Annotated in this window: 50 protein-coding genes (2 of these 50 only partly in view); 25 read left to right on the forward strand and 25 right to left on the reverse strand. The window is 42.3% G+C overall.

The features are described 5' to 3' along the window. Together SNE25_RS12435 and SNE25_RS12440 are read left to right on the forward strand one after the other, a co-directional pair. Positions 1-334 carry the 3' portion of a hypothetical protein gene (locus tag SNE25_RS12435; RefSeq protein WP_321565425.1) on the forward strand. 146 nt of this gene lie to the left of the window's left edge, so only the last 334 of its 480 coding nucleotides appear in the window; the start codon falls outside the window, past its left edge; its stop codon occupies positions 332-334. Positions 335-523: 189 nt separating this feature from the next. After that, a complete protein-coding gene (locus SNE25_RS12440) occupies positions 524-3,694 on the forward strand; it encodes a glycoside hydrolase family 2 TIM barrel-domain containing protein (protein WP_321565426.1) in 3,171 nt (1,056 codons plus the stop codon). A gap of 73 nt (positions 3,695-3,767) precedes the next feature. Here SNE25_RS12440 and SNE25_RS12445 read toward each other — a convergent pair whose 3' ends face one another. Next, entirely contained in the window at positions 3,768-4,619 is an 852-nt protein-coding gene (locus tag SNE25_RS12445) for a hypothetical protein (protein WP_321565427.1), read from the reverse strand. A gap of 412 nt (positions 4,620-5,031) precedes the next feature. Between SNE25_RS12445 and SNE25_RS12450 the strand changes: the two genes are divergently transcribed. Next, a complete protein-coding gene (locus tag SNE25_RS12450; RefSeq protein ID WP_321565428.1) occupies positions 5,032-5,619 on the forward strand; it encodes an RNA polymerase sigma-70 factor in 588 nt (195 codons plus the stop codon). A gap of 92 nt (positions 5,620-5,711) precedes the next feature. Here SNE25_RS12450 and SNE25_RS12455 read toward each other — a convergent pair whose 3' ends face one another. The 4 genes from SNE25_RS12455 to SNE25_RS12470 form a co-directional block, all read right to left on the reverse strand. Then, positions 5,712-6,161 carry an SRPBCC family protein gene (locus SNE25_RS12455; RefSeq protein WP_321565429.1) on the reverse strand — a complete coding sequence of 150 codons (450 nt, stop codon included), beginning with the start codon at positions 6,159-6,161 and terminating at the stop codon, positions 5,712-5,714. Between the two features lie 221 nt (positions 6,162-6,382). After that, positions 6,383-7,345, reverse strand: coding sequence for a quinone oxidoreductase family protein (locus SNE25_RS12460; protein WP_321565430.1), 963 nt, complete (start codon positions 7,343-7,345; stop codon positions 6,383-6,385). A gap of 70 nt (positions 7,346-7,415) precedes the next feature. Next, positions 7,416-7,997: a Crp/Fnr family transcriptional regulator gene (locus SNE25_RS12465; protein ID WP_321565431.1), complete on the reverse strand. Its 582-nt coding sequence runs from the start codon at positions 7,995-7,997 to the stop codon at positions 7,416-7,418. 138 nt (positions 7,998-8,135) lie between these two features. Then, positions 8,136-9,287 (reverse strand): alpha/beta fold hydrolase, encoded by a 1,152-nt coding sequence (locus SNE25_RS12470; protein ID WP_321565432.1) that lies wholly within the window; start codon positions 9,285-9,287, stop codon positions 8,136-8,138. A gap of 277 nt (positions 9,288-9,564) precedes the next feature. Between SNE25_RS12470 and SNE25_RS12475 the strand changes: the two genes are divergently transcribed. The 3 genes from SNE25_RS12475 (at position 9,565) to SNE25_RS12485 (ending at position 14,227) form a co-directional block, all read left to right on the forward strand. Then, on the forward strand, positions 9,565-10,536 hold the full coding sequence (locus SNE25_RS12475) for a FecR family protein (protein WP_321565433.1): 972 nt from the start codon (positions 9,565-9,567) through the stop codon (positions 10,534-10,536). A gap of 182 nt (positions 10,537-10,718) precedes the next feature. Then, the gene (locus tag SNE25_RS12480; RefSeq protein ID WP_321565434.1) at positions 10,719-13,400 is read left to right on the forward strand and encodes a TonB-dependent receptor; all 2,682 of its coding nucleotides are present in this window, start codon (positions 10,719-10,721) and stop codon (positions 13,398-13,400) included. 5 nt (positions 13,401-13,405) lie between these two features. After that, positions 13,406-14,227 carry a DUF4249 domain-containing protein gene (locus tag SNE25_RS12485; RefSeq protein ID WP_321565435.1) on the forward strand — a complete coding sequence of 274 codons (822 nt, stop codon included), beginning with the start codon at positions 13,406-13,408 and terminating at the stop codon, positions 14,225-14,227. Positions 14,228-14,278: 51 nt separating this feature from the next. Here the strand turns inward: SNE25_RS12485 and SNE25_RS12490 are convergent, their stop codons facing one another. After that, positions 14,279-15,544: a hypothetical protein gene (locus SNE25_RS12490; protein WP_321565436.1), complete on the reverse strand. Its 1,266-nt coding sequence runs from the start codon at positions 15,542-15,544 to the stop codon at positions 14,279-14,281. Between the two features lie 231 nt (positions 15,545-15,775). Here SNE25_RS12490 and SNE25_RS12495 point away from each other — a divergent pair, with 231 nt between their 5' ends. The 5 genes from SNE25_RS12495 to SNE25_RS12515 are packed head-to-tail and all read left to right on the forward strand — an operon-like array spanning position 15,776 to position 21,075. Next, the gene (locus tag SNE25_RS12495; protein WP_321565437.1) at positions 15,776-16,708 is read left to right on the forward strand and encodes a hypothetical protein; all 933 of its coding nucleotides are present in this window, start codon (positions 15,776-15,778) and stop codon (positions 16,706-16,708) included. A 6-nt stretch (positions 16,709-16,714) separates the two neighbouring features. After that, the gene (locus SNE25_RS12500; protein WP_321565438.1) at positions 16,715-17,359 is read left to right on the forward strand and encodes a hypothetical protein; all 645 of its coding nucleotides are present in this window, start codon (positions 16,715-16,717) and stop codon (positions 17,357-17,359) included. Further along, entirely contained in the window at positions 17,356-18,006 is a 651-nt protein-coding gene (locus SNE25_RS12505; RefSeq protein ID WP_321565439.1) for a hypothetical protein, read from the forward strand. The genes SNE25_RS12500 and SNE25_RS12505 overlap by 4 nt, the downstream gene beginning before the upstream one ends. Positions 18,007-18,010: 4 nt before the next feature. Then, positions 18,011-18,655: a hypothetical protein gene (locus SNE25_RS12510; RefSeq protein ID WP_321565440.1), complete on the forward strand. Its 645-nt coding sequence runs from the start codon at positions 18,011-18,013 to the stop codon at positions 18,653-18,655. 11 nt (positions 18,656-18,666) lie between these two features. Further along, positions 18,667-21,075: an ABC transporter permease gene (locus SNE25_RS12515; protein WP_321565441.1), complete on the forward strand. Its 2,409-nt coding sequence runs from the start codon at positions 18,667-18,669 to the stop codon at positions 21,073-21,075. An 8-nt stretch (positions 21,076-21,083) separates the two neighbouring features. Here the strand turns inward: SNE25_RS12515 and SNE25_RS12520 are convergent, their stop codons facing one another. The 6 genes from SNE25_RS12520 to SNE25_RS12545 all read right to left on the reverse strand — a co-directional run bounded on the left by SNE25_RS12520 (position 21,084) and on the right by SNE25_RS12545 (position 26,899). Further along, complete coding sequence (locus tag SNE25_RS12520; RefSeq protein WP_321565442.1) at positions 21,084-21,686, reverse strand: phosphatase PAP2 family protein; 603 nt, start codon at positions 21,684-21,686, stop codon at positions 21,084-21,086. Positions 21,687-22,037: 351 nt separating this feature from the next. Further along, entirely contained in the window at positions 22,038-23,909 is a 1,872-nt protein-coding gene (gene topB / locus SNE25_RS12525) for a DNA topoisomerase III (protein WP_321565443.1), read from the reverse strand. A gap of 120 nt (positions 23,910-24,029) precedes the next feature. Continuing rightward, entirely contained in the window at positions 24,030-24,557 is a 528-nt protein-coding gene (locus SNE25_RS12530) for a VOC family protein (protein ID WP_321565444.1), read from the reverse strand. A 169-nt stretch (positions 24,558-24,726) separates the two neighbouring features. Continuing rightward, positions 24,727-24,951 carry a DUF4287 domain-containing protein gene (locus tag SNE25_RS12535; RefSeq protein ID WP_321565445.1) on the reverse strand — a complete coding sequence of 75 codons (225 nt, stop codon included), beginning with the start codon at positions 24,949-24,951 and terminating at the stop codon, positions 24,727-24,729. A 42-nt stretch (positions 24,952-24,993) separates the two neighbouring features. Continuing rightward, a complete protein-coding gene (locus SNE25_RS12540) occupies positions 24,994-25,854 on the reverse strand; it encodes an alpha/beta fold hydrolase (protein WP_321565446.1) in 861 nt (286 codons plus the stop codon). 247 nt (positions 25,855-26,101) lie between these two features. Continuing rightward, positions 26,102-26,899, reverse strand: a complete 798-nt coding sequence (locus SNE25_RS12545) for a DUF5995 family protein (RefSeq protein ID WP_321565447.1) — start codon at positions 26,897-26,899, stop codon at positions 26,102-26,104. A gap of 301 nt (positions 26,900-27,200) precedes the next feature. Between SNE25_RS12545 and SNE25_RS12550 the strand changes: the two genes are divergently transcribed. Further along, positions 27,201-29,354: a DUF5916 domain-containing protein gene (locus SNE25_RS12550; RefSeq protein ID WP_321565448.1), complete on the forward strand. Its 2,154-nt coding sequence runs from the start codon at positions 27,201-27,203 to the stop codon at positions 29,352-29,354. Positions 29,355-29,483: 129 nt separating this feature from the next. Here the strand turns inward: SNE25_RS12550 and SNE25_RS12555 are convergent, their stop codons facing one another. The 3 genes from SNE25_RS12555 to SNE25_RS12565 all read right to left on the reverse strand — a co-directional run bounded on the left by SNE25_RS12555 (position 29,484) and on the right by SNE25_RS12565 (position 31,992). Beyond that, positions 29,484-30,209, reverse strand: a complete 726-nt coding sequence (locus SNE25_RS12555) for a LytR/AlgR family response regulator transcription factor (protein ID WP_321565449.1) — start codon at positions 30,207-30,209, stop codon at positions 29,484-29,486. A gap of 2 nt (positions 30,210-30,211) precedes the next feature. Beyond that, positions 30,212-31,270, reverse strand: coding sequence for a sensor histidine kinase (locus SNE25_RS12560; protein WP_321565450.1), 1,059 nt, complete (start codon positions 31,268-31,270; stop codon positions 30,212-30,214). 98 nt (positions 31,271-31,368) lie between these two features. Further along, on the reverse strand, positions 31,369-31,992 hold the full coding sequence (locus tag SNE25_RS12565) for a MarR family winged helix-turn-helix transcriptional regulator (protein ID WP_321565451.1): 624 nt from the start codon (positions 31,990-31,992) through the stop codon (positions 31,369-31,371). 180 nt (positions 31,993-32,172) lie between these two features. Here SNE25_RS12565 and SNE25_RS12570 point away from each other — a divergent pair, with 180 nt between their 5' ends. Together SNE25_RS12570 and SNE25_RS12575 are read left to right on the forward strand one after the other, a co-directional pair. Continuing rightward, positions 32,173-32,649 carry a hypothetical protein gene (locus SNE25_RS12570; RefSeq protein ID WP_321565452.1) on the forward strand — a complete coding sequence of 159 codons (477 nt, stop codon included), beginning with the start codon at positions 32,173-32,175 and terminating at the stop codon, positions 32,647-32,649. Between the two features lie 36 nt (positions 32,650-32,685). Next, positions 32,686-33,357, forward strand: coding sequence for an NAD(P)-dependent oxidoreductase (locus SNE25_RS12575; RefSeq protein WP_321565453.1), 672 nt, complete (start codon positions 32,686-32,688; stop codon positions 33,355-33,357). Between the two features lie 47 nt (positions 33,358-33,404). Here the strand turns inward: SNE25_RS12575 and SNE25_RS12580 are convergent, their stop codons facing one another. From SNE25_RS12580 to SNE25_RS12600, 5 genes are all read right to left on the reverse strand, one after another. Next, positions 33,405-34,382: an SPFH domain-containing protein gene (locus tag SNE25_RS12580; RefSeq protein WP_321565454.1), complete on the reverse strand. Its 978-nt coding sequence runs from the start codon at positions 34,380-34,382 to the stop codon at positions 33,405-33,407. Position 34,383: 1 nt separating this feature from the next. Continuing rightward, positions 34,384-34,947: a DUF6620 family protein gene (locus tag SNE25_RS12585; RefSeq protein WP_321565455.1), complete on the reverse strand. Its 564-nt coding sequence runs from the start codon at positions 34,945-34,947 to the stop codon at positions 34,384-34,386. A gap of 12 nt (positions 34,948-34,959) precedes the next feature. Further along, complete coding sequence (locus tag SNE25_RS12590) at positions 34,960-35,679, reverse strand: hypothetical protein (RefSeq protein ID WP_321565456.1); 720 nt, start codon at positions 35,677-35,679, stop codon at positions 34,960-34,962. Between the two features lie 7 nt (positions 35,680-35,686). Beyond that, positions 35,687-35,893 carry a hypothetical protein gene (locus tag SNE25_RS12595; RefSeq protein WP_321565457.1) on the reverse strand — a complete coding sequence of 69 codons (207 nt, stop codon included), beginning with the start codon at positions 35,891-35,893 and terminating at the stop codon, positions 35,687-35,689. Between the two features lie 171 nt (positions 35,894-36,064). Then, on the reverse strand, positions 36,065-36,955 hold the full coding sequence (locus tag SNE25_RS12600) for a DMT family transporter (RefSeq protein ID WP_321565458.1): 891 nt from the start codon (positions 36,953-36,955) through the stop codon (positions 36,065-36,067). A 248-nt stretch (positions 36,956-37,203) separates the two neighbouring features. Here SNE25_RS12600 and SNE25_RS12605 point away from each other — a divergent pair, with 248 nt between their 5' ends. From SNE25_RS12605 to SNE25_RS12650, 10 genes are all read left to right on the forward strand, one after another. Beyond that, complete coding sequence (locus tag SNE25_RS12605) at positions 37,204-38,496, forward strand: sugar MFS transporter (RefSeq protein ID WP_321565459.1); 1,293 nt, start codon at positions 37,204-37,206, stop codon at positions 38,494-38,496. A gap of 12 nt (positions 38,497-38,508) precedes the next feature. Then, positions 38,509-39,696, forward strand: a complete 1,188-nt coding sequence (nagA, locus tag SNE25_RS12610; protein ID WP_321565460.1) for an N-acetylglucosamine-6-phosphate deacetylase — start codon at positions 38,509-38,511, stop codon at positions 39,694-39,696. 35 nt (positions 39,697-39,731) lie between these two features. Further along, positions 39,732-40,508, forward strand: coding sequence for a glucosamine-6-phosphate deaminase (locus SNE25_RS12615; RefSeq protein WP_321565461.1), 777 nt, complete (start codon positions 39,732-39,734; stop codon positions 40,506-40,508). A 720-nt stretch (positions 40,509-41,228) separates the two neighbouring features. Continuing rightward, a complete protein-coding gene (locus SNE25_RS12620) occupies positions 41,229-44,297 on the forward strand; it encodes a SusC/RagA family TonB-linked outer membrane protein (protein ID WP_321565462.1) in 3,069 nt (1,022 codons plus the stop codon). 2 nt (positions 44,298-44,299) lie between these two features. Further along, positions 44,300-45,946: a RagB/SusD family nutrient uptake outer membrane protein gene (locus tag SNE25_RS12625; RefSeq protein ID WP_321565463.1), complete on the forward strand. Its 1,647-nt coding sequence runs from the start codon at positions 44,300-44,302 to the stop codon at positions 45,944-45,946. A gap of 55 nt (positions 45,947-46,001) precedes the next feature. Next, positions 46,002-46,124 carry a hypothetical protein gene (locus tag SNE25_RS12630; protein WP_321561241.1) on the forward strand — a complete coding sequence of 41 codons (123 nt, stop codon included), beginning with the start codon at positions 46,002-46,004 and terminating at the stop codon, positions 46,122-46,124. A 56-nt stretch (positions 46,125-46,180) separates the two neighbouring features. Further along, a complete protein-coding gene (locus SNE25_RS12635) occupies positions 46,181-46,324 on the forward strand; it encodes a hypothetical protein (protein WP_321562136.1) in 144 nt (47 codons plus the stop codon). A gap of 670 nt (positions 46,325-46,994) precedes the next feature. After that, positions 46,995-48,551 carry a beta-N-acetylhexosaminidase gene (locus SNE25_RS12640; protein ID WP_321565464.1) on the forward strand — a complete coding sequence of 519 codons (1,557 nt, stop codon included), beginning with the start codon at positions 46,995-46,997 and terminating at the stop codon, positions 48,549-48,551. After that, a complete protein-coding gene (locus tag SNE25_RS12645) occupies positions 48,548-49,195 on the forward strand; it encodes a carbohydrate-binding family 9-like protein (RefSeq protein ID WP_321565465.1) in 648 nt (215 codons plus the stop codon). The genes SNE25_RS12640 and SNE25_RS12645 overlap by 4 nt, the downstream gene beginning before the upstream one ends. Position 49,196: 1 nt before the next feature. Beyond that, entirely contained in the window at positions 49,197-50,780 is a 1,584-nt protein-coding gene (locus tag SNE25_RS12650) for a beta-N-acetylhexosaminidase (protein WP_321565466.1), read from the forward strand. Between the two features lie 6 nt (positions 50,781-50,786). Here the strand turns inward: SNE25_RS12650 and SNE25_RS12655 are convergent, their stop codons facing one another. Then, the gene (locus SNE25_RS12655; protein WP_321565467.1) at positions 50,787-51,851 is read right to left on the reverse strand and encodes a substrate-binding domain-containing protein; all 1,065 of its coding nucleotides are present in this window, start codon (positions 51,849-51,851) and stop codon (positions 50,787-50,789) included. A gap of 240 nt (positions 51,852-52,091) precedes the next feature. On the opposite strand from SNE25_RS12655, the gene SNE25_RS12660 reads away from it, so the two are divergent. Beyond that, positions 52,092-53,225, forward strand: coding sequence for an acyltransferase family protein (locus tag SNE25_RS12660; protein WP_321565468.1), 1,134 nt, complete (start codon positions 52,092-52,094; stop codon positions 53,223-53,225). Positions 53,226-53,257: 32 nt separating this feature from the next. Here SNE25_RS12660 and SNE25_RS12665 read toward each other — a convergent pair whose 3' ends face one another. From SNE25_RS12665 to SNE25_RS12680, 4 genes are all read right to left on the reverse strand, one after another. Further along, positions 53,258-54,547: an MFS transporter gene (locus SNE25_RS12665; RefSeq protein WP_321565469.1), complete on the reverse strand. Its 1,290-nt coding sequence runs from the start codon at positions 54,545-54,547 to the stop codon at positions 53,258-53,260. Positions 54,548-54,578: 31 nt separating this feature from the next. Further along, positions 54,579-55,727 (reverse strand): galactonate dehydratase, encoded by a 1,149-nt coding sequence (gene dgoD, locus SNE25_RS12670; RefSeq protein WP_321565470.1) that lies wholly within the window; start codon positions 55,725-55,727, stop codon positions 54,579-54,581. 110 nt (positions 55,728-55,837) lie between these two features. After that, entirely contained in the window at positions 55,838-56,848 is a 1,011-nt protein-coding gene (locus SNE25_RS12675) for an SMP-30/gluconolactonase/LRE family protein (RefSeq protein WP_321565471.1), read from the reverse strand. Positions 56,849-56,908: 60 nt separating this feature from the next. Then, positions 56,909-57,671, reverse strand: the 3' portion of a protein-coding gene (locus tag SNE25_RS12680; protein WP_321565472.1) for a DUF3179 domain-containing (seleno)protein. It continues 440 nt past the right edge of the window; the window shows 763 of its 1,203 coding nt (coding positions 441-1,203); its start codon lies off the right edge, out of view; the stop codon is at positions 56,909-56,911.

A 57,671-nucleotide genomic window follows, 5' to 3' on the forward strand; every position in this document is an offset into this window, starting at 1 on the left:
AACTGTTCTTAATTCGGGCCCACGGTATAAAAGCGTTGAAAGTTTAAGTTATACAAGCAACCGGGTATTTTCCTTTTTTCAGGAAAGTTCAGGCGATATTGTTAACTATTTCTGGCAGCAAATAAAGGAGAATAACCTGCCTTTTGAACGCGAAAATAAGCTCGATAAAATATTAAAAAGGCAAAAGATAAAAGATCAGGCTGAGTATGATTTTGTTACCGGTACAATGGTGCCGTTTCAGCTCGATGGAATTATCGAGGATGAAGAGGTGATGATATTGGGCCGGTTAATGCTGGCATACGAACAAGAACAGAGCGGCTTAACCACTGTTTAGGTTTTTCGATTGAATTTTTATCAAATATGTAATGCCTCACTATGATAAATAGTGGGGCATTATTGTTTAATTTAAATAATATCTGTTTTAAATGTTAATGATACAGTATATTAGTCGCGCTTAATTGAGTAAACCATTTATAGCCAAAACTTATCTGCCTGCCAGGTAATTTAATAACCTTCATAATCTATGAGAAAATTACTTTTTTTTACTGCCTTTTTGGGCCTTGCTTTGACCGCGTCAGCAAATGGTAGTGCCATTAAATTGCGCGACACCGTTGTTAGCGGCTCTGCCACAGTACCCTCTGAAATTGAAGACCCGCGTAATATTGGTATTAATAAAGAGCCCGCACACGCCTCTTTAATGCCGTATGCCAATTTACAGGAAGCGCTAAAGGCCAACAGGCGCGCCTCATCTTTTAGCCGCAGCCTAAACGGCATGTGGAAATTTAACTGGGTAGACTGGCCTCAGAAACGCCCAGCTGATTTTTATAAAACATCCTATGATGTATCTGGCTGGAAAGATATTAAAGTACCCTCTAACTGGCAGATAGAGGGCTATGGTACGCCATACTATAGTAATTATAACTATATTTTTAAGAAGGATTTTCCGAGGGTGATGAGCGAACCGCCCAAAAAGTTTACCGCTTATAAAGAGCGTAACCCGGTAGGCAGTTACAGGCGCGATTTTGACCTGCCGGCCAACTGGAATGGCCGCCGCATATTCATGACCTTTGATGGTGTTGACGCTGGCTTTTTTATATGGGTTAATGGCAAAAAGGTAGGCTACAGCGTAAACAGCCGTAATGCTGCCGAATTTGATATTACCAAATACGTACAACCTGGCAAAAATATGGTTGCTGTAGAAGTTTATCGCTTTACTACCGGCACCTATCTGGAAGATCAGGACATGTGGCGGTTAAGTGGTATCTTCCGTAATGTTACACTCTGGAGCGCCCCGCAGGAACACATCAGGGATTATTTTGTAAAAACTAATCTGGATAAACAATATAAGAATGCCGTAGTTGAGGTAAGTGCACAGGTGAAAAATTACAGCAGCAGCCCAATGGCCGCTAAGCAACTGGTTGCTACGTTGTATAATGGCAGTACCGTTGTAAAAGGAGCAACCGGCAATGTGCCAGCCTTAAAGCCGGGCGAAGAGGTTACAGTAAAACTAAACTTCCCGGTCAATAACCCGCAAAAGTGGACTGCCGAAACTCCTAAGCTGTACACTACGGTATTGAGTTTAAAGAACGGCGGTACCACATCCGAAACCATATCCTCACGTACAGGTTTCCGCACTATTGAAATCAAAGGACGCATATTTACCATCAATGGCCAGCGGGTAAAACTCAAAGGTGTTAACAGGCACGAGAACTGGCCCGAGGTTGGTCATGCCGTTACCGAAGACCAAATGGTTAGGGATATTGTACTGATCAAACAGGCCAATTGTAACCATGTGCGTACCTGTCACTACTCTGATGATCCGCGCTGGTATGAACTGTGCGATCAGTATGGTATTTACCTGGTAGCCGAGGCCAACCTGGAAAGCCATGGCGCCTGGGATGAATTTAATGAAGACCCCAGAATAAAAGATGCGATTATTGATCGTAATGTGGCCAACGTGCAGAACTTTAAAAACCATCCGTCGGTTATTATATGGTCGTTAGGGAACGAGTGCGGCAGCGGCGGCTCCAATTTCAGGGCGGCACTTGCTGAGGTGAAAAGACTTGATCCTACGCGTCCTACGCATTACCAGGGTTTTGGTGTGGGCGAAAAAAATCCGGCTGATATTGAAAGTGATATGTACACCGGACTGCAGCAGGTAGAAGAATATGCCAAGGGCGATAAACTGACCAAGCCGTTTTACCTGTGCGAGTATGCACATGCCATGTTTAACTCTATGGGATCTGTTGATGAATATAACGACCTGTTTGACAAATACCCAACGCTTTTGGGCGGCGCGATATGGGAATGGCAGGATCAGGGCATCTGGAACAGGCGCAATCCCGAACATCCGATCATAGCGTTCGGCGGTGGCTTTGGCGAATACCCAAACGATCATTACTTTATTCATAAAGGCGTGGTGTTTTCTGACAGATCGCTCAAGCCGCATTATCCTGAGCTGAAACATGCTTATCAGTGGATAGACGTTAAGGCGAAGGATCTGAAGAATGGCATAGTCACCATTAAAAACCGTTACCAGTTTATTAACCTTGATGGTTTTGCGGGTAAATGGGAGCTAAGCGAGAACGGTGTGGTAACAACAAAAGGGAATTTTGATATTGGTAAAGTGAACCCGGGTGAAGAAAAGGATATTAAAATTCCTTACAACATTATTAACCCGAAACTTAAAGCAGGCGTAGAGTATTTTATTCGCATTTCTTTTGTTTCTATAGCAGACAAAATGTGGGCTAAAAAAGGTTTTGAAGCTGCAAGCCAGCAACTGGAATTGCCCGTAATACCGGCCCCTGTAGTTGCCGACGTTGCTGCACAACAGGCGCTTGAACTCTTCAATGGCAGTAACGAAATACGGATTAAGGGAAAAGATTTTAAAATTGAATTTGATAAAAAGGCAGGCACCTTTACCAAACTGGAAAAGAATGGTGAAAACATACTGGAGGACGATGGCGGACCAAAACTGCATTTATGGCGCGCTCCACACCGCAATGATGATATGTGGGCCGATAAAGGCTGGGAAAAGACCGGTATAAAAGCCCTCACCTGGGTAGCCGATGGTATTACAGTGGCACAGCCGACGCCGGGTAAAGTGGTGATCAGCGCTAATCTTACCGGAACGGGTAAACAAGGTTTTACCGTGCATCATAAAGTTACCTATACCATATTGGGAAATGGGGTTATTAAAGCAGATAATGATGTATCATTCAGCGATGCAAATGTGGTACTGGCCCGTTTGGGTGTACGCCTGTTCCTGAAAAAGGAGCTTGATCAGTTTTCATACTTCGGCCGCGGACCAATGGAAAACTATGCTGACAGGAAGCGCGGCTTTGATGTTAGCGTTTACTCAAGCACCGTAAACCAGCAGGTAACACCTTACGAAAAACCAATGGAAAACGGCAACCATGAAGATATCCGATGGGCTAAACTAAGCGGAAAAAACGGGACATCACTAACGGTTAAACATGTTGGGGGCTTACTGCAGGTTTCGGCACAGCCACACAGCGATGAGGAAATGGAACCGGTTGAGTATAAAATTGATTTACCAAAAAGTAAAGCTACTGTATTAACGGTAAGCGCGCATACGCTGGGCGTAGGTTCAAATTCTTGTGGCCCTAAACCGCAGCCGCAGTATACCGTATACAGTAAACCAGATTCATTTAGTTATGAGCTGCACTTATAAGCATTAGCTTTCCTGTTTAATAAAAAAGGCCTCCTTACTTCAAAATAAGGAGGCCTTTTTTTTATTGGGTGTTTTAATTAGGAGCGACTGTTGTTGTTTTATTAACATAGGGCCATGTACCCGGTGTAGGAACAGATACTCCTTTATTACTGCCGCGTACATTACCATCGGCGCCAAAGTAATATAACGGCCATCCCTTGTAAACCAATTGTGTTTTTCCAAATACAGTAATGGTTTGGAATTCGGCTTTATCAAGTATGGACGGTATATTTTGAACTGATGCTACCGTGTCTATAGGCCAAACTTTATTATTGCTAAAATCGGGAGCGGTAAATTTGTTGGTTTTTGATTTATCGTGACTAAAAGAATATAGGGTTTGTCCGCGATCATCAACTATGTATTGGGTTAATTCCTGGCCGGGTTTAAGCTGACTGGTATATTTCACACCATCGTTACCGGTAAGTTGATTATTGGCCAGCATAACGGTATAATCGGGTTTGGCTACAAACCAAACACTTTCAACGCCATCGCCGTTGGTATCACCAGCTTTTGTGTCATTTTTGAAATAATAGAGCGGCCAACCCTTATAGGTGGTTTGTTTTGCGCCGTCGGTCCGGGTAATAGTGCCAAAATCTTTAGGGTCAAGGCCATCATCTAAAGTAAGGGTTTCCTGGTAAAAAGTAGGCCATGCTACACTGCAATCGCCACTGCACCCGGAGTTTCCGCTGGCATCAATTGCAAAAAAGTAAAGTGTTTTTCCTTTTGAATCGGTCATGATATTACCAAACTTTCCATTGGCAGCCAGTTTAACAGCATTGCCCTGAGGAGGTGGGTTAGTGTTGTTATCCTTTTTTGAACATGACCAGCTGGCAAACATTACTGCAATGCCGACAATTGCGAGGGGTAGATTTTTTTTGATTTTCATTGGTGTTGTAAACTAATGGTTAATAATAGATTAGTATAACTCCAATACGTTGTGAAAATAGCCTTAGGTTGCCTGTCTCGAAAAATAATATCAAAAAATAAAATATAATTTCACTGTAAAATTCGCCGGTAGGTTTTGGTATGGTACTACTATCTGATACCTCCTTTTGTAATATGGGTAAGCGCATTTAAACAGGAAAGTTTATTAACTTCAACAGCGATATGGGCATTATCCTGAAAACCATCAGAGTAATGGTTCAGTTAAAAGGCAAATAATCCCGGCTAACCATTATTTAGCGCGGCATAGCGAAATAACTTATTATTTAAAGTTAAGCTATAGGGTATCAAATGATTTCCCGTAAACTTGCATATTTGCTTGTAACGAATACAGCAATTGATCGTCATATCATAATATGCAGCGCTACCAGCCCCAAACAGCAACTGATCATCAGCTATTAGAATTGATCCGAAAGGACCACCGGGGGGCGTTTACAGAACTATATAACAGGTACTGGGATAAGCTTTTTACGGTTGCCATGCACCGGCTCAACGACGAGCATGAGGCCGAAGAAGTAGTGCAGGAGGTGTTTTTAAGCCTCTGGCAGCGCCGCGCATCTGTACAGCTTACCCATAGTATTAATACCTATCTGTCCGTAGCGGTTAAATACCGCATCATTAATCACCTTGATAAACAATACCGTAAAAAGCAGCATATAGAACACCTTACCATAAGCTCACCGCTGGGCGAAGACAGCACCAACCGCTGGTTGTCAGAAAAAGAACTCAGGGCACAGCTGGAACAGAGCATAAGCCAGTTGCCCGAAAAATGCCGTATCGTGTTCCTGCTAAGCCGGGATGAACATAAGACCAATGCCCAGATAGCCGCCGAATTAAACATTGCTGAAAAAACGGTTGAGGCCCACATGACCAAAGCATTAAGTACCCTTCGGCAAAGCCTCAACTTATCCGTTCCGATTTTGATTTATCTTCTTGGTAAATAATTTACTTTTTTCGGGTATACCAAAAGCTTTTCTATAACATTTCACGATGACCAATTTTTACCAAATTGACGATAAACGAATTTTGGAGCTCATCAGGCATCCGGGATATTAGGTTCTACCAGTTTAACCAGTTTTTCCAACGATTCCTGCCAGCCCAGGTAACACATTTCGACAGGTATCATCGAAGGTATTCCCTCCTGCAGCACTTTTAATTCAGTACCTACAGAAGTTTTTTGAAGCCAGACAGAAGTAGTCATGACACCAGGTAGGTTTGGGTCATCAAATTTGTCGGTATATTTCAGGAACTCATTTGGCTTTATTTCCAAATATTCTCCGCCAAAGGAATGGCTGTTACCGGTTGTAAAATTGTGAAATGACATTTTATAAGTACCGCCTACCCGAACGTTCATGTCGTGTACGGTACAAAGAAAGCCATAAGGCGGCAACCAGGAAGCGATAGCCGTGGTTTCGGTAAAGGCGCGATATACCTTTTCAGGTGAAGCCTTAATAACTCTGTGCAATGAAACTTTGTTGTCTGACATAAAAATCATTTTTTTTGTTCCTACTCGTTTGGCTTTTCGTATCGCCCGTTTTTTGCAGGTGGTAGCTGCTCCACTGTTATTGATTAGTTGCTTTAACAAAGATGCAAGTAAAAACAACTATGGAACAGGGTTGTATACGACAATTTATGATCAATTTGCGACAGCTTGGCCTGGTTATTAGCGATCATAGTATTCCAACATTTTTTTGTGAGAAGATAACTTTACGGAATTATCACCAGTCTTTTTCCTGCCAGGTCATCCCGCTGCCAGGCCTCTGCAATAGCGCTCAGTGGCACCCGCTCAATATCCATATAAAATTTACCCTCCTTCATCCAGTTCCAAACATTGCTTATTTCATCGGCAAGCACTTCATTCGGGATTTTTCCAATACCCATTAATTCAAGACCGGAAGTACGCAAAGCCGATCCTGTAAGAGAGACAGAGGAGCCCGCTTTTTCGCCTATCTGGATATATCGGATCCTTCGTTTAGCAAAACCGGCTTCCCCGGGGATAAACGTATTCATTAATACTTCGGCCGGGTGTCCCCATAAAAAATCAATCACAACGTCATATCCATTCTCTCCTGCCGCTGCTGTAAATGCTTCGGCTAACTGATTATCTGGTTGTTGCAGGTTTATCACCTCATCAGCTCCCAATGTTGATAATAGTTTCAATGAATCTTCATTCCTTCCCGTTCCAACTACTTTACCGGCGCCGAGTAATTTGGCTACCTGTACAGCTATCCTGCCCGAAACTCCGGTAGCCCCATTTATTAAAACAGTTTCGCCCGGCTGCAATTTGGCCGAATATTTTAAAGGCAACAACGAGGTAAGTACTGATGGCGGAATAGCCGCCGCACTCGCCGCGTCAATGCCATCAGGAACAGGAAAAGTATAACCTGCAATTGTTTTTTCGGCAAAAGCACCGTATGGGCGCTTTATATCGCCAAAGCTTACAAGTCTGCCATCTTCCGTCATGCCAACTCCGTCGGTTCCTGCAATGGCCGGGAACTGCGGGAATAGTTTTTTACTTGAGTAATGAGTGCCGTTTACCGTTACCTTGTCAAAATTTTCGAGTACACTCGCTTTTACATCAATCAGGGTGCCGCCTTCACCTGCTGCAGGCTCCTGAAAATCTTTGTATTGGGGTATATCACCCAATTTGGTAATTACTGCTGCTTTCATTTCTGTTTTGTTTTAAGCAAATTTCTGCAGCAGGTGTAACAACAACGATAACAATTGTTAAGAAATGAAATCAGCGTATTTTTTCTTTAATCACCTTATTGCGGATACGGCTAAGCGAAACCGATGTAATACCCAAATACGATGCGATATAATGTTGCGGTATCCGCTGAATCAAATGCGGTTTCTCTTTTAGCAAATTAATATAGCGCTGTTGGGGCGTATCGCGTATAAAGGACAGAAACTCGCGCATGTAATAAAGCTGCCGCTCAAACATGGCGTCTATCATTGTTTTTAAAAAAGCTGCCTCATCTCCTAATTCCGTCATTATCAGGTCGAAATTTTTTTTACTGAGCACCTGAATAACTGACGGCTCAATGGCTTCAATAGTAAACATGCTGGGTATACCCTTCATGAAACTGTCGGCCGATGATATAACCTGATTTTCAAACGCAAATTGAAAGGTAACATCGCGGCCATTATTGTTAAACCATATCCGGAGGCAGCCTTTTTCAATAAAGAAGGACCGTTTTGATACCTGGCCTTCTTTTAAAAGTACGGTCTTGGCAGGTACTTCAATACGTTCATACAAACCGGCATAGGCATCCATACGGTTGGTAAGGTGAGGAGCTTTTTGCTTAAACTGATCAAACATGTGTAATGCTATATGGAGAAGTCAATGCGGTTGAAGTTACAAACTTTTAATACGATAGTTCGCTTTTAATGGCTTACCATTTTCACTTATGATAGCGTAAAGGGCTAAATAACTATCATAAATAAAATCTTAAATATTTCATTTCTTAGTTTCATGCTGCCTGATGTATTCGGCGGCGGCGCTGTTTTGGGGATTTAATTCGAGCGAATGTTTATAGTTTTTTATGGCATTTTCCTCGTCGCCCAGCTGGGCATAGGCATAAGCTTCACTATAATAGACCTTGAAACTTTCGGGATGAAGCATAGTATTCAGCTTAAATACTTCCAGAGCTTTTTGCTTCTCGCCTCTGCGCAGTAACTGGTATCCCCAAGAATTGATATCTTCTTCAGAATGGTAATAGGCAATATCTGCTTTCTTTTCATCATTTTCAGCTTTAAAGCTGTATTCGAAAGCACGTTTAAAAAGCCGGTTGCGCTCTTCATCGTTAACCAGTAACGCATATTCATTTACAATCGCCTCAACTGCTAAAGCAGGGTTATCCTCAAAAATGTAATGGCCTGTACCATAAGCAATCATGCCTTTTCTATTTGGGTTTGACTCCCCAAAATCCTGGTGACAGCGTTTCCAATCGCGAATATCGGTAGAGTCACTAAAAGGTGTTTTATCAGATACTATATCCAAAACAGGAATATTTAAAGGGAAAGGTGCTTTTCGCATCACTTCTATAGTATTTAAAAAATCCATTGATATATAATAATTACCAGGGTCTTTTTTAGATTTAACTTGCCTGTCAATAATGGCTTGAGTAGCCTTTACTCGTTTGTCGTTGTAAAAACACATGTGTGCAGCATCAAATAATACAGCTGCTTTTACTTTTTCCGGGTTTCTTGACGCATATAAAGTGGCGTAAAAGCCACCGAGCGAATGGGCGGCCAGCATAATGTTTCCTTCGTACCCCAACTTTTTCAATGCAATTTCTAAGCCCTTGATACCATTCAAAATTCCGTGTTTATTGGTGTCGATTTCACTTTTTCCGAAACCTGCCCTATCGTAGGTAATTAGTGTAGCGCCGGTAATCCCGGCAATTGGATTCAGTAGTTGGTTCCAAACCGTGCCATCGTTTCCACCGCCCGATTCAAATAGTATCGGCACACCCGCTCCCCTGATAATATGGAAATGTAGCCGATATCCCCCTGCGTCTATTAAAGTATCTACAGTGTTTTGTGCATCTGCATTTTTTTGTGAGCAAACCAGGATAGCAAATAAAGAGAACACAAAAATTGATTTCATTTTATGGATAATATAAATGGTTGTAATCCAATGTCCTAAAAATCATTCCAAAATCTTAAATGATTTTTTATCAACTGATTAAAGATTATTTATAAAAGGAATATTGTATCACAACCGAACAGTAATGTGCGGTTATAAAAGTACACTGAGCCACCATAAGTAAAAAGACGCATCCCGATGGAGAAGAAGATTTAAAGATACTGTAAATTTTTTTTCATTATCACTAAGGGTAAACCAGGCATTGGCTGACTATAGCTGTAAAGACACCAGAATTTAAATGGATAATAACAGCTTTAACCCCGAAGAACTTGCGCATACATGGCTTGCAGGCACCCTCTCGCCCCAGGAACAGGCGTGGTTTGAGCAATGGTATGCTGATTTTAATGACGAAGAGTTACTGCTATCCGAAAGTAAATATACCTCGGCGGATCAGATCAAGTCAACCATTTTAAATGCGCTTAACGCCCGGATAGATGAAGAGCCGAAAGCGCCGGTAAAAGTGGTTCATTTATGGCGCAGGATAGCTGTTGCCGCAGCTGTTGTATTTGCATTTGGTCTGGGTGCGTTTTACCATGTTCCGTTGCTAAACCTGGTTGATCCGGTAAAGCAGGTGCAACTGGTCACTGCTGCGGGCCAGCACCGGCAGATAAATCTGCCCGATGGTACACGCGTTTGGCTCAGTCCGTCTAGTACCATAAGCTATCCCGAAACATTCAGGGACAAGCAACGTAATATAAATATTGAAGGCGAGGCCTATTTTGAGGTGGTGCATGATAAGAGCCATCCATTCGTTATTCAATCGGGCGCGGTAAAAACAGTGGTTTTGGGCACCAGTTTTGATGTACGGGCCTATCCTAAAGCCGCCTCAGTGGAGGTTACTGTGGTAAGTGGCAAAGTAGGGGTGTCGGCAAATACGGTTAAGCAGCCCGAAATGGTTACCGCCAATCAACGTACCATATACCAAAAAGCCACGGCCCGTCTCATAACAGAAAATTATCCCGATGCGGTTAAATTCTTAAATCAGCGTAAAGGCATATTTGATTTTAAGGGAGCCTCATTACAGCAGGTTTGCAGTGAGTTGGAAACACAATATGGTATCCATATCAGTTTAGCGCCCGGATTAACAGCAAAGGCCTTTTATGGTCGACTGCAAACAACAGCTCCAGTAAACCACACGCTTGATAAGCTGTGCGCCGTAATGGAAACCCGCTGGGAAAAACATGGTGAAACTTACCTGTTGCACCTTTAAACAACATGATTTATTTACACCAACTACCAATAACAAAACAGCTATGAACTTTTAGCATCGCCCTGCACACCTATGAAAAAAAAGCCCGGTTCAGCGAAACAGAACCGGGCGAGTATTTAACGCTTTAGCCCGTCATTGCCTTCGAAAACTAATGACCGGTTATTATTAAACCCCTTAAAGTTATGAAAAAAAACGGACCGATAAGGTTCCCTAACCTGATTTACCCTTTAATGAAATTACACCAGTTACTAAGATTATTTTTTTGTATTTCGGCTTTAGTTACCGCAGGCAGTTTGGCTGCCCTGGCACAATCACCCCTTGATAAAACAGTTACTCTCAGTTTTAATGATGTACCCCTTAAACAGGCGTTTGATAAGCTAACAGCCGCCAGTGGGGTACGGTTTACCTATAACGAGGCCGTTGCGGCCAGTAAAGTTAAACTAACCATTAACGCGCAGGCGCAAAGCCTGAAACAGGTACTTGATGTGGCGCTTGCTAATTACCCCTATAACTATGCTCAACTGGACCAGGATATCCTGATACGCTATGATGCCGAAAAGCTAAAAAAGTCCGTCGCCGGCCCGGCGGCAAAACCGGCAGCAGGAAAACACACCATCAGCGGGACCGTTACATCCAAACAGTCTGGTGAAACCATGATCGGTGCGACTGTTCGTGTAGCCGACGGCAACCAGGGAACTGCGACCAATGGCTATGGTTTTTATTCACTTACCTTGCCGGCAGGTGATCATCAGTTAGTAATTAGCGCCATAGGTCAAAAAACAGCTGTTATACCTGTTTCGCTTACCCAGGATAAAAAACTGAATATTGCGCTCGAAGATAACGCGCAGGAATTGGAGACCGTGACCATAACCGCTACACAGAAAGGTGCACGTGATTTGAAAAGCCCCCAGATGGGTGTGGAACAGCTTAGCATTAAGGAGATCAACAACGTGCCGGTATTGCTTGGCGAACATGACGTAATTAAAACCATACAATTATTGCCCGGCATTAAATCTGCAGGTGAGGGAAGCGGCGGCTTTTATGTACGCGGCGGGGCAACCGATCAGAATTTGCTCATGCTTGACGAGGCTACGGTATATAACGCATCGCACCTGCTTGGTTTCTTTTCTACGTTTAACTCCGATGCTATCAAGAACGTAAGCGTTTATAAAGGCGATATGCCCGCACAATACGGCGGCAGGCTGTCGTCTGTAATAGATGTTAAAATGAACGATGGTAATAACCAGAAGTTTGGGGTAAGCGGCGGCGTGGGCGTTATAGCGGCCAGGCTTAATGTGGAAGGGCCTATTCAAAAGGGAAAATCATCATTCCTGATATCGGCACGCCGTACTTACGCCGATATGTTCCTGAAATTTGCCAAGGATACCACCATAAACCGCAGCAAGCTATATTTTTATGATTTGAATGCCAAGGCTAATTATGTTTTGGGCGACAGGGACCGCATTTATCTTTCCGGCTATTTTGGTAAGGATGTATTATCGGCCGATAATGTGGCCGGTATTAATTGGGGTAACACCACAGGCACGCTGCGATGGAACCACATTTTTAATAATCGTTTCTTCTCCAACACATCGCTTATTTACAGTAATTATGATTATGAGATTCACCTGAAACAGGATGTTAATAATTACAACATCACCTCGCGCATCAGGGACTGGAACCTGAAAGAGGATATGCAATATGAACTGGGCGACAATCATTCGCTGAGTTTTGGGATTAACAGCGTTTACCATACCATTAAACCCGGTGAAATATCGGCCACGGGGAACTCGGGTGTCGTATCGCAAAACCTGGAAACCCGCTTTGCCTGGGATAACGCCGCATACCTAAGCGATACCTGGAAAGCTACCGACCGCTTTAGTTTAACATATGGCGTACGTTTATCGGCCTTTAGCGTTATAGGGCCAGGTACTTATTATAATGTTGATGCCAACGGCGATATAACCGATTCCAAACGTTACAGTTCGGGGCAGGTGGTTAAAACTTATGTAAATCCAGAGCCGCGTGTGGCCGCAGCGTTTCAGCTGAATGATGTAAGCTCGGTTAAGGCATCTTACGCTCGCAACGCGCAAAACCTGCACCTCATCAGTAACTCAACCCCGGGTTCGCCTACAGATAAATGGGTAGCAAGTACCAACCTTATTAAACCCGAGTTGGCCGACCAGTTTTCGGTAGGATACTATCGCGACCTGAGCGAGCATAAATATGAGTTTACCGTTGAAACCTACTATAAATTGCTACAAAATCAGGTCGATTATCGTAATGGGGCCAATATTTTTACCAATCAGCCAATTGAAACCCAGTTGCTGTATGGCAAAGGCAGGGCTTACGGAGCTGAATTCTATATTAAGAAAAAAACCGGTCGTTTAACGGGTTGGGTTAGCTATACGCTCTCTAAATCAGAACGTCTTATTGATGGTATTAACGACAATCAATGGTATAATGCCCGGCAGGACAGGACACATGACCTGGCCGTGGTAGGTATATACAAACTGAATGAAAAGTGGACATTATCTGCCAATTTTGTTTTCTATACCGGTGATGCGGTTACTTACCCCAGCGGCAAGTACCAGGTTGATGGGGCTACTTACTACCTGTATTCAGACCGTAACGGATCGAGGATGCCAGCCTATCACAGGCTTGATCTTGGCGCTACCAAACAGCTAAAGAAAACCAAAAAGTTTAGCTCAGAGCTGAGTTTTAGTTTATATAACGCATACGGCAACCGCAATGCCTACCGCATATTTTTCAGAGATAACAAAGATGATCCGAACAGAACAGAGGCGGTAAAAACCACTTTATTTACGTTTGTACCCTCAATTACTTATAACTTTAAATTTTAATTACCATGCATATTACACGTTTTTCTGCCTTATTCATACTGCTGGCCGTGTTTAGCTCCTGCGAAAAGGCGATAGACCTGAAACTGGAGAACAGCGACCCCAAATACGTGATTGAAGGCACCGTTACCAACGAAGCCGGCGGCGCCAAAGTGCTGTTAAGCCAGTCGAAGAAATTTACCGACGACAATACCTTCATTGGCGTAAGTGGCGGCCAGGTTAGTGTGGAAGCTGACGGCACTGTTTATCAGTTTGAAGCTACCGGTACCGGTGTTTACCAAAACACGGCACTAACCGGCATCCCTGGCCATACCTATCACTTAAAGGTTAAGCTGAACGATAAAACGTTCACCTCTGCAAGCACCATGCCTCAACCGGTAAGTTTGGATAGTATTTATGTAGTGAATGATGAATTTGCAACCAATAAGGATGGCAGCAAAATGCGCCTTGCTACGGTTAAATATAAAGATCCTGCTGATATACAAAACTATTACAGGTTTGTACAATATATTGATAACAAAAAGGAGAAAACCGTTTTTGTTGATGAAGATGAATTTACCAACGGGCAAACTGTGAACAGCCGCCTCAACTATGATAATGATAATGAGGACCCCGCCCGCGAGATCAGGGCAGGTAAGCAGCTAATGGTAGAGATGCAGTGCATTGACGCGGCGGTTTATAAATACTTTTTCAGCCTTACTACCGGTGCCTCCGGCGATGGCAATAACGCGGCCCCCTCAAACCCGATGAGTAATATCTCCGGAGGTGGCCTGGGCTATTTTAGTGCCTATACCGTAACCCGTAAAACACTAACCGTTCCCCAAAATTGATCTGATTTTTCAGAATATGCAAAAAGCTCCTCAAAACAGGAGCTTTTTTTGTTAAAATGCATTAAAAATAACACTATTTGCGCGTTTTAATTCGATTTTTCGCACGGAACCGGTGCCCTGAAAGGTATAAGCCAGCCCAACAATGTTCATTTTTTTTGAAGGCATTACCGACTCATAGGCCAGCTTGTCATTAACGTAATATTGTATCTTGGAAGCAGTACTCCGGCAGGTAACCTTTACCCATTCTGACGATTCAATACCAAAACCCGAAAAATCCGTTTTCTTGCCCGATACCATGTTGTGCCCATCGAGTAAGTTAAGTTCTGATACGCAACCCTTCGCGGATAGGGGGATAGCTATAGGTACCTGATCTGTTATGAGCCCTACTTCCATAAACCGGCATGTGGCGGCGCCTTCATAATACCCGTTTTTAACCTCAACACTAAAAGAAAAATCGCTGAGTGGTACGGGTGTAAAATTACCCACATTATAAAACTCAACTATAGGTGGCTGAGGCTCAAGCTCTATGTTCTTTTTCAGGATGGCTGCTACCGGGAGCACCATGGCATCCTGCTTAATAAATTCACTCTTATTAAGGTAAACCGGAATGGGCTTATGCGCTATCATTCCCAGCCAGCCATTGGTGGCTATAATGAGGGGGAGTTCCTTAACTATTTGTTTATCAACTACTAATTTAGCATGGTATGAGCCGGGACGATAATAAACCGAGGTGTGTTGGTGCCGGTTTCGGTCAACCAGGGTACGCGTCATCGGGTCCCACGATTGTTGTATGTAAACCGAGTCGGTAGGTGAGGTTTTGGCATCATAACTAAAAACTACAGAATTTGGAATATCGCGCGTAACCGGCTTATAACTAAATGAATATGCCTTTCCATTAACCGGTGCGGGCTGCTTCCTGATGTACATCGCTATCAGGGTTGCAATAATAATAGCAATGATAACTATCAATATCGCATTTAAACCGCGATTTGTTTTTTCTTTTGAAGGGGCAGGTGATCCTATATTTTCATGGTTAGCAGGATGCACCGCTTGTTTGTGCTGCCGCGTAAATACCCGCCAGTTTTCAAAACCGGCAAATCCGGCCAGTGTATCAAGTGTAGTAGTACTGGGTAAATGGTTGTATTCTACCCGTCCCCAAATCCTGCGTAGGGTGCTTGCACTGAGTGAAACCTTTGTTTTTTTGAAGATGAGCAGGTTCAGGTTTTCAAAATCCTTGCTTTGCCATTCATTGGCATCGCCCCAGTCAAGTTGCTGCTCAATAATTTTCAATAATTGATTTATAGCAAAGGCATCCATGGAGGCTTTTTTTGAAGTTAAAGTTATAAAACAAGACGCATCTCTACAGCTTTTCGTGACATCAAAATAGATAATTTCTGTTAGTATATAATGTGCTGTTTTTCAGTATGATGCAACTTGAAAAAACTTGAATGATAAATGAATTGCTGCCATAAGCCAACAAATATAAGTTTGCTTCTGGCTGATCGCATATTCACCTCATCATAAACCATTTGTCTTATCCGAACCCAAATGAAAAAACTGATTTATCTATTCCTGATCCCATTATTAGGTTTAAGCGTAAACCTGAGCGCGCAAACAAGTTTATGGAACACTCCTGATGCTTATTTAAGTCAAAAGCCACCGGGAGATAAGCCGCAGATATTTGCACAAACATTACTTACCAAAGCCGATACATTTGCTTTTGACCGGGTTGCTTTTTCGGCTGACGGAAAAGAATTTTATTACCCTTCAAATAACACCTGGTTTGATAATAAAGCATCAAAGATCAGGTATTTTAAATATGAAGGAAAAAAATGGAATGGCCCGTTTGTGCTGAACGAAAAATATTACGCACCTACTTTTTCAATAGATGGTAACACACTGTATTTATTAGGCGGCGGTACGCCAGATACGTTGCACTCAAGGGTATGGCAGTCCAGACGAGAGGCAGACGGCTGGTCTGAACCATCTATATATCTACAGAAAGACTATGGCCTTTATGATTTTATGCCTACGCAAAGCGGTGTTAGTTATGTGGGCAGTAATGCTCACCAAGGTAACCGCCGGGACTTTAATACCTATGATATTTGCGAACTGCGGATGTCTGATAAAGACACCACTATCACAAGTCTTGGCCCGCCTGTGAATACCCCGGGTTTCGAAGGGGATTTTTATGTGTCGCCCGACGAATCATACATTATTGTAAGCGCGAAAGAAACTAAAGATTTTGAATGCGAGCTATATATCACTTTTCATAAGCCCGATAAAACCTGGACAAACCCCGTAAGCCTTGGCCCGCAAATAAATGACGGAGTGGCGCACCGATGGGGCGAATATGTTACCCCGGACGGTAAATACCTGTTTTATTCCAGAGGTACCAGTCCAAAGGATTGCCACATTTATTGGGTGCGGTTTGATAATCTGCTGGCGAAATTGAAACGAGAAAACTTAAACGGTAAATAAAAAATCATGAAGAAGATAGTTTTTATACTCACATTTTTGTTAACAGGGAATATATGGACGGTTTTTGGCCAGCAGCAGGCTTTTGACCTGAGCCGTATGTTAACCGAAAATAAATTGATCATATATCCCGGTAAACAGGTAACGCAGCTTAATAATGACAATAAACGGGGGGTAAGCTGTAACAGTATCGTTTGGCTCAAAGATGTCAATTTTAAACAGGGCACAATTGAGGTTGATCTGCGCGGTAAAGATGTATTCCTGAAAAGTTTTTTAGGTATTGCTTTTCATGGGATAGATACCAATACCTGTGATATACTTTATTTTCGTCCGTTTAACTTCCGACATGCAGATACCCTGCGCAGAAAATGGTCAGTTGCTTACATGAGCCTGCCCGATAATAATTATGCAGTACTGCGTAAAGAACACCCGCTGGTTTATGAAAATGCAGTAAATCCGGTACCCCGCCCCGATGAATGGTTTCACGCTACCCTTGTGCTTAAAGATAAAAGGTTAAGCGTTTATGTAAATCATTCGCCAAAACCTTCTCTGGAAGTTACCTTACTTAATGAACGAACCGATGGGCTGTTTGGGCTTTATGCCGATGGTCTTCCAGGAGATTTTGCTAACCTAACTATTACTACCGAACCATGAAAACAATATCAACAACAATAGCATTGCTTTTTTGCTTATCCTGCGCTTTTGGGCAACAAAATAAAGCTCCCGATAATGAAGCAGCGGAAAAGTTCAAAGCATATAACAGAACGGTCAGCATCACGAAAGATAATAATTCAATCGTGGTGAGTGTAAATGAAGCCGAAGGCCCCGGTATAGCATGGATTAACGGTTGGCAGTTTACCGAAGGTACAATTGAGTTTGATGTTAAAGGCAGAGACCTGCTTCAGCAAAGCTTTGTCGGGATAGCCTTTCATGGAGTTAATGATACGACCTATGAAGCGGTTTACTTCCGCCCGTTCAATTTTAAGACGACCGACCCGGTAAGAAAACTGCATGCGGTGCAATATATAGCCAACCCGCAGTTTGACTGGTTAAAGCTACGGACCGATTTTAACAACCAATATGAAAAACCGGTAAATCCGGTACCAAATCCCGATCAATGGTTTCATGCCCGGGTGGAGATAAAGGGGAACATGATAAGTGTATTTGTCAACCACAATCCGCTGCCTTCGCTTACGGTAAAACAAGTGGTTGATTTACAGGGGAATATGATTGGCTACTGGGCCGGTAACGGCTCAAACGGAAACTGGAAAAATTTAACAATCACCGCATTAAAAAAATAAGATCATGAAAACCTGGTTCGCATTATTACTATTGATGATAGCCGGCCGTTCGTTTGCTCAGCAAGCGACAGTAACACACAATTACACAAACATAAAGCCGGCTGAATGGATCATCCCTAAAACAGATACCTTAAGTTATGAATATGGCATCTATGCAAGTGCAAAAGCGCTCATTCTGAAAAGGAAATTTGGCAACTACAAATCGGCCAGCGTGGCTTACCCCAAAACACTCCATTTTAAAGACGGTATTATTGAGCTTGATATTGCCTCGCCTACAGGCAAGGCCGGTTATGTGGGTATGGCTTTCCGCATAGCAGATGCTCATCATTATGAAACGCTTTATTTCAGACCGGGTTCATCAGGTACTATTAACGCTATACAATATATGCCCAAAAAAAAGGCGGAGTTTAACTGGTGGGATTATGAAGCCGAAAAATACCAGGCCAAATCCTCACTGCCACTTACGGCATGGTTTCATGTAAAAGTTATAGTGAAAGGGCGCATGCTCACAGTGTTTGTAAATGATCAGCCCAAACCGGTAATGACTTATAGCACACTTGACCCCGATCTTAAAACCGGTTCAGTTGGTTTTTGGCTGGGGAACAGTGCATCTGGAGCCTACAAAAATCTGGTTGTAAAAACTTTTTAAACCTTAGTATCATGCTAAAAAACTTTTTCAAGACTGCCTGGCGTAATATGGTGCGCCATAAGGTACACACCATGATTAATGTAGCAGGCCTTGCCCTTGGCATAACTTGCTGTCTGTTTATTTTTTTATGGGTACAGGACGAAGAACGTATTGATAATTTTCATCCCAACGGGAAAAACCTTTATACCATTTATCAAACCACAACTGTTAATGGTAAGGTAAACGGCATTTATTTGTCGCCGTTAAAATTTGCGGATAATAAGCCGAACTTTTTAATGGAGGACATAAAAAACGCCATCCCCGAAATAAAATATGAAGCTTATTATGCTACAGGCTATGAACTCCCATGGGGCCATGCCGAAACATTTCAGGTAGGCGAAAAAATAGTGAAGCTTGAAGGCTCACGTGCCGGGAAGGACTTTTTTAAGATATTTAACTATCCCATTATTGCAGGTAGTGCCGAAACCGCCCTGCACGATATGAGCGGTATTGCGATATCACGAAAAATGGCAGCGATGTTTTTTAATAGCCCTGAACAGGCCATAGGTAAAAGCTTACGTTATGAAAATAAACTTAACTTTGTAGTGTCGGCGGTTTTTGAGGATGTACCCGCGCAAAGTTCCCTGAAATTTGATTTTTTACTGAATTGGGATGCGCAAAAAAGGTTACTCGAATGGTCATCCAATAGTTTTCAAACCTATATCGTGTTATCCCCAACGGCCGATCCGGAAAGAACGTCGGTCAAAATAAATCAGTACCTGCAGCCCCGTCTGGATAAAATACCTGGAGTACAAACGCAAATAGGGTTGCAGCGTTTTGGCGAGCAATACCTGCACGGCAATTTTGTAAACGGAAAACCCGAAGGGGGGCGAATTGAATATGTACGCATCTTCAGTGAAGCCGCCATTTTCATACTCATTATTGCATGTATTAATTTCATGAACCTGGCAACAGCACGCTCGGTTAAACGGGCAAAGGAAGTGGGGGTGCGCAAGGTGGTAGGATCTGGCAGGGGCAGTCTTATCGGTCAGTTTTTTGGCGAATCACTCATTTTTTCGTTCATGGCCATGCTGGTATCTGTTGTGTTGTTAGTTGTATTATTACCAGCGTTTGCACATTTTACCGGCAAGGACTTTAACTCGCCTTTTCTACAGATATCTTTCTGGCTTTCGCTGTTTGGCCTCACGCTGATTACTGGTTTTATTGCAGGCATTTATCCGGCACTTTACCTGTCATCGTTGCAACCGGTGCGTATTTTAAAGGGTGTGCTCCGTTTTACCCAGGGCGCTATATGGTTCAGAAAAGGGTTAACGGTTTTTCAGTTCGTACTTTCTATCGTGCTGCTTATAGCCACGCTGGTTATAACGCGACAAACCAATTATGTTCAAAGCGCCCATTTAGGCTACGATCGAGAAAATCTTATTTACGTACGTATTGAAGGTACGCTGATGAAAAAAGATAATTATCTTTTATTTAAAGACCAGGCGCTGAAAATACCTGGTGTTGCTATGGTCGACCGTAGTACCGAAGCTCCTCATGCTATGAACTTTGTAGTTGCCGATGATATCAACTGGCAAGGGAAGGAAAAGAACGCGAGTGTTGGCTTTAAGCCCGCATCTGTAGGGTTTGATTTTGTAAAAATAATGGCATTGAAATTAGCCTATGGCCGCGATTTTTCAGCAGCTATTGCTACCGATTCATCCGATGCTTTTATGGTAAATGAGGAAGCCGTAAAGCAAATGGATTTAACAAACCCGATAGGTAAGTGGGTATCTGCCTGGAAAAAGAAGGGCCATATTATTGCGGTGCTTAAAGATTATCATACTCAATCGCTGCATGAACCTATAAAGCCGGTGATAATAGACGTAAAGGAAGGTGAATATTTTGGTGTAATCCTCATTAAAACACAGGCCGGTAAAACAAAAGACGTTCTTGCGGGCCTTACCAAAATATATAAAGATATTAACCCTAACTATCCCTTCGCCTATCAGTTTGTTGACCAGGAGTATAAGAAGCTATATAGCAGCGAGCTTATCATCACCCAGCTTTCTATTGTATTCGCGGTAGTTGCCATCATTATATCTTGTTTGGGTTTACTGGGGCTTGTAATGTTTTCGGCAGAGCAACGGGTAAAAGAGTTTGGCGTGCGCAAGGTGCTGGGTGCATCATTACCTCAGTTAACTTCGCTGTTTGCTGCCGACTTTTTACAGTTGATAGGTATTGCTTTTTTAATAGCGGCACCCCTGGGTTGGTTTGCTATGATCAAATGGCTACAGGGTTTTGCATACCGTATTGACCTGTCATGGTGGATATTTGCCCTTGCTGGTATAATTTCGTTGTTTATTGCTGTGGCAACGTTAAGTTATCAGGCAGTTAAAACGGCCATGGCCAATCCGGTTAAAAGCTTACGTACTGAGTAACGGGTATGTTATTTTTTTAATGATTGCAAAATAAATGTTGAGCCGGTGCCTATAATGGCGCCGGCCGCAACATCTGTTGGATAATGTACACCCAGGTACATCCTCGAATAACTTACCGAGCCCGCCCATAAGTAAGCCGGCGCTATCACATACCATTTTGGATATGCCCTTGACAAAGCTGTTGCAGTGGCAAAGCTGCTGGAGGTATGCCCCGAAGGGAATGATGTACTGCCTGCCCTGTATACCGGTACAATATTAATATTCTGAATAAAGGGTCTTGGCCGTTTAACAATGTGCTTTATTAAAAAAGTGAGCCCGAAGGATAGGGCGGTGCTGCTGGCTACATAAAGCGAGTTTTGCCTCATTTCTTTATTGTTACTGATGATTCCCCCTGCCAGTAAACCCGCCGGAATACCAATGTCGCCATAAAGATGGGTGCGGCTTAAAAACAGGAAAACACCGGTTTGTTCGGGCGTGCGCTGCTGTTGCAGGTCAATCATGATTTTATCGTCAAGCTTTTGAAGTCCCGATTGTGCTGCTGATACAGAAGTATAAAATAATAGTATTAATGACGGCAGGCCAAAAAGATATATTTTTTTGATCGGATTCATAGCAGTGTAGGTTTGGTATTGTGCCTGTTTAAAACTATAACATAAACGTTATCAGGCAGATTTTATTCCGTCGTAAGAAACGGTTTACTATAATTTTATAAGGCGGTTTTAAATTTAATACTAAGGTAATATGCGTAACAAAAGTATGTAATAACTTTGAGCAGTTGATTAAAATACGAAAGTCCCCAAAGCGCTCGCCGCCGGGGACTTTCAACCTAAACCTTATCACAATGGGCAAACAGAGTGTTTACCCTTATAGATACCGCAAGTATATGAAAAAAAATGTTAGGCCAATAGGGCATTATAATCTTTTGCACTAAAATTGTGCTTAAAATGACACTTTTGTACACTTTATGCAGTTTTTTGCGCAACGATTTGTGGTGTATTTACTCCTTCTTTAGATTTTGCCATTAAATTTCTTCCTGCCAGTAATAATTCCTGGGTAATATTGCGGGTATAGGTTTTAATTTCCTGCTGAAACTCATTTACGGAGGCACCAGAGCGTATTTCTTCTAAACGCTTTTCCCAGTTGCCGGTAAGTTCTGCCTGGGCAATTTTCTGATCTTTTACCACATAATAAACTCCGAGCCCGGTTTGGGTAGGTACCAGGTTTTTTTTCTCACGGATAATATAATCTCTCTTGATCAGTGTTTCAATAATAGATGCACGGGTGGCTGGTGTGCCAAGGCCGCTGTCTTTCATAGCATAGCGCAATTCTTCATCCTCAATTTCCTTACCGGCGGTTTCCAGCGCTTTTAGTAGTGAGGCTTCATTATACAACGGTTTGGGTTTGGTTTGTTTTTCGAGCAGGCTTTTTTCTGGTATGGGCAAGCGTTCATCCTGCTGCACTTTAGGGAGGCTGGCGTTTTCTTCGTCCTTTTTTTCTTCATCGGGCTCATTCAGTACGGCACGCCACCCCGCCGAACTAATTACGGTACCGCTGGCGGTAAATATAGCGCCGGATTGCACCGTTATTTTGGTGATCTCCTTAATACACTCCTGGTGAAATGCTTCGAGCATGCGGGCAGCCACCAGATCATAAACAGCTTGCAGGTCATTCGATAGCTGGTGGGGCGTTTCGCCAGTAGGGAGTATGGCATGGTGGTCAGTTACCTTTTTAGCATTTACGCTGCGTTTGTTGAGCTTAGTGCCTGTAAGGAAAGTAGCCTGTTTTCCAAACTCGGGGTGTTCTTTAAATTTGTCAATAAGCGTGGGTACGGTGGCAAATACATCATCCCCAATATAGCGGCTGCCGGTACGCGGGTAGGTTACCAGCTTATTTTCATATAGAGTTTGCAAAAGGCCAAGAGTTTGGTCGGCGGTAAAGCCTTTACGTTTATTGGCCTCCTGTTGCAGGCTGCTAAGGTCATGGAGCAAAGGGGGCGGTTCCTTACGTGGTTTGGCCTCTACACTCAGAATGTGGCCGCCATTAGGGAAGCCCGAGGGAACATCCTCAACTTTGTCAACCACGGCCTGGGCTTCTTCTTTGGTTTTAAAACTATCTGCAGAAATGGCGCGGAACACCTGCCCGTCCTTATCAACCTGAATGCTTACCTGGTAATATAGTTGTGGTACAAAGTTTTTATTTTCAAGATAGCGCGAACAGATCATGGCCAGTGTTGGCGTTTGCACGCGGCCCAGCGATAACACCGCACGGGAGCCCGACGAAATGCTGAGCGCCTGTGTGGCGTTCATTCCCACCAGCCAATCAGATTGGGAGCGACAATGTGCCGAGTTAAACAGCGTATCATAATCGGTACCGGGTTTCAGGTTGCGGAAACCTTCTTTAATGGCCTCGTCAGTTTGTGAGGAAATCCAGAGCCGTTTAAAGGGCTTTTTGCATTTAAGGTAATAGTAAATGTAACGGAAAATAAGTTCGCCCTCGCGCCCAGCATCCGTAGCTACGATGATCTCGGTGGCTTCATCAAACAATGTTTTTATAGTATCAAGCTGTTTCTTTACCGACGGGTCTTCTACAATGCCATCTTTGGTTTTAACCTTGCGGATGCTAAGCTTGAACTTTGGCGGCAGCATGGGCAGGTTTTGTACATTCCATCCATAAAATCCGTATTCCTGCGGAGGGGCCAACTGCAGCAGATGACCAAACGCCCAGGTAAAAGTATAGCCTTTGCCCTCCATATAGCCGTCTTTTTTGGCAGTGGCGCCAAATACTTTGGCAATTTCCCTGGCTACGGATGGCTTTTCGGCGATAATAACTTTCATGGGCAGGATGTTCAAATTGAATATAAGGGGCGAAAGGTAGACAAACCCCGCCACCGCCGCAACGATTGTTGAAAAAAGTCAGCGTTCAGGTGATCTAAGTCCTTTTATTAAACAGGTTCCTTATTTGGTGGTTTGAGCACCCATTTTTGCGCCTAATTTTTCATATTCAATATCGTTAGGCTGCCATAATTCTATTTTGTTTCCTTCAATATCCATAATATGAACAAACTTGCCGTAATCCACGGTTTCCATAGTATCTAAAACGGCGACCCCTTCTTTTTTGAGTTGCACAATAAGCTCGGCTAAATTTTCAACCCGGTAATTGATCATAAAATCTTTACCGGAAGGTTCAAAGTAGGTGGTTTTTTCGGCAAAGGGACTCCATTGAGTAAAGCCTTTTTTCAGGGTATCGGCACCTTGTCGCCATTCAAACACTGCGCCGTACTGGTTTGTATGCAAACCCAGATGTGTTTGGTACCAGGCCCTCACTTTAGCAGGGTCTTTACATTTGAAAAAGATACCGCCAATTCCGGTTACCCTTTTGAGCCCGGCCGTTTGGCGTGTCGATGTAGTTAAAGCGGCTTTAAAGGCAAAGCCTGAGCCAAATGAGATAACAATGAGCAACAGGATGAAGATCAGTTTTTTCATGACAGGTTACATTTAAGTATTTGCACATGCTTTAATTAGTTTATGAAATTTAAGCATTATCGGGCGAAACAAAAAGATACTTAAGGAAAAATCGCCTTTCTGATAAGAGAAAGGCGATTTTATATTCAAGTTGGGGATAGGAATCTCCGGCAAATGCAGTTAACTATTCTTATTCGCTATCCTCATTCTTGATTCCTTTAAGCAGGGCGAAAATAGCCATAGCGTGGCCGTGACCCAGTTCAAAATCATCTTTAAGCCATTTTACAATATCGCCTGCTTTGGCTTTGAGCTCACCGTTTTGCGTAAAGCCTTTTTCTTCAGCCAGTTTTCTGAAATCTTCAGGACCTTTACCTGTTTTTGATTTGATAGTGTTTAAATATCCCTGGAATGACATTTTTGATATAATTTAAGGTTTATTAATCTGATAGTTATGTTATTAATGAGCCATGGTCAGGAAATCTTCAACCAAGGCGGCAAATATCTCTGGCATCTTGCTGTCCTTATCCGGAAAAAATGCTTCTCCAAAATATTCCCCGTGACCTCCCGGTAAAATAGCCAGTCGTCCATGTGGTAATACATGGGCCATTTGAGCGGTATGCTCAGGAGTTGGCAAATCTCTGTCGCCAATAACCACCAGTGTTGGTGCCTGGATAGATCTGATCTGGTCGTCTGTCCAGTCCTTAAATATCAACATACGCTGAACATCTTTATTAAACATGTTCATGAGCGCCGCTGGGTCGCTGTTTATTTTGGCATATTCATCTTTATAAATCTGTGGCATACTGCTGAATTGCGGATTTTTAAACCCTTCCCAAAAACCTGCCGGTACGGCATCTCTTTTATAAAAAGCCGAAGCAACAATGAGTTTATTTACCCTGTCGGGATGATCAATGCCCAGCTGCAGAGCGGTTTGTCCACCATTGCTGAAACCAAAAATATCTGCTTTAGGTATATTGAGTTGTTTTAACAGTTCGGCCACGTCATCGGCATCCTGCTTAAACGTTTCGGGCGCATCCCTATCGCCGGTGTGGCCGTGAGCCTGTAACTCAACGGCAATTACCTGATGTGTTTTGGCAAATATGGGCAACACTTTGCTAAAGCTGGTTTTAATAGTTGAACCGCCGCCGTGTATCAGTACCAGGGGTTTACCTGTACCATGAACTTCATAATACATTTTAATGCCATTTATCTGCGCATACTGGCCTTGCTCTTTTGTTTGGGCCTGTATGTTGCTTGCTGTCATCATTGCCATTATAATTAATGGAATTTGAGTGAGTGTGTTATTTACGTTTTTCATTGTAGTATTTTTTTAATGGATGATGAATCTATTATTGCTTATATTGATTTTGCATAATGTTTTCATGACCCTCATGTTTTATAATTCAAATTTACTGTCGCTCATTTAATTATTAAATGGGCATATCCGACATTTAACAGGGTACTTTGCGACAATAAAAGCAATAACCTGTTTTTGATATTATTTGGATATGCCGCTGCTCCAAATTGTTACGATGAAAAACTATCTGAATGTAAGTTTTTGGCATTTACGTTGCTGTTGGTGTAGCATTAACCGGGTTTACTACTATTTTTTCCTTTTGGTAACTGTGTAATGCATTTATAATTTTTGAAGGGCTGCGCCATTCAAAAACGTGAATAATCCAGAGCGTAACACGCATAATGCCGGTGGCATGGGCAAGTCCACCGGCAAGTTGCGTAATGGTTTTATCACGGGCGGCTATGCATTCGGTATAGGCAAGGTTTTGTTTCTTTTGCAGGTCTTCGGCAAAGCACCAGGCGCCGTCGCGGGCGTTGCTTATGCTGAATTGTATAAGAATAGAATAATTAGAGGCATGTAACCCCAATAACGAAAGCAATGGCGATACCCTGGTGATCTCATTGATCACCTCGTAGGTTAAAGCCGAGATAATGGTGTTTATGGAGTCAAAATCTTTTTGTACACCATCCATGTTCCCGTCAGATACTTCAGCCGCGGCTATACCCAAATCGAGGTTGATATGAGCGTTCATGCCCAGCAGTAATTGCTGTAAAACCAGGGGTGATGATTTTTCGGTCATTTCAAAAGCTATACGCCATGAATCGCTAAGCGGCTGCTTGTTTTTCCAGGCGCTCAGGGCATCCAGATAACGGTTGGCAAATACCACGTCAAATTTTTCCATGCGTGGCCCATTCTCAAATTGACCTTTGACAATACCATCGCGCACACTCGCGGTTACTTTATAATACAGCGATGCAAAGTAACCCATGCGGCTATTGGTTGCAATACTTTCCGTAATGATAGCTTGCAGCGAATTAATGATTTGATTAATAGTGGTTGCAGACATGTTTAAGGATTAAGGCTTAGATATTGCTATAAATTTAAATAAAATAACAACTCAAGTTGAAAGTATATAGGTGCTTTTTTCCTACCAACAACCAATTTAACTTACTAAGAACAAATTGAGCCGGCAATCGCCATTTTTAAATCTTATTTAACTGTATATCTGTCCTTTATGGTATTGGTCTAAAATTAAAAAACCATTCATTTCTTTATCGCAAATTGGAAGAAAAAGCGGGGTTATGTGCCTGAAAATTAGTTTTTTAATTACTTTGTTTTTGATATATGCATTCGGTGCACTTGGCCAAATGAATACCAAACAAAAGGTTATTAAACCTAAGCAAACAAACAACGATATAACAGTAGACGGTATATTAAACGAGCTTGAGTGGCAGGATGCAGATATGGCTGCAAACTTCATCCAAAATTATCCGTCAGATTCCTCTTTGTCGCATGGTAAAACAAAAGTTAAGGTTTTGTATAACGAAAAATACCTGTATATAGCCGCGGAGCTGTTAAATGCCGATAATGCGCAGGAAAAATATGTAGCTTCATCTCTTAAACGCGATTTTCCTTTACTGGAAAATGACGTATTTGGTTTAACTATTGACCCGTTTGGTGATCATATTAACGGTTATGGGTTTTATCTGAGTGCTTATGGGGTACAAAGGGAAGAGCAGGTTTTTAACGGATCAAAACAGGATGATACCTGGGACATCAAATGGTTTAGTGCCGTTCAGCATACCGCTATCGGGTGGACTTTGGAGATTGCCATCCCTTTTCGTTATCTGCGGTACAGTCAAAGTTTGGATAGTTGGAACGTTAATTTTTTGAGAAATGATGTGGTTAACAATGAAAGATCATCATGGGTGGCCATGCCTCGTAATTTTACATTCCCCAACCTGGCATATTCCGGAAAAATTAAATGGCCACAGATACCCAGGCAGGCTTTAAAAAATATTTCCCTTATACCCAGCCTTACTCTCAGTGCAAATCAAAATAAAAAAGAGAAAATACAATCAACTGTAAAACCATCGCTTGATGCTAAGGCCACCCTTAATTCATCCCTCAACCTCGACCTGACTGTTAATCCCGATTTTTCGCAGGCGGAGGTAGATGACGCGCAGGTTAACCTAAGCCGTTTTGAACTGTCGTACCCCGAAAAGCGTTTGTTCTTTATTGAAAACAGCGATCTTTTTTCACAGTTTGGTGTCGATAAATTGGGTACATCTCCGGTAAGACCTGTTTACTCGCGACGGATAGGTTTAAAATATAATGCCCGACTTGGCCAGTTTGAACCTGCCCGTGTTATTGCCGGCGCAAGGCTAAGCGGTAAGATCAGTAATGATCTGCGTATCGGTGTGATGTCGGTTCAAACCGCTTCGCAAAGCGCGAAAGATTCTACAGACAATACATCTCCCGGTCAAAGCTATAGCGTAGTAGCCTTGCAGCAAAAGGTTTTTTCGAGCTCCAATATTGGCGTTATTTTTACCAACAGGCAATCAACCGGGGCTGATAATACTACAGATAACACATTATCCGGAAAATATAACCGGCTTATTGGGGCTGAATATAACCTTACCTCAAGAAATGGTGAATGGACGGGCAAGCTGTTTGAACAGGTTATGTTTACCCCACAAAAAACAACATCATCACAAGGAGGATGGTTAAACTATAACACACGCCACACCATAAGCTGGGTTGGTTTTACCCGGGTAGGGAAAGATTTTAACCCTGATCTTGGATTTGTGCCCCGCGATAATTTTTCTAATGTTTATGGCGAACTAAGTTATATAGCCTATACCAAATCAAAGTCGTTACTTTTTTTGAGGCCCGTAATACATTACGAGTTGTATTTTGACCCTGCATATACGCTTACAGATCATTCATACATAGGCGGAACTGAAATTGCTCTCAACAATACAACGGATATTTACCTGCTGTTCCATAATAGCTATACGAGGTTGATGCAACCATTTAACCCGGCTTTGAATAATGGCAAAGTATTGCCCGCGGGCAGTGCTTATACTTATAACTTTTTTTCTTTTTACTACCTGTCAGATTTACGGAAGAACTTTGCCTGGGAATATTTTTTACGTTTTGGGAAATACTTTAACGGCACCTATACCGAACACAAGGGCTATTTTAATGTGAAAATACAGCCCTGGGGCATCGTTGGTATTAATTACGATATAAATATGGTTCGCCTGCCTGCTCCTTACTCCAACAACAACATTTACGCGGTGGGGCCCAAAGCTGATATATCTTTTAGCCGCAAACTTTATTTTAACGCCAACATACAGTATACCAGTGCGAACCGGAATTTGAACTTCTTTTTCAGGCTGCAATGGCGGTTCAGGCCGCTGTCTGACATTTATGTAGTTTACAGTAATAATCAAAGTACGCAGCCCTGGCAGCGCCAGAACCATAATTTAACCATGAAATTTATTTATTTCTGGTAATGATATTAAAGAGCCACCCGGATAACGTAAGATATTATCTGAGGTTTAGTTGATCAGCATTATTAATGTTGTTAGCGCCCCGGGGTGAGATACGGGGCGCATTTTTATTATGATTGCAGGAAAATTGTTTCAGGATGACAGGATGTTAAAGCGGTTGAGGGCTTTCATGGTTGTGTTTTTATAATTACGGCCAATAGGGATACTGAAATCATTGATCCTGACCGTGGCGGGGGTAAAGGTAGACACTTTTTCGAGCGCTATGATAAATGAACGGTGCACGCGAATAAATTTATTCTCCGGTAATTTTTGTTCCAGGTAACTGATCTTGTTATAGGTAATTATTTGTCCGGTTGTTATTTTAACCCTTACATAATCGCGCAGGCTTTCTATATAAATAATGTCTTTCAAATACACCTTTACCATTTCCCTTTCCTCGCGCAGGTAAATGTATGATTCATTAAACGAGTGCAAAAGCTGATAATCAGGTTCGGTAAAGGGAGCGTTCAGTTTTTGGCCCATTACCTTGCTTACCGCTTGCAGAAAACGCTCGAACGAAATAGGTTTCAGGAGATAATCAGTAACATCAAGATCAAATGCTTCAATGGCGTAATCGCGATAGGCCGTGGTTAAAATAATTTTCGGCCTGAACGTTAACGATTTCAACAGTTCAATACCAGTGATCTTGGGCATTTGAATGTCCAAAAAAAGCAGGTCTGCCTGGCGGTTTTGCAGATAGGGCAGGGCGTCCATCACATTGCGGCAGGTTTTTATCAGTTGCAGGCCCTCTACCTTTTCAATGTATTTCTGAAGCAGCTCAAGGGCCAGCGGTTCATCATCCAATACCAAACATTTCATAATCAAAAATTATTGGGCAGGTCTATCTTTAAAGTCACTAGGTAAGTTTCCGCATCAAAAATCTGCAGCTCGTAGCCGTCCCTGTAAATTAAATCTAATCGTTTTGTGGCATTTTGTAAGCCGATTCCGCCCTGGTGTGTTTCTTCAGTTCCGTTTTTCTCGCTTTTGCTGTTCTCTACTTTGATAATAAGTTTACCATCATTAACCAGTATATCAATATGTACCCAAACCATGCCTGTATCATTACAAAAACCATGTTTAAAGCTGTTCTCAATAAAAGGAAGTACCAGTAATGGGGCAATTATATAAGATTCTGTACCCGTGAAAATGTTTAATGATACGTCAAGGCGGTCGCCATACCTTATTTTTTCGAGCGTGATGTAATTCTCAATATAATCTATTTCCTTTTGAAGTGGTACAAAGGGTTTGTTGCTGTCGTAAAGCATATAGCTCATGAGCTGCGAAAGCTTGTGAACTATTTCGGGCGCTTTTGACGACTTTTTAATTGTTAAGGCATACAAATTATTAAGTGTGTTAAACAGAAAATGCGGGTGGATCTGCGCTTTGAGATATTTGAGTTCGGCTTCCAGTTTTTCATTTTTGTACTGTTGTTTTTCCTGCTGGCTTACATACCACTGCCTCATAAAATGCAAAGTGGCTACAATACCCACCACTGAATATATCCCGAATATTTCCATGATTATTTTGGGAGCATAAAGCAGGGGGCGGATCAGGCCTTCGGGGTAAAACTGTGCATAAATAAAATTATAACTAATAGAGCGTTGAAGCAGTCCAAATAGCACCACGGATATGAGCATATAAATGGTAAAACTTACAGGCTTTTTATAATCATTATAAAATTTAGCAAACAGGTAGAAGGTAAAATAGGTGGCCAGGATTTTTACAGGTAAAGATATACCGGCCGATATCATGCGCTTATAAGGCACGGCCTCTACATTTGACGAAATGGGCCCGTCATAAATATAATAGACAACCCAGAACAGCAAATGGGATAATATTTTTTTAACGGGGGTTATAGACTTGCCTGTGATAATTTTCATGCTTCTCTGCCTCAATTATTAAAATTAATTAAATAACTGTAACAGAAGAAGTAAAGCCTACCAATAACCAATATAACCTGCAAACGGCAGGATAATCATTACATCATTTCTTTAAATATATCTTCAAAAGTTTTATTCTTTTGTTTTTGAAACATACCGTCAAACCTTTCGTTTATGGGGGTGAGCAGCTCGATGCATAGCTGCTTATCCTCATCACTTAAACCATGCATCATCATTTTAGCAACCTTGAGCACCCTCTCTTTTGCAATTTTTATGGTTTCTTCGCCTTTTGGGGTTAGCCTGAGCCTTTTTACCCGTTTATCATCCGCATCTGGATATTCATCAACCAAGCCACGTTTTTTGAGCCTGATGAGCATATTGGTGCCGCTTGAAAGCTCAATAATGTTGTTATATATCGCTTCAGATTTTATAGGGTTAATCTGGTTAAAAATAGTAACCAGTATGCCAAATTCTTCTATCTGATCAAGCCCGGTATCCTCCAGCGCCTTGTTTGAGTATACCATGTGGTATTTGCCGATCCGCCGGAGCAAGATCATGAGTCGTCCGTTAATATCCGGAAGCAATTGCCATTCCTGGGCGGGCTGTTTTTCAGTCTTCTCGGATAACGAAAGCTGATGCCTGCAAAAATCGTCGATAGTCGCGTTGGGGTTTTGCTCTTCGTAATCGCCCCATAATTTAACCAGTTCTACAGTTTTGTTCAATTTAATTACTCCCTTTTGGTAGCAAATGTAAAAAAATGACAACAATATTTTGTATTTTACTTCCAAATGGTATAAATTTGTATTTAAAATACAACCAAAAGGTATTATATATTGACCGGAATATGCTTTGTGGATTGTAAGTTATTATTATTCAAACAATTGTAATAAATTTTATTAAGTATGAACACTACGTTTTTTTTGCAAAGTTTATTAACGCTGCATATTAGCGGCTTAATTTTAATGGCCGGGACCACTATTATTGATTATTCTACATTTAAAACCTTTTGGAAGTTAATTGATAGCGGGCAAGAGAAATCAGAAGGTTTGCTTGAGGCTACCTCTAAATTTTCAAAGCTGGCCGGAATAGGAGCGGCGTTATTAATATTTACCGGCTTTGGCATGATGGCCTTAACCCATGGTGTTTTTGGAGAACAATTATGGTTCAGGATAAAATTCGCACTGGTAATTATCTTAATTCTGAACAGCTTGCTTGTTGGCAGACGGCAGGGCCTGAAACTCCGCAAAATCGTTGAAACCGGGAGTGTCAATATAGCATTGCAAACCAGTGGATTAAGGGCTATACTTAACCGTTTTTACTTTATACAACTGGTTATCTTTTTCGTCGTCATTTTTTTAAGCGTTTTTAAATTCAATTAAAAAGCGCATCACAGTTACTTTAATAAAGATTGTAAAATGGAACTTGAACAAAAATCGGAGCCTTTCAGGCTGTTAATTATAGGAGCAAACGGAGGAATAGGCAAACAATGTGTAATAACGGCGTTAGAGGCCGGGCATTATGTAACCGCGGTACTGCGTACCCCGGCAAATTTAAGCATAATACATGATCACCTTGAAATTGTGCAGGGCGATATTATGCATCCGGATGCGCTTGAAAAACATATTCAAAACCAAGATGTCGTAATATCAGCAATCGGTACAAGGGGTGGTTTTTTTAGTGATAAGCCAACCACACTTTATTCACAGGGTAATATGAACATTTTACAGGGAATGGAAAAAGAAGGTGTAAAGCGAGCTTTTTTTATTTCCGCATCGGCCATTGAAATAAGTCCGGTGCTTCCTTGGTTTGTCAGGTTTGTTGAAAAATATATAGTGCAAAAACTGTTGAAGCACATGTATGCCGATTTAACGGAAATGGAAAAACAGGTAAGGAGAAGTAACGGTAGCTGGACCATCATTCGGCCACCGCAACTAACTGATGGGCCACAAACAGGCAATTACCGCATTGCGATAAACAGCTTTCTGAAAAACTGTTTAAAAGTTTCCAGGGCTGATGTAGCTCACTTTATCATTAATAATATACTTAATACAGATACTTATAAGGGTATTGTCGAAATTGGATATTAAAATATTATTTATTTAAAGTTATGTTTTCCTATGAAACCAACACAGCATCAAAGTTGCTTTAATAATTCATCTTTTTTAAGTTTATACTCGTCATCATCAAGCAGGCCCTCATCGCGCATTTCTTTCAACTCCTTTAGTTTTGATTTTACAGATGGCGTTCCGGAAGATGGCGGTTGGGCAGTGTTACTTAGATTGTATGCTGTTATGATACCTGCGCCTACTCCGCCCTGGTTACGTGCAGCATCACGCTTGGCTATCATTTTTTGTAGTTCTTCAAATGATACACCTGCCATTTGCGCGGCTTTTACATCAGCTTGAATGTTGGAAATACCCGCGATGCGAACATTAGTTTCTTCATCAAATGATGATCCTTCTATCCTGAAATCAAGCAGATTAAATCCAAAACTCTCAAACTCGCTCCTGGTTTTGACAGTGGCATCGGCTGCAATTTTTTCGAGATTACTGTCAACCTCGGCATAGGTAAATTTGGCATTTGCCAGGTAGTTGCTTATTGGTTGCGAAATGCGCGATAACAGTAATTCCTGCAAGTCATACGCATAATAGTTGGTACGGGCGGCAATAATGCTCGTAAAAAAGTTTTCCGGGTTAATAATATTTATCGAAAAATTACCGTAGGCCCGCAAATTTACGGGGAAGCCATAAACGGGGTCGGCATAGGTAATAGGTATGCGCGTACCCCAGCGTATATTAACTATATCAGCCGTACGGTAAAACCAAATCCCGGTTTTATGATCGCTTTCAAAAAAGTTTATAAATTTTTTCAGCGTGGTGATAAAGGGCTTGTTGTCTGTATCAATCTCGTAAATGCCCGATTCATTAAAAACGCCTTTAATAGTGCCTTCGTATGTGAAAATACAGCCTTGTCCGGGCTGTATAATAAGTTTTGAAGCATTTTTTATCTCATCTTTCCGCTTATCAAACTTGCGGAAAATTTCCCATTCCTGCGGATCAGACCATTGTATAATTGTCCGGAATTGGTTTCTGGTTGCATCGATAATACCCATGTTAAAAATCTATATCTGCGGATAGGTTTGATTGGTTATTTTTATACTCATCCTCAAAATGCCGTCTCCAGCCATCCTGTAATTGCTGAAAATAGGCGAGCTTTTTGGCATAATCAGGAGCCGTATAATCTAACAGATTATTCTGGTAGTTCATATAATGCATGTTTAGCGCGCCCCATTTGCCCAGGTCAATACCATAACCTTCAAGTACAGTAACAGGATCGACCCCATATTGTGCTGCGACCGACTGATGCCAGAATATTTTTTGATAAGTTTCGTAATCAGGTACCAACTGTAACAATTGCGCGGTATCGGCCGCAGGGCTTTCGGCCAAAGAGAAACGGCCTGCTTTAGGGTTGGCAAACAGTTCGCCGTATTTGGTAGCGTAAGCCATATCTTCGGTCATTAATTCGCCAAGGCGGCTGTTCCATTTGTCAATGGTTTCATCCCAAACAGGTTTTTCAAGCTGTAATATCTCTATAACCGTGCTTTCGGGCATACCTTGTGAAAGGTTTCCGCAAGCTGCTGCATATTCTTCAAATGTTACTCCGTTAATTGTTTCCATAGATAGTTAAGATTATTTAGATTGTTTTTTTATTTCAAGTTCAATATCGTGCTCCTTTGTAGATGCCGTATGGGGCATTAGTTTTATACGTTCGTCGAAATATTTTTCGTAATAAGTACGCTGTGCTTTTTTATAGATGCCGGCATCTTTATTTTCCGCGGCAATCATTTCCTTGTATTCATTAAGCGAATAAAGGGCTGCGATATTGTTTACTACATTCCAGCCAATTGCAGCATATTTGGTTTCGGGCTCAAATGTATTCACTGCGTTGCAATAGTTACAGGTTACGTATTGTGCCATAAAAAAATCCCTTTTTACTTGGAGGGGAGAGTTACACTGCGTACAAAAAAAATTACGGTTAATAAGTTGGATAGCATGGTCATAATACTTTAAGGATAGCTTACCTTCGGTAACAAAAAGCCAAAGTTGCATACGCTCATGCATGGATTCGGCCAGTTGATGCCCTTTGTATGATTCCTCTGCCCAATATATGCCATCGGCCCGCATAAGTGGTGCTACCTGTTGCTGCCAGGTATCACTGATTTTTTGGATGAGGTCGTTATATACCTGACTCTGTATGGCTTTTAAGGTTCGGAAAGCACCGTAGTAATCATAATCATTATCTTCCAGGCTATTGAGTACAGCATCTTCGCCATAAGTCAGCGATTCATTAAAGCGGGCATCAATTTTTGCAAGAAAAGCATCCCAGCGTACAACCAATTGTTCTTTCATAAAAATATTAACCGTTGTTATGGTTTATTTTGACCTCCAACTCCATAAACTTAAATCCGCAATATGCACAGGTACCAATATTGGTGTTAACAGGCCTGGGAGCACCGCAGTGCGGACATGTTACTGTGTTTACAGCCGACTGGGTTTTGAGATTATCCCATTTTTTGGCTGTTTGTTTTGAATTGTCGGCAATTTTTTTGAAAGGGTTACTCATCCTTTTGCTGTAATTTGTTTAGTGTATAGTAACAGTTTTAAAGGTAAAAAGTTCTGTTTGTTGTAACGGGAAAGTAAGATAAAGGTCCAATGTTAATTGGATCCATCAGTGAGCTTGTCTTGCTAAAGATGGAAATTGGCGAGGCTGGAATGGTATGTCCCGCTACCAGTGTTACACTGACTGCGATTTATCCAGAACAGTTACCTTTTTTGTTCGTTTGGAATACAGCAAACCCGAAACAACCAGAACAGATCCTGTTATTCCATATATGGTAACTTTCTCATTCAAAACTACAACGGCAATCAGATAACCGATAGCAGGGGTAAGGAAGAGCCATATCCCTGCCTTTATTGTATCCCGGTGTAGCAGATTTAACCATAAGGCATATGCCACTATTGAAACCGGGATAACGAGCCACATAAATGACAAATAAAAATTCTGGTCTGTATGGATAAAGTTGTTTCCGCCGTTGACAAGTACAATTGGGATAAATAAAAGCCCGCCAATTGTTATTTGCCACATATTAACAGCCATTTTTGGCAAAGCTATTTTACTCTTAGAAAAGTAGACGCTCCCTGACGATAGCGAGGTGATACCAATAATTAAAGCGATTAGACCCGTTAACGTACTATGACTATCGCGCAGATTAGGTATTGCAGCAATAATCAGCCCGGTTAGTGCTATAGCAATACCCACCCATTCAAAGGAAGTAAGCTTGCGTTTTAAAACCAATGCGGATAAAAGGATTAGTATTAATGGGTTAGTAGCTGTAGCAATGCTGATCAATCCGGCCGAAACAGTTTTAATGGCAATAAGGAAGCCAACCATATAAATGGCCACATTTAATAACCCCAACATAAATAGTTGTTTAAATTCTCTGACGGTTGGGAGTCTGCTTTCTTTTCGTTTAAATAGTAAGGCGTATAAATGCAGTAAAATAGCTACAGTAATAAAACGGATGCATGTGAGTAAAAACGGATCGACCGAATGGACAGCAAACTTTGTGGCTACGGTGGCTGATGCCCACAATATGCTAAATAACAATCCTTCCAGTATTTCCATTATAAATAATATAAATCAGGTATTTCCCGCGCCAAAAATAGTGATATGTGTTACCTGCAACTAATGTTTTCTTAAATATGAATGGAAAATGACCTGTAAGTTCAACAGCACGTATTTATTTCCATTTTTTAAGCCATTTGAATAATTAACATTTAATTTTATTTCATTAGGAAGTTTGAAAAATAAATACCTATAATTGTATTCGTGTACGTACACGAAATAAACCTGAGTTATTTTAACCCATATTTATGAAAGCACCAGCATCTAAAAATATTGTACCGCTGATGATCATTTGTATCGTGTTTTTTGTATTTGGGTTTGCTACCTGGATCAATGCCATATTGATACCTTATTTCAAGATAGCCTGTGAGCTCACAAATTTCCAGTCGTACCTTGTTACCTTCGCATTCTATATCTCATACCTCGTAATTTCAGTACCATCCTCGTTTTTACTGGAAAAGGTAGGGTTTAAAAAAGGCATGATGATAGGGTTTTGGATCATGGCTGCAGGGGCTTTCGTCTTTATTCCTGCGGCTATGACCAGGTCATATTCCCTATTCCTGATTGGTCTTTTTATTATTGGGATAGGATTGGCCATACTGCAAACCGCCGCTAATCCCTACGTAACTATATTAGGACCGGCGGACAGAGCCGCCCAGCGTATTAGTTTTATGGGTATCTGCAATAAAACCGCTGGTATTATTGCGCCGTTGTTGCTGGCGGCTGTGATTATAAAACCAAGTGATAGTCAATTATTTAAGGATATTCAATTGATGAGCGAAGTTCAAAAAGGCCACACTTTGGATATGCTGATCAGTCGAGTTATAGCTCCTTATTTAGTTGTGGGTTGCATACTAACCTTACTCGGTTTTTTAATAAGGTATTCGCCTCTGCCTGAGATTGATAAGTTGCAGAAGGAGGAAAATCCGGATGTAACCGGTCATACCAAGATATTTCACTTCCCTCACCTAATATTAGGGGCGGTTGCTATTTTCTTTCATGTTGGTTCTCAGGTTATTGCGATTGATACCATCATACCCTATGCTCAAAGTATGGGTATGTCAATAACATCGGCTAAGGTATTCCCTTCTTACACGCTCTTCGCCACTATATGTGGTTATTTGCTGGGTATCAGTCTGATACCATGGTGTATTTCTCAAAAAACTGCGCTTAGGATATGCGCTGTATTGGGACTTGTTTTATCAATACTGGTAATTGTAAGCCATTATTCGGTCAATATGCTTGGTTATCAGGTAGATATCTCATTGTGGTTTATCGTGTTTTTAGGTTTTGCTAATTCCATGATCTGGGCGGGGATATGGCCGCTGGCGCTCAATGGTTTAGGCAGATACCTGAAAATTGGTGCTTCGCTGTTAATTATGGGACTTTGTGGCAATGCTATCCTGCCGCTTTGCTATGGTTTTTTGGCCGACCATTATGATCTGCAAAAAGGTTATTTAGTGCTTTTGCCGTGTTATTTTTATATAGTTTTTTACGCATTTTATGGTTATAAGATCAAAAAATGGAATGTTTTAACATAAAATACCTTAAAAATGGATGCCTCAGGTTTAAAAATTATTAATGCAAAAATTATAACCCCAACCCGTATCATTAAGAACGGATGTTTATTAGCTCGCGATGGAAAGATCGTTGCTGTTGCCGAAGGTAATATAGACAGTGAGTCTGAAACGGTAATTGATGCCGGGGGAAAATTCCTATCGCCTGGGTTTATAGATATTCATGTGCATGGTGGGGGAGGGTATGACTTTATGGATAATACGGTTGATGCCTACTTGGAAATTGCCCGGTTGCATGCCAGTCACGGAACAACAGCTTTTACCCCTACAACCCTGAGCTGCGAACGGGAAGCCCTGTTCAAAACTTTAAGTTTATATGAGGAATCTGCACCATTAAACCTTGATGGGGCGCAGTTTTTAGGTATGCACATTGAAGGGCCGTATTTTGCCATGGAGCAGCGGGGGGCACAGGATCCCCGGTTTATCCGTTTGCCAGATCCGGAGGAGTACAAGGAGGTTTTGAGGCAATCATCTATTGTAAAAAGATGGAGCGCCGCGCCAGAGGTAAAGGGAGCGGTCGAATTTGGTCGGTATATTAAATCTAAAGGCGTATTACCTTCCATAGCGCATACCGACGCCATTTACGAAGAGGTATTGGAAGCTTATGAAAACGGCTATACCCACATTACCCATTTTTATTCCTGCATGTCGGGCGTATCGCGGCGTAATGCGTTCAGGTATGCTGGGGTTATTGAAAGTGGTTACCTGCTGGAGGACATGACCGTTGAAATTATTGCCGATGGAAGGCATTTGCCACCTGCTTTGCTCAAACTTGTTTACAAGATTAAAGGATCAGATAAAATAGCCCTGGTAACTGATGCTATGAGGGCTGCCGGTATGCCGCCCGGCGAAAGTGTGTTGGGTGATATGCGCAACGGTTTGAAGGTAATAGTAGAAGATAATGTGGCCAAACTGCCCGACAGAAGTGCCTTTGCTGGAAGTGTGGCCACCACCATTCAGCTGGTTAAAAATATGATTACCCTTGCCGACGTTCCTGTTGGCGACGCGGTAAAAATGATGACCATTACACCTGCTAAAATTATGGGAGCAGATGATAAAAAGGGCGCAATAGTAGTTGGCAAAGATGCCGACCTGGTGATTTTTGATCACGAGATTAACCTGCATACAACCATCATTGGCGGCAGGGTAGTGTATACCGTTTAGCCAATGAGATAAAAACTTATAATGCGATATCATCCATGTTAAAAGAAATAAAAAAAGAGAAACTCCGGGTGCTTGTTTTTGAAAACAGAACATCACTTGGCCAGGTAGCAGCTAAAATGGTGGCCAAAAAAATTAATCAACTGCTGCAAGCCAAACCGGTTATCAATATCATTTTTGCAGCGGCCCCGTCGCAAAATGAATTTTTAGATGCTTTGATCAATGAGCCGGATATTGAGTGGCAAAAAATAAATGCCTTTCACATGGATGAATATCTGGGCTTACCGCCCGCCGCGCCGGAGTTGTTCAGTAGCTTTCTCAAAAAAAAAATCTTTAGCCGTGTACCATTTGCATGGGTTAATTACATTAATGGGAGCCTGGTAGATTGCAAAGCCGAATGTGAACGTTACACGCAATTACTGCTGAGCAACCCGGCCGATATAGTGTGTATGGGGATTGGGGAAAATACGCATATCGCTTTTAATGACCCACATGTTGCAGACTTCAATGATCCTGAAACGGTAAAGTTGGTACAGCTTGATCTGGCATGCAGGCAGCAGCAGGTTAATGATGGTTGTTTTGATACCTTGAATGATGTTCCGGAATATGCGCTCACATTAACCATACCTGCTTTAATGAGCGCCTCGCATGTATTTTGTATGGTGCCCGGCGTCAACAAGGCACAGGCGGTAAAATATACCCTCGAGGAGCCTGTGTCTGAACATTACCCATCAACCATTTTAAAAACGCATGACCATGCTGTGCTATTTGTTGATACTGATAGTTTTAGTAAAATAGCAGCGTACAATTCATAACAAATTACATCCCATAATAAAGTAACAGCCCATGAACCGGTATAAGTACAAAAAGGGTGTCATGCTGTGCTCCGCCGAAGCATTGTGGTAAGGCCTCAGCGCTTAACCTCCTACAAGGGTCACACCTCTGCTTTTGACTTCTGCCTATTCACGGGCAAAACTCCTGCTTCGTTTTGCCTGCAGGAGCCAATTGTTATAACCTTTTACCCCCTTGCACTGTCAGAGCAGGAAATGGTTTTCTCTCTGCATTGAATCTTGCCTGATGGGAATCAAAGCTTCGAAAAATTAATCAGCGGGTACAAAAACTTAAGGAGTCCATATTTCCCTTAATACCAATGATTATATCGGCAAACGTCATTAGCGCTGTCAAAATCGTAGGAAAACACCTGTTTCCGACAAATCTGATTCTGAAAATTTAAAATTAACCACAAATAAATTTGGATAAATAGATTAACTCTCTATATTTGTTATCGTGTACGTACACGATAACAAAGTTAACGTACACGGTTGCTGATTGCATATTATCAAAGACGGGGTTTGATAATCCACGTTGTTGATAATTATGGTGCCAGGAACCATCCCAAACAGACTACCTGGAGTTGGGATCATAATCATCGGGAATGGGTGGGAGATGTGAATAGCTGACTTGCAATTTTTTCAATTCAATATAAACTCTTTGTACAACGCATTATTAAATAACCTATTTAAAAAACTCAGATTATGATTAAACAACGACCTCCAGGTGCATCTTCATTTCAAGAAACAAATAGGATGCACAATCCTATAAAATCCACTATAAATTGTTGTGGGTTTGTACGCCGTGTACTTATCCCGGCTGGTGCCAAAAAGCTATTGGCCCTGCCGATAGCGATGTTGCTGTTGTTTACAACAGCTGCAATGGCCCAAAACAAAACGGTTACCGGAAAAATAACCGACAATGCTACTAATGAACCCATAGTAGGCGCTTCTGTAAAGGTTAAAAACGAAACTAAAGGCGTAATTTCTGATGATAAGGGTATGTTCAAAATCGAGCTATCGGGAAATACCACACTTGAAATTACCAGTATCGGGTACAAGCCGGTTGAGGTTATGGCCAGTTCCGGGCAAATGATGCAAATCAAAATGATCCTCGTAAATAAGGCATTAACAGAAGTTGTTGTTGTTGGGTATGGTACCGCTAAACGCTCAGATGTAACCGGTTCTGTTTCATCCCTCCCGAAAGAAAGGCTTTCTCAATTGCCGGTGGGCGATGTATTGCAGGCCATGCAGGGAGCAGTAGCAGGTGTTAACATCTCTTCCGGAACGGCCGTACCGGGCGAATCCCCATCGGTGCTGGTGCGTGGAGTTAATACCATCAATGGTCAAACTTCGCCGCTTATTGTAATTGACGGTATCCCTTTTGAAAATGGTTCGTTAAGCGACATCAGCACCTCAGACGTGGCTTCTGTTGACGTTTTGAAAGATGTATCGGCAACGGCTATCTACGGTACACGGGGCGCCAACGGTGTTATACTCATCACCACCAAGCGCGGTAAAACAGGTAAGGCTGCCATCAATTTTAATACCTATGCCGGCTATGAGAATTTTGCGCACACCTATCAGCCTATGGGCCCCGCAGAGTATGTTCAAAAATATGCCGATTGGAAAGCACAGGCCGGGGTAACTAATGATTTTGCCGTGCCTAACCTGTATGAGCAGCAAAATTACAAAGCCGGTATCACTACTGATTGGCTTAAAGAAATTCAGCAGCAGGGTTTTATACAGGACCATACCCTGAGTGTTTCGGGGGGTAACGAGGATGTTAAGTATTATGTTTCGGGAGATTATTTTAGCCAGAAGGGGGTAATTAAAGGCTATCAGAACAAGCGTGCCAGCATCCGCTCAAATATAGATGCTAAAATAACCAATTACTTGAGCGCTGGGCTCAATCTTAACCTGGTTACCAATAACTCCGATGGCGGGAGGGCAAGTTTAAGAGGGGCTTCTGAAGTAAGCCCGTATGGCAGGCTCAGAAACCCTGACGGGACTTATGCCATTTTTCCGATGGAGGGCGAGGAGGCCATTCAAAGCCCTATGCTGGGTTTACTTAATGAACGTAACGACAGGCGGCAGAACATCATTGCCAACGTGTATGTTGAAATAAAACCCTTTAAGGATTTTAAATACCGGGTTAACGCGGGCTATACCTATACACCCACACTTTTTCAAAATTACCAGGGCAGGCTTGCCGGTGATATTGCCGGAGGTACAGCAACTGTAGATAATGGTGAAAGGAAAAGATGGATAGTTGAAAACATATTATCGTACGAGAAAAACTGGAGTAAAAACCATATTGATGTAACCGGTTTATACAGCGCCCAGGAAAATAAATTATCCTCATCGTCCATATTAGCAACCGGTTTTATTAATGATGCCTTAGTATTCAACAATCTGCAGGGAGCCAACACGGTTTCGGCATCGTCTGAAGCGATAAGCACGCAAATGGTATCGCAAATGCTGCGTTTTAATTACAATTACGACAGCAAATACCTCATTACCGCAACAGCAAGGCGCGATGGTTATTCGGCATTTGGTTCGGGCACCAATAAATATGGTTTGTTCCCGTCGGTAGCCCTGGGCTGGAATATCAGTAACGAAAGTTTTATGAGCAATGTAAGCTTTATCAACAACCTGAAATTGCGCGGTTCGTATGGCTTATCAGGTAACCAGTCGGCAGTCGACCCTACATCTACCATCTCTACATTTACTACCATTTCCATTCCGTCAAATGGTCGCCCCACTACAGGCGTAATAGCCGATGTATTGGGTAATAAAGATTTAAAATGGGAAAGCACCTACGGCAGTAACATAGGTATTGATTTTGCTATATTCAATAACCGTGTAAGCGGTACCATTGAAACATACAATACCCATACAAAAGATTTGGTGCTGTACCGCGCCCTGCCTACAGCCACAGGCTACTCGCAGGTGGTAACCAATATAGGCAAGGTGGCAAATAAAGGCCTCGAGGTATCGCTCAGGACCCAAAACATTGTGGGGACCAATTTTAAGTGGGAAACCAGCCTCAATTTTTCAACCAACAGCAATAAAATTGTTGATCTGTATGGCGATAAAAAAGATGACCGAGGCAACCGCTTTTTCATAGGCCATCCGGTTAACATTGTTTATGATTATAAGCTGCAGGGCGTATGGAAGGTTGGCGAAAATCCAGCGAACCAGGATCCAGACGCCAAACCCGGCGATTTAAAATTTGCCGATCTTGATGGCAGCGGAACCATTACCTCTGACGGAAAAGACCAGACCATCATCGGTCAGCAAATTCCAAAATGGACAGGTGGTATAACCAATACCTTTCATTACAAGAGTTTCCATCTTAATGTATTTATTCAAACCGTACAGGGTGTAACCAAAGACAATGACGCTATTGATTTTAAGGATTTTGGTGGAAGGCAGAACCTTCCCGCCGGCCTTGGCTACTGGACGGAAGCTAACCAAAGTAACGTTCGCCCCAAATTAACCTACGTGAATTACTTAAATTACGGATATCCGGAGGATGCAAGCTTTACCCGCATAAAGGATGTGACGTTGAGTTACACCATGCCAAAAAGCCTTACAGACAAGCTAAAACTTGGTGGCCTTACGGTTTACCTGAGTGGCAGAAACCTGGCCACCTTTACCAAATGGCATGGCTGGGACCCTGAAGTTGGGTATGCTACTACGGGCGATACGGAAGGCAACTATCCATTGGTGCGCACATTTATTTTGGGCGCTAATATTACACTTCGTTAATCATGATGCAGATGAAAACCTATAAGATATTTTTAGCAGTTATTGTAGCGGCAGTTTTTGTATTGCCGGCATGCAAAAAGTCCTTTTTGGACGAAAAGGTGTATTCGAAATTTACGCCCGAGGCTTTAAACGATTCGCTGGCATTTGAGGCCGGTATTGTCGGCCTGCAAAGCCAGTATTCATTATGGAACACCATGAATGAAGATAATAATGGCAACCAGGGATTTTTATGTGTTTGGCAAATGGGAACCGACGTTGCCTACAATAAAGCACCCGATGATCTTGACCCGGTATCAATTCCATACACCAATTATGAAAAACTAAACTCGGCCGATGGACCTTCGGCATTTGTGTGGAAATGGTCCTACAACATTATTAACAACGCCAATGTGGTAATTGCCAATATTGATAACCCGGCTATAAAGCTTAGCGCCGGTTTCAGGAATAAGATTAAAGGGCAAAGCATGTTCTACCGCGGGCTGGCTTATAATTACCTGGCAACGCTGTACGGCGGCGTACCATTGATCACCAAGCCACTGACCGCTCCCAAAACCGATTTTGTACGCGCGCCGGTAAAGGATGTTAATGACCTGATTATTGCCGATTTGAACTTTGCCAAGGTAAACGCTCCGTCTATTGATCAGCTGGTGGCGCAGTCGCTCCCCAATAAGTCGATGGCTTCGCAATTACTGGCAGAGGTATATTTGCGGGTAGGCGGCAAAAATGCTGAAGCAGAGGCTGAATGTAATACGATTATTAACAGCGGCGATTTTAGTCTGATCACCGAGCGGTACGGTATCAAGGCATCGCAACCCGGCGATCCGTTTGCAGACATGTTCATATTTGGCAATCAAAGAAGAAACCAGGGTAATAAAGAAGCTATATGGGTGGAAGAAACAGAGAACCCGGCATCGGTACCCAATGGGGCTGGGCCCGATCTGCAATCAAAATTCCCGGGATTCAGGTTTTTAGGCTCACAGCACCGCAGGGCCTGGGGCAGCCGGTATTATAACCAGGCAGGGATGTTGTTATGCGATAGCTTAGGGGGCAGGGGTATCAGCCGTATGGCTTTAACCTATTTTGTTTTAAACCTGTACGGCCCTAACGATATGCGTAATTCAAAATATAACCTGCGCCGTAAATATTATTATAATGATCCTTCTTCGGCCTTAAATGGCCAGTTAGTTAAACCAGGCCCGGGAATAGATACCAACCGCAATATTGTACCTAAAACCAATAAATGGGACCAGTTTGATCCGAACGACACCTTTGGCAGCAGTATGATCAAGGATTTTATTATCATGAGGCTTGGCGAAACCTATTTGCTAAAGGCCGAAGCGCAGTTTAAGCAAGGGAATACCACTGGTGCGGCCGCAAGCATTAATGTTTTGCGAACCAGAGCGCACGCTGCCCTTGTTACAGCAAGTAACATCACTATGGACTTTATCCTTGATGAAAGAGTGAGGGAACTTATTGCGGAAGAAAACCGGCGCATGACCTTAATGCGCACCGGTATGCTTTTGCAGCGTGTTGCAGGCAGGGGTCAGAAAGTTACAGGAATAGCATCAAGAAACCTGTTACTGCCAATTCCACAATCTGAAATAGATTTGAACAAAGATGCCAAGCTTGATCAAAACCCTGGTTATTGAGTGTCGCGAGCAAATCAGAGGTTCGCAGAACCACTGATTGCGAGCTGTATAAAAGATGAGGGACGGCCCCTCGGTATCGGCTTACAGGAGCGGGTACCAAACCGCCGCTAAGCTGCTTTGGTTAAGTGCCTTGGTAGTGAGCGTTAGCGGAAAAGGCATCATTAAAGGTGTCAGGTAAGTGTTAAGAAGGTGAACGCAAGTGAACCACTGATGAGGCATCGAAAGGATTAGACGATGTCAAAACCGGGTAACAGTAGCGACCCAGGGACAAGCAAGGCGGGAACCTGTTTACTGGCTTTGCGGCATCCGGTGTATAAGTGGCACGAGCTTAACACAGGCTTTTGTATGGAACGCGAGAACCTGTCGCCATCATGTTAAGGGAAAACCTCAAGTCGGTGCACCGGCAAGAGGGAAAGTACCGATGGATGGCACGGGGGCGGAACATCCCGTATTAGTAATGAAGTTCCTGTAATGGGAATGGAGCGAAGGGGATGTATTAACAGGCTTTCTATATCCGGCGCAAAACTGAGCGATCAGGAGGTAGCAAAGGATGAAAGCAAAACACGCGGAGTCAAGGACAGACCCCGGTGTATTAGTTAATAAGAGCCGTGTGATGGGAGACTATCAAGCACGGTTCTATGAGGGACTTGGGGTGAAATTCCCCAGGTCTACTCGACAATAAGCTAGTGATGATTTATAGCCCTCGAAAGAGTAATAGCTCATGGAAAACACATAAGAGAAAAGTAAAAGTCTAAGCAGAGGGGTCACCCTGAGCTCCGTCGAAGGGTTGAGCGCAGAGGCCTACCCACTATGCTTCGACGAAGCTCAGCATGACACCCCTTTGCACTTCTGTTTATTTCATGGGCTATTACGCTCGAAACGGTACTATGAATTTTACTAACCAATATGCACATTGGTTTGTGTCGGGAATAATTAAATGGTATTATTGTTATTCGTGTACGCACACGAATAACAATAATTTTAAACCTGAAATTTACACCGCCTTTCATCCTGTACAAGGTAAAGGCAATATATATATATTGAATTTATGAAGATCTATCTGCAACGTACCGCAATGTTAGTCCTGATCATGATCGGATTAAGTTTTTCCGCGTTGGCCACCAATTTAAATGCGGATGACTCAGTTAAAATAAAGGGGTTTCACCTGGATATGCGTATCCAGGTAATGAAGCCGGCCGCGTTAAAAACGTTTGTAAAAAAATTAAGCAATGACGGTATCAACACTATCATCATGGAATGGGAGGGGAGTTATCCTTTTTTAAAAGAACCGCTGATTGCCAACAGGTACGCCTATACCCGGCAGGAGGTAAAAGACTTTATTGCTTATTGCAATTCGCTGCATGTACAGGTAATACCGCTGCAGCAAAGTTTTGGCCATGTGGAGTACATCCTGAGAAACGACAGATATGCCGCCCTGCGCGAAGATCAGAAAGATTTTAGCCAGGTGTGCCCCAGCGAACCCGAACTCAATAAAAAGCTGTTCACCGAGTTATATACCGATATGGTTGCAACCCATAACTCTCCATACATACACATAGGCGGCGATGAAACCTATTTGCTGGGCCATTGCGAGAAATGTAAAAAGAGGGCTGCCGAAATTGGTTTATCGCGCCTTTATTTTGATCATATTAAAATGCTGTGCGATATTGTGGTGAGCCTTGGTAAACGACCAATAGTATGGGCAGATATTGCATTGAAATACCCCGATTATATTAACCTGCTCCCCAAACAAACCATTTTTATCGACTGGAACTATGGCTGGGATGTGAACCATTTTGGAGATCATTCCAAGCTGCTTAAATCAGGCTATGAAATCTGGGGTTCACCCTCTATCAGGAGCCACCCCGACAATTATTTCATTACCGACTGGCAAAAGCATTTCAATAACATCAGGGATTTTATCCCTTTGTCCAGAAAATTAGGTTATAAAGGCATTGTCATGACGTCTTGGTCAACATCGGGTGTTTATTCTTCCCTGTTTGAATCAGAAGATGAACTGATTGATTTGTACGCCATACGCCACGTGTATCCCTTAAGCGGTTTCAATATTCTGGTCGACTATTACCTGAAAACCTTAAAAGGACAAAAGCTAACCAACAATCAGTTTATAGCTAATTATTGCAGTACACATAATGGTTTCAGTCCGCAGCAGGCCAAACAGTTTGAGCGTGCTTTATTTTCGGCGCCATACACTGTGATGCATGGAAAGGTAAAGTCGCCAACGCCGATGACCATAGCTCAATTGCTGGATACCGCAGCAAGTTCGCTTCAAACACTAAAATCATTGCAACCGGTAAAAGATGCCCGGGAGTTTAAGCATTACATTTTAATGGCTGATATTAGGGTTTATTACCTCACCTATATGAAAATAGAGGCCGAAGTAAATGCGCCTGATTTTTCTGCGGATAGTGCGCCTTTATATGTACTGCAGCTCAAAAAAATGTTAGCTGATGAGCAACGATTAAACGAGGAATTTACAGCCTTGAATAATGATTTTCTTTATCCATCAGCAATAGATGAGGAAAATCTGCTGAGGAGCCAAAAGGTGCATGTTTTATATAATCGTTTAGCTAAAATAAAATGAAGTTTCTGAGCATTCCCTTTGTTCCGGAGGAAAACTACGCGCACGAGAAATTACCCCAGCATGTTATCGGCCATGAACCATGGAACCTTGAACAAAACCTGTCATGCACGGCGGCGTTTTCCATTTCGCATTTTGATGAAGGGATCAACCTGAAATTTTCGGTAACGGAACCATTCCTCCGGGTAAAGAAAAGAAAGATCAACGGCGAAGTTCACCGGGATAATTGTGTTGAGTTTTTCATCGCGTTTGATCAGGAAAGCTATTACTACAATTTTGAGTTCAACTGCCTCGGGTCGGTAAAGGCGGCTTACGGAAAAAATCGGCTACACCGTAAATTTTTACCCGCAGAACTTTTAAAAGGTATTGAAAATAATATGGCCATTTGTATGGATAACCTGTCGGGCGGCAAGGCTATCAGATGGGAAATCTCGATTGTTTTGCCTGTAACGGTGTTTCATTACCATCATAAAAAAACGCTGAGCGGCGAGGAATGTTCCGTGAACTTTGCAAAGTGTGGCGATAGTTTGCCTAAGCCGCATTTTTTAAGCTGGGTTGAAATTTTATCTGATAAACCCGATTTTCACCAGCCGCAGTTTTTTGGCCGTGTCAAATTTGAATCAAACCCTGTTTTAACCTTAGCCTGATATGAAAAAGTACTTTTTTATTCTCCTTTTGCTTTTGTGCTCCAGTGTATTGAATGCTCAAAACCTGAAGTTAATACCTTATCCGAGCAACGTAAAAATGGCCGGAAGTAGGTTAGCAATGGCAAGAGGAAGCGGATTTTATACCGATAACCCACGATTTAAATACGCGGTAAATTATTTGAACGAAGAAATTGGCTCCCCCCATAAAACAGCGGCAAGGAAACAGAAAATTACTATCGCAATTACTCCCGGCTTATCCAAGCCGGGAGCTTATAGGTTAAGTACTGTCGGTAAGGTTATTTCCATAAAATCGTCTGATAGCGCTGGTGTGTTTAACGGGGTTATTACATTGCTTCAATTATACCAGTCCGCCAAAAAAGAGGGGGCAAATACCATGTTGCCGGGGTTAATTATAAATGATGAGCCGCGGTATCAATGGCGGGGATTTATGCTTGACGAATCACGTCATTTTTTTGGGAAAGAGGTTGTTAAGCAGCTCCTGAACTGGATGGCCTTTTACAAACTGAACCGCTTTCACTGGCATTTAACAGATGCACAGGGCTGGCGGCTGGCTATAGAAAAATACCCGCTGCTTGCTACGGTTGGCGGAATAGGGAATTTTACTGATTCTACGGCACAAGCCCGGTATTACACTCAAAACGACATCAGGGAGATTGTAAAGTATGCCAAACGGCGGAATATTGAGATTGTTCCAGAAATTGATATGCCGGGTCATGCTACCGGGGCTACGCACGCTTACCCCGAATTGTCCGGAGGCACAACGCCCCGTTATGAAAATTTTACGTTTAACCCGGCTAAGGAAGGTACTTACCAGTTTATGGGCAATGTTTTAAAGGAAGTAAAAGCATTGTTTCCAGACGGCAGGATCCATATAGGAGGTGATGAAGTTGCCCTCGGAATAAAAGCATGGGAAAGTAATCCCGATGTGCAGAAATTGATGACCGATAAAGGATTTACAGACTACCAACAAGCCGAGTTTTATTTTTTGAAAAGGATTGCCGATACTGTACAAAAGCTAAATTACAAGGTAATGTGCTGGGACGAGACGGTAGCCGCAGGTTTGCCAACCAGCAATGTCATCATCGATTGGTGGCGACAGAATAAACCAGAGGTTCTTACTGAGGCTATTAACAAAGGGTACAATATTATCCTTTGCCCCAGGCTACCTTTATATTTAGATTTTGTGCAGGACAGCACACACCGGTCGGGCCGGAAATGGGGGGGACTGTTTAACACTTATTTGGATATCTATCACTTCCCGGAGAATAGTCTTGCCGACAGCATTTGTAAAAAGACCAATATTATTGGCATACAGGCCAATCTATGGACCGAAACGGTAAGCTCAAAAAAGCGACTCGATTACTTATTATTTCCAAGGCTTGCTGCCGCGGCAGAGGCGGGCTGGTGTGCCAGTTCCGCCAAAAACGACGACATGTTTAATCAAAGGCTAAAGGCGCATTTATTGTATTACAAAAAGGCCGGAATTTATTATTATGATCCGTTCAATCCTAAAGAGCACGAGGAAGCTATAGATCAACAACCTAAACAGGAGGTTAAGGATTAAAATATTTTAGCTGTTATAAAACTGGTAGTTTTCTTTAGTGATAATATCAATGGGCATATAGGTTGATTTTTCAACTTCGCTTATCTTGAAAAGATGCTTGTAAAGCGCCATAATGCCAAGATATCCCTGTTCTTTAGGGCGCTGGCAAATCAGGAAGGTAATTTGGCCGTTAATTAGGTAATCAATGTTCTTTTTCAAAAAATCGTAGCCGATAAGCAAAATATCTGTCCTGTTACGTTTTTCAAGTATCTTGGCTATAATGTTTACCCTGGAGTTGGTTACAAAAATGGCTTTTATACCAGGCTCTGCCGATAAGGCAGAAAGTAATGTTTTCTCGACCGGGGCAAGTTTGGTTTCATTGGTATGCAGGGTGATTACCTCGTGTGGTTCCGGTGCATGATCAAAAAAGTTTTTAAACCCCTGTTCCTTCCGCAATAAATGGTGGTTGTTTTCCAGATCGGTAGATATGTTGACCGTTAAAATTTTATCCTGTTTTTGAATAGACAGACTAATAAGCTGGGCGGCAAGTTTTCCGCTTTGGTAAAGCTCAGGGCCTATATAAGTCAGGTTTTGCTGGTCGGGCAGGTCGGAGTTGATAAACGCAAGCGGCAAGCCCAGTTGCTGGATTTTTTTTGAGAGTGTTATAGATTCTTCCACAAATGACGGCGCCATGAGTACGGCATTAGGCTCATTTTTTAGCATTTCATCAGCCGACGCGTTGAAACTGTCTTTAGAATCAAGATCGTAAAAAAAGTATTTAACCGTTACACCAAATTGCTTTATTTCTGCCGCGGCTTGTTTTATACCATTTAAAGGATAACTCCAATAATCTGTTTCGTTAGAAACCGCAGGGATCAGGATAGCGAAATTTAGTATCTTCCTGGAAGCCAGGAGGCTTGCCATTTTATTGGGCTGAAAATTCAGCTCCTCAATAATCGCGTTTATTTTTTGCTTGGTATTTTCAGATACCCCTTTCCTGTTATGGATAACCCGGTCAACCGTACCAATTGAAACGTTTGCTCTCCGGGCAATTTCTTTAACACCTGTTAATTCGGTTTCTGTCTTCTTCATGTATATAGCAACCAAATATAGTACATTTTACTAATCATTTTTAATGGAACGAAGGGCTTGCCAAGGGTGTTTTAGGCAGATATTTACTTAGGCAGCTCATTAATAAAAATAATTAACGTGTACGTACACGAATTCTCGATTATTATTTCTATTTTGCAGTAAGTTTAGATCAGGGGGTGAATTAATTGCCGTTTAGGTAGTTACAAAACATAACAAACAGGTAATTCATTAAACACTTATATGGAACAAAATACCAAGATTGAAAAAAAGCGGCTTCTATCACTCGATTTTTTCAGAGGATTAACCATTGCAGTCATGATCCTGGTGAATACCCCCGGAGATGGCGACCATGTGTATGCACCATTAGAACATTCCAAATGGAATGGATGTACACCTACCGATCTGGTGTTCCCGTTTTTCTTATTTATGGTAGGCGTGTCTATTGTTTATGCCTTAGAAAGTAAAAAGGCATTGCAGGCAAACCATACCGGTATTATGTGGCATACCCTGCGCCGTATGCTCATTTTAATTGGCCTGGGTTTGTCTATATTTTTATTTTATCGTCCCGATTTTGCTCATCTCCGTTTCCCGGGCGTACTGCAGCGTATTGGTATTGTTTATTTTATAGCAACCCTGACGTATCTCAAAACAAGTGAACGCACACGTGATTGGTTAACGGTGATCATTTTAGTAAGCTATTATTTAATAATGTATTACATACCTGTACCGGACGGACACGCAGCTAATTTAACGCCGGAGTATAATCTTGCCGCCTGGGTTGATAGGGCCGTATTTTCAACAAACCACATGTACCGGTTTACCAAACAATGGGATCCGGTTGGCTTGCTGAGTACCTGGCCTGCCATTGCAACTGCTTTGTTTGGCATCAGGATAGGTACAATATTGAAAAACAATAACATACAGGTTAATGAAAAATGTGTAAAGCTGTTTTTAATTGGGATAGCAGCAATTGTTTTAGGATTGATCACCGATTTGTTTTTCCCTATCAATAAATCATTATGGACCAGCTCGTATGTGCTGTATACGGGCGGCATTTGCACAGTAGGATTAACGGCCGCTTTCTGGCTGATAGATGTAAAAGGATATAAGAAATACGCGTGGATAATGGTGGTGTTTGGCGTAAATGCTATCAGCGCCTATATCTTATCTGAGATTGTACCGGGACTGATCAATTTTTTAAAGATCCCGCATAACGGTCACCATATTATGGGGATGAAATATCTTTACCGGGCTGTTTTTCTACCGTTGGTCTCGCCCGTTAATGCGTCATTACTTGCTGCCTGTGTATTTGTAGCGCTTATATGGGGTATGATGTATATTTTGTACAAACGAAAAATTGTTATAAAAATATAGTTAATGGCGATTTGGATCCGGTCAATTCAGGATCATGAAACCAAAGCAGATTTAACCGGGCTTACCTTGCCAACTATAAATATGTACGACAGTGCGCCCAAAAAGGCAACTGAGCCAATAAAAAGTAATGCTGATTGAAAATCGCCGCCTTTGGCCAACAGACCTATAATCAGCGGAACGACAATTGATGATAAGCCGCCTATGAAATTAAAAACCCCGCCGGTTACACCAATTAAATTTTGAGGCGCCAGCGCCGAAACAAATACCCAGGTGATAGATGCCAAACCATTACCAAAAAAGGCAACCGACATACACAGGATAATGAGCGGGGTACTATCTACATAATTGGCCCCTACAATAGCTGTTGAAAGTAACAGGCCGGCAATAATTGGCGTTTTGCGCGCTATACCAAATGAGTACCCCTTTTTTATCAGATAATCTGAAAAAAAGCCCGCCAGCAATACTCCGGCAAACGCGGCCAGAAATGGTATGGATGTAAGGAACCCGCTTTTTAAAAAATTTAAGCCGCGGTATTTTACAAGGTAGGTAGGGAACCAGGTTAAAAAGAACCATAACGTTGAAGTTACCGCAAACTGACCGATGTAAACTCCCCACAATTTGCGGCTTGTAAATACTTGTTTAAAAGATGCCCATGTTAAGTCGGGTTTGGCTGCAGACACCTTTGCTGTTCCGTCTGCAATATAATCAAGTTCGGCCTGGTTCGCATCGGGGTGTTGTGATGAGTCGCGGTAAACAAAATACCATATCATGCCCCATATAATACCAACCGACCCGGTGATAATAAAAAGCCCGCGCCAGCCTAAATATTGCTGTACTATGGCCAGTAAAGGTGTTAAAAATGCCAGACCTATAAATTGCCCGCTGGTATAAAAACCAATAGCCGATGCCCGTTCATGATCCGGGAACCAGCCGGTAACAATGCGGTTATTGATAGGGTATGAGGGGGCCTCAAACACACCGATAGCTAAACGTAAACCAAATAACGCGGCAAAGCCTTTTATAAATCCCTGAAAAAGTGTAACCACCGACCATGAAATCAGCGTGATAGTGTATAACACGCGCGGTCCAAATCTGTCTATCAAAATACCACCGGGAATTTGTGATGCAACGTACGTCCACCCAAAGGCCGAAAATATGAGCCCCAGCTGAACGGTGTTTAAGTTCAGTTCAGAACTTAGTGCAGGAGCAGCTACGGCAATGTTGGTCCTGTCCATATAGTTGATAACAACATTAATGAACACGAACGCTAAAATCCGGAACCGTACGCGTGTTGGTTTATCAGGATAGTTGGCCTTGTACATTTATATTAAGGTTTTATGTGGGCTATGAGCATTACCATTCGGCCACACTTCCGTCTTCATGGCGCCAAAGCGGGTTAGCCCAGTCGTGTCCGATGGCTGCCATTTTTCGTACATGATCTTCATTTATTTCAATGCCCAAACCCGGTCCTTCGGGTATGTTTACAAAACCATTATCATATTTAAATACATCGCGGTTAACTATGTAATCCAGTATATCGCTGCCCTGGTTGTAATGTATGCCCAGGCTTTGTTCCTGTATAAAGGCATTATGACAGGTGGCGTCAACCTGCAGGCATGCAGCCAGCGCGATAGGACCCAGCGGGCAATGAGGGGCCGCGGCCACATCAAATGCCTCGGCCATTGACAAAATCTTTTTACACTCGGTGATCCCGCCGGCATGCGACAGATCGGGCTGAATGATATCTACATAACCATCTTTCAACAAATTTTTGAACTGCCATTTGCTAAACATGCGTTCACCGCAGGCAATGGGTATGGAGGTGTGCTGGGCTATCTCGCGCAATACTTCATTGTTTTCGGGGAGGGCAGGTTCTTCGATAAACATGGGGCGGTATGCTTCCAGTTCTTTTGCCAAAAATTTGGCCATGGGCTTGTGTACACGACCATGAAAATCAACCCCTATACCAATACTACCACCTACAGCCTCACGTATGGCCGCGATACGGGCCACCGACTGGTCAATTTTATCATACGAGTCAACATATTGCAACTCTTCAGTAGCATTCATTTTAACGGCGGAGAAACCAGCTTTAACCATTTCTTTAGCAGCCAGACCAACATCAGCGGGGCGGTCGCCGCCAATCCACGAGTAAACTTTCATTTTGTCATGGGCCTTGCCTCCCATGAGCTGATAAATTGGGGCATTATAATATTTGCCCTTTATATCCCAGAGGGCCTGGTCAATACCGGCAATGGCGCTCATTAGTATAGGGCCGCCACGATAAAAGCCACCACGGTACATTACGTTCCAGTGGTCTTCTATATGCATAGGGTCTTTACCTATGATATAGCTCATTAATTCTTCAACCGCAGTTTTAACGGTGGCAGCCTTACCTTCAATTACCGGTTCGCCCCAGCCTGTTATACCTTCATCCGTTTCAATTTTCAAGAATAACCAACGCGGTGGAACCTGAAACAGTTCAAAGCTTTTTATTTTCAATGCAGATGTGTTTATAAATGGTGAATACTGCCGGCAATTTAAAAATTACCTGTCAAATGCACAGCTTTCTGATGTAAGTTTATCAGATATTTTAAAGTAGAACCTTAATATTAGCGTAACTGAATTTTTAAAACACGGTGGTTTGATGTTACGTACATGGTTTTCTCATCGGCCGACAGACTGCAATTGGAAGCAACGTCATTCACTTTGATTTTACCGAGCAGTTTGCCGTTCCTGTTAAAAAACCATAAGCCTCCAGGTCCGGAGGTGAAGACATTGCCGGCCTTATCAATTTTTAAACCATCGGGCATGCCTTCGGCAGTTTTAGAAGCAGCTTTAGCGCTGTAAAATATCCTGCCGTTGGTGAACAGGCCATTTTTATCCAGATCATAAGCATACCAGTAAGGTTTTGCCGGATCTGAATTAGCTATCAGTACCGTTTTGCCGCCGGGGAAAAACGCTATGCCATTTGGGCGGGTAAGTGTATCGGTAAGTAAGGTTACCTTGCCGTTTTTTGAAATTTTATAAACGCCCTGGTACTTCGCTTCTTTTAATGGATCGTCCACATTTTTTTCGAGGCCATAGGGTGGATCGGTAAAGTAAATATCTCCGTTACTTAAAAAAGCAAGGTCGTTAGGGCTGTCAAACTTTTTGCCTTTATAGCCGGATGCTATTTTGATAAACTTTGCCTGGGGCTTTGTCAGGGGAGCATCCATTACAGATACCACCCTGTCGCCATCCTGACAGATAACCAATTGTCCCTTTATATTTAAGCCCAGTCCATTTGAGCCCAATTCGCCACCCCGTGGAACAGCGCCGGTATATCCAGATGGCTTGAGATAAACCTGCTTACCTTTTTCTTTTGTCCATTTATAGATCACGTTTTTTTTAACATCCGAAAAAAGGAGCATTTTGTTGCTTTCTATCCATAAGGGCCCTTCGCACCATTCAAACCCGGTGGCTATGATTTCGGCCTTCACGTTTTTACTTACTAAGTTATTGAATTGGGGATCAATTTGTTCGCGTACTATCAGCGGCTTGCTGCTTTGAGCAAAGCTTGCAGAAACACTGCCTAATAAGAAAACGATTATCCTGGTGAGCCGGGTTACCCGTAGTATCATAATATTATTGGTTTGATTGGTTTTTGAAAACCGAATTTAGCCAAATATTCAGATAAACAATTAATCCTTCCAGAACAAGGTGTTTGGGTGAAAATATCGCCATGAATGCCAGTATTCCTGATAAGCCTGTATTTTGTCGAGGCGTTTTCCTTTCAATGTCCCTGAGGTCGAAAGGCCATCCCAATCCCATGACGAAGCAGTTTCCTGGTCAACAAGCCTACCTGCTATATCCAGTTTAAAATGTAATTCTTTGCCATTTATGGAGCAGTTGAATACATGGTAAGTAAGGTTATCTTCTTCCATTGCCAGCAAAAGCCGTGTTTTATTGATGCTGTCAATCAATAAGCGTCTCTTATCTAGGCGCCTCCAGTCGTAAGCTTTGGGCTGGCCATTAACAATTAGGCCGACTACCCAGCTTTTTCTTATTAAGGTGTCTTTATTTATTAAAGTACTGTCCCTGTCAACTGCTTGCAAGCGATCATAATCTTTAAGGTCTTCATAATTGGTGGCATAATGTTTATCGGGCTGTAATATAAGCGAGGTAGGATGTTTTGCGAGCCAGGCACCCAAAGTTGATTGCTCATAAGGTAGCTCCTGAAGTTTCGATCCCGCTAACTGGCCAACTGCCGCATGGCCGGTGCTTTGATACCACCATGTTTTTGTGCTTTCGTCTTCAATAACAGCGTTATAATGTCTTGCCCCAACAAGTCTGAAATTTTGCTTCATCCCGTTGATAATCGGGCTATAAACGCGGCCTGTACGGCACATAGTACAATAGGTAACCAATACAGGTTTATTGCCCACTTCATCCTGTACTTTATGA

Source organism: Mucilaginibacter sabulilitoris, from assembly GCF_034262375.1.
Classification (GTDB): domain Bacteria; phylum Bacteroidota; class Bacteroidia; order Sphingobacteriales; family Sphingobacteriaceae; genus Mucilaginibacter; species Mucilaginibacter sabulilitoris.

Coding starts and splice junctions, on each gene's coding strand:
- SNE25_RS12440 (WP_321565426.1), top strand. CDS start 524: ATGAGAAAATTACTTTTTTTTACTGCCTTTTTGGGCCTTGCTTTGACC.
- SNE25_RS12445 (WP_321565427.1), bottom strand. CDS start 4,619: ATGAAAATCAAAAAAAATCTACCCCTCGCAATTGTCGGCATTGCAGTA.
- SNE25_RS12450 (WP_321565428.1), top strand. CDS start 5,032: ATGCAGCGCTACCAGCCCCAAACAGCAACTGATCATCAGCTATTAGAA.
- SNE25_RS12455 (WP_321565429.1), bottom strand. CDS start 6,161: ATGTCAGACAACAAAGTTTCATTGCACAGAGTTATTAAGGCTTCACCT.
- SNE25_RS12460 (WP_321565430.1), bottom strand. CDS start 7,345: ATGAAAGCAGCAGTAATTACCAAATTGGGTGATATACCCCAATACAAA.
- SNE25_RS12465 (WP_321565431.1), bottom strand. CDS start 7,997: ATGTTTGATCAGTTTAAGCAAAAAGCTCCTCACCTTACCAACCGTATG.
- SNE25_RS12470 (WP_321565432.1), bottom strand. CDS start 9,287: ATGAAATCAATTTTTGTGTTCTCTTTATTTGCTATCCTGGTTTGCTCA.
- SNE25_RS12475 (WP_321565433.1), top strand. CDS start 9,565: ATGGATAATAACAGCTTTAACCCCGAAGAACTTGCGCATACATGGCTT.
- SNE25_RS12480 (WP_321565434.1), top strand. CDS start 10,719: ATGAAAAAAAACGGACCGATAAGGTTCCCTAACCTGATTTACCCTTTA.
- SNE25_RS12485 (WP_321565435.1), top strand. CDS start 13,406: ATGCATATTACACGTTTTTCTGCCTTATTCATACTGCTGGCCGTGTTT.
- SNE25_RS12490 (WP_321565436.1), bottom strand. CDS start 15,544: ATGGATGCCTTTGCTATAAATCAATTATTGAAAATTATTGAGCAGCAA.
- SNE25_RS12495 (WP_321565437.1), top strand. CDS start 15,776: ATGAAAAAACTGATTTATCTATTCCTGATCCCATTATTAGGTTTAAGC.
- SNE25_RS12500 (WP_321565438.1), top strand. CDS start 16,715: ATGAAGAAGATAGTTTTTATACTCACATTTTTGTTAACAGGGAATATA.
- SNE25_RS12505 (WP_321565439.1), top strand. CDS start 17,356: ATGAAAACAATATCAACAACAATAGCATTGCTTTTTTGCTTATCCTGC.
- SNE25_RS12510 (WP_321565440.1), top strand. CDS start 18,011: ATGAAAACCTGGTTCGCATTATTACTATTGATGATAGCCGGCCGTTCG.
- SNE25_RS12515 (WP_321565441.1), top strand. CDS start 18,667: ATGCTAAAAAACTTTTTCAAGACTGCCTGGCGTAATATGGTGCGCCAT.
- SNE25_RS12520 (WP_321565442.1), bottom strand. CDS start 21,686: ATGAATCCGATCAAAAAAATATATCTTTTTGGCCTGCCGTCATTAATA.
- topB (WP_321565443.1), bottom strand. CDS start 23,909: ATGAAAGTTATTATCGCCGAAAAGCCATCCGTAGCCAGGGAAATTGCC.
- SNE25_RS12530 (WP_321565444.1), bottom strand. CDS start 24,557: ATGAAAAAACTGATCTTCATCCTGTTGCTCATTGTTATCTCATTTGGC.
- SNE25_RS12535 (WP_321565445.1), bottom strand. CDS start 24,951: ATGTCATTCCAGGGATATTTAAACACTATCAAATCAAAAACAGGTAAA.
- SNE25_RS12540 (WP_321565446.1), bottom strand. CDS start 25,854: ATGAAAAACGTAAATAACACACTCACTCAAATTCCATTAATTATAATG.
- SNE25_RS12545 (WP_321565447.1), bottom strand. CDS start 26,899: ATGTCTGCAACCACTATTAATCAAATCATTAATTCGCTGCAAGCTATC.
- SNE25_RS12550 (WP_321565448.1), top strand. CDS start 27,201: ATGAATACCAAACAAAAGGTTATTAAACCTAAGCAAACAAACAACGAT.
- SNE25_RS12555 (WP_321565449.1), bottom strand. CDS start 30,209: ATGAAATGTTTGGTATTGGATGATGAACCGCTGGCCCTTGAGCTGCTT.
- SNE25_RS12560 (WP_321565450.1), bottom strand. CDS start 31,270: ATGAAAATTATCACAGGCAAGTCTATAACCCCCGTTAAAAAAATATTA.
- SNE25_RS12570 (WP_321565452.1), top strand. CDS start 32,173: ATGAACACTACGTTTTTTTTGCAAAGTTTATTAACGCTGCATATTAGC.
- SNE25_RS12575 (WP_321565453.1), top strand. CDS start 32,686: ATGGAACTTGAACAAAAATCGGAGCCTTTCAGGCTGTTAATTATAGGA.
- SNE25_RS12580 (WP_321565454.1), bottom strand. CDS start 34,382: ATGGGTATTATCGATGCAACCAGAAACCAATTCCGGACAATTATACAA.
- SNE25_RS12585 (WP_321565455.1), bottom strand. CDS start 34,947: ATGGAAACAATTAACGGAGTAACATTTGAAGAATATGCAGCAGCTTGC.
- SNE25_RS12590 (WP_321565456.1), bottom strand. CDS start 35,679: ATGAAAGAACAATTGGTTGTACGCTGGGATGCTTTTCTTGCAAAAATT.
- SNE25_RS12595 (WP_321565457.1), bottom strand. CDS start 35,893: ATGAGTAACCCTTTCAAAAAAATTGCCGACAATTCAAAACAAACAGCC.
- SNE25_RS12600 (WP_321565458.1), bottom strand. CDS start 36,955: ATGGAAATACTGGAAGGATTGTTATTTAGCATATTGTGGGCATCAGCC.
- SNE25_RS12605 (WP_321565459.1), top strand. CDS start 37,204: ATGAAAGCACCAGCATCTAAAAATATTGTACCGCTGATGATCATTTGT.
- nagA (WP_321565460.1), top strand. CDS start 38,509: ATGGATGCCTCAGGTTTAAAAATTATTAATGCAAAAATTATAACCCCA.
- SNE25_RS12615 (WP_321565461.1), top strand. CDS start 39,732: ATGTTAAAAGAAATAAAAAAAGAGAAACTCCGGGTGCTTGTTTTTGAA.
- SNE25_RS12620 (WP_321565462.1), top strand. CDS start 41,229: ATGATTAAACAACGACCTCCAGGTGCATCTTCATTTCAAGAAACAAAT.
- SNE25_RS12625 (WP_321565463.1), top strand. CDS start 44,300: ATGATGCAGATGAAAACCTATAAGATATTTTTAGCAGTTATTGTAGCG.
- SNE25_RS12630 (WP_321561241.1), top strand. CDS start 46,002: ATGAGGGACGGCCCCTCGGTATCGGCTTACAGGAGCGGGTACCAAACC.
- SNE25_RS12635 (WP_321562136.1), top strand. CDS start 46,181: ATGTCAAAACCGGGTAACAGTAGCGACCCAGGGACAAGCAAGGCGGGA.
- SNE25_RS12640 (WP_321565464.1), top strand. CDS start 46,995: ATGAAGATCTATCTGCAACGTACCGCAATGTTAGTCCTGATCATGATC.
- SNE25_RS12645 (WP_321565465.1), top strand. CDS start 48,548: ATGAAGTTTCTGAGCATTCCCTTTGTTCCGGAGGAAAACTACGCGCAC.
- SNE25_RS12650 (WP_321565466.1), top strand. CDS start 49,197: ATGAAAAAGTACTTTTTTATTCTCCTTTTGCTTTTGTGCTCCAGTGTA.
- SNE25_RS12655 (WP_321565467.1), bottom strand. CDS start 51,851: ATGAAGAAGACAGAAACCGAATTAACAGGTGTTAAAGAAATTGCCCGG.
- SNE25_RS12660 (WP_321565468.1), top strand. CDS start 52,092: ATGGAACAAAATACCAAGATTGAAAAAAAGCGGCTTCTATCACTCGAT.
- SNE25_RS12665 (WP_321565469.1), bottom strand. CDS start 54,547: ATGTACAAGGCCAACTATCCTGATAAACCAACACGCGTACGGTTCCGG.
- SNE25_RS12675 (WP_321565471.1), bottom strand. CDS start 56,848: ATGATACTACGGGTAACCCGGCTCACCAGGATAATCGTTTTCTTATTA.